The following is a 41,321-nucleotide window of genomic DNA, read 5'->3' on the forward strand; positions in this document are numbered from 1 at the left end:
TTTATGGGTCACAGTTCATTAGTCGAGGAGATTCTTTCATCTTTTTACTCTATTTGTATGTCTTTTGACAGATTACCATTTCAATGTGTAAAAGACCTTGCCTAGCAAACTCTTTTACCTCACTGTGGATCCTGCATTGATAATCGTTTGAACATGTGCTACTGTTGCTGGATCTTCGAGCCCTGTAATGTCACCCGAAACCTTTCCTGATAAGAACATTTCCTTTAATAAGCGGCGCATGATTTTCCCGCTAACGGTTTTTGGTAGTGTTTCGGTGAAAATAATGGCTTTGGGCAGAGCAATTTTTCCGATCTGCTGTACAATCCGTTCATTTATTTTCTCTTTTAAATGATCTGTCCCATAAGTAAGGTCATTTACCCGGGCAAAAACGAGCGCAACCTCTCCTTTGATTTCATCGGGGACACCAATAACAGCCGCTTCTGCAACGCCTTCACATTCAAGCACTGCACTTTCAATTTCCATTGTACTCAAGCGATGCCCGGCAACATTGAAAGCATCATCAGAACGACCAACGACCCAAACATAGCCATCATCATCAATCAAGGCCAAATCACTTGCGAAATAGCTGCCTTCAATTTGGCTAAAATAAGAGGAAATATAACGCTCCGGTTCCTTCCAAAGCGTGCGGCAAAGCATTGGAAATGGACTTCTAATAATTAAATTACCTAACGTACCAGGTTGAACTGGATTTCCCTCTTCATCCACTACAGCTATATCTGCACCTAAAAATTGCATTCCGGCTGATCCCGGCTTCATTGGGGTTAACCAAGCTGCTCCAGCGATTGGGCAACCCGCTGTTTCTGTTTGTCCCCATGTATTATTGACACATATTTTCTTTTTTCCTAACACCTCATATGTCCATTGCCATGATTCAGGGTCAAAAGGTTCACCAACAAGGGAAATGACATCAAGGCAGGATAAATCAAATTGCTCCAGTATCTCTTCACCCAAACTCTTTAACATCCGCAATGCCGTTGGAGCGGTAAACAATTTATTAACACGGTATTTCTCAATCACTTGATAAAATCTGTCCTTAGTTGGAAAATCAATCGCTCCTTCATATACAACCGTGGTGACTCCATTTGCTAGTGCACCAGCAATGCCCCAAATATGCATCGTCAGCCAGCCAATATCCGCCGTACACCAGAAAACATCATCATCATGATGGTCCATATGATATTTGCTATAAATATAATTCTGGATCACAAAAGCCATTCCTGAATGAACGACACCCTTGGGCTTTCCTGTTGTCCCGCTAGTATAGAACACAATTCCATATTCATTGGCCTCAAGCTTCTCAGGTTCACAATGAATACTTGCCTTTTTCGTTAGTTCCTCCCACCAGAAATCACGTCCTTCTGTCATATTGATTTCTGAATTAAGGCGATTGACGACAATCACGGCTTCAATAGATGGAATATCTGGAATTACCCTATCCACTTTTTCCTTCAAATAAACTTTGTTTCCCCTTCTTGTCGTTGCGTCGGTAGTTACGATAATCTTTGGCTCAAAGCTAACGAGACGGTCTTTCAAGGACTTTTCAGAATACCCTGAAAAAACCGTATTGTAAATAGCCCCAATCCGAAAGCAAGAGAGAACAGCAATGATTGCCTCAGCCAAATTAGGAAGGAAAATCGCCACACAATCCCCTTTTTTCACACCAAAGGAACGAAGAACATTGGCAAATCGATTCACCTCAGCCAGCAGCATATTATATGTATAAAACTTCGTATCTCCGTTTTCACCCTCCCAAATGAGAGCTGTGCGATTTCCTGCACCGTTTTCCACATGTCGGTCAAGTAAGTTTACACATGGGTTGCTAATGCCGCCTTCGAAAAAACGAAAATCCGGAAGACTTCCACTTATTATTTTTTCCCAAGGCTCATACCAAAATAGTTCTTTCGCCACATCGTTCCAAAAGTTTGCGGGATCTTGCTGGGATTTTTGAAGAAGTTCTTGAAAAGCTTTACTGCTTCCAATTGAGGTGTTAGATTGTCTTACTCCACTTGGATAAACAAGCTTACTTTCTGCAACAACCTTTAAAATTCCACTTACATCCATATGAATCCCCCTTAATCCCTGTATTCATTTTATTTTGCTTTAAATCAGGGTGATTAAAGCGCTTACATATTAATCTTTTCTTTTAGATGGGACTTGTTTCCAATCACCTTGACTATGAGATTAACACAATAATTCAGAATTTTCAATAATATAAATCATGAAAACTGTAAATGTAATTTACTATATGGTTTTTCATAGAAAAGCAGTAATATAAAGAAGTTTCATAGATTACCAATTTGATAGGACGGGGAAATTAGCTTGTTAAAAAGACTTGCTGTGATGGCTTTGGCGGGGATATTAATAATGTCTTGTGTAAAGCCTTCTTACGCATCTGCAAACACTATTTTGGGACCTGAAGTAACTAATTATATTTCTTCTAGAAGCAATACGGTTTCCGTTGGAGTTTACGATGCAAACACAGGAAAAACCTATACATACAACTCTTCTAAAAACTACTATACGGAAAGTGTCGTTAAAATGTCGATGCTGGCAGATATACTTTATCGAAAAATACCCATTACCTCCTATGAGAATTTCGTTGCTAACTAGAATGATAGAAAATAGCAATAAGAGTGCTGCAAGTACGATCTGGAGGCAGCTTGGCAGTGAACTAGGTGTCCAGCCCTTTTTTCGAAAAGTCGGAATGACCAATACAATTGCTGGTACCGGAGACTGGTGGGGACGTACTAAAACAACTGTTTCGGATCAACTCACCATGATGAAATACTTTGCCTATCCAAATTCCTTATTAACGGATGCCCAGAGAGCTTACGGTCTTAACCTCATGCGGAACGTACAGTCGGATCAACGCTGGGGCACAGGTACTGGAGCTCCATCCGGTGTTAGTATCGCATTAAAAAACGGCTGGGTCACTTCCTATCCGCCAAGTAAACTATTTGTCAATAGTGTAGGATACGTAAATGGACAAGGAAAAAGTTATGTGATTGCAGTTTTGACAACCAATAATAAGTCTCTCTCCTATGGAATAGAGACGATTAATAAAATATCAAGTTTAGTTTGGAATGAGATACCTAAACATTATCCATCTATCGGAGTTATGGATGCACCGACTATTAGTTCTACGATCAATGGACAAAGTATGGTTAAAGGGTGGTTCCTAGATGAAAATGGTGTTTCCAAGGTTGATATATTAATAGACGGAGCAGTTGCTGTCCAGGCCGTCTATGGGGATGCGAGAGCAGATGTCCAAAATGCCTACCCTCAGTACAACAATGGGAAAGCTGGCTTTCATTATACCCTGGACACAACGAAATTCCGAGATGGAAAACATACTATTGCGATTAGAGAAACTGGAAAGAACGGCCGTGTCACGACATTGCCTAGTAAAACCATAAACATTGCCAATGTCAAAGGGTACTTGGACAATCCGTTATCCGGAACAAACCTTATCGGGATTCAAAATGTGTCTGGCTGGTTTTTGGATGAGAGCGAAGCAGCAAAAATAGATGTAATGGTAGACGGTAAAACAGCTGGACAGGCAATTTATGGAGATACGAGGACGGATGTCCAAAAAGCTTATCCTCAATACAATAATGGGAAAGCTGGCTTCCATTACCCTCTCGACACCACCGAATACAGTAATGGAAAACATACTATAACGATTAGGGAAACTGGTAAAAACGGCCGTATTACAACATTGCCTGGAAGATCCGTAACATTTAAGCACTAATTTAGGAGCCGAATCCGCCTCAGAAAAAATAAAAAGAAGACCGCATTTGTCTGCGGTCTTTGTTGTTTTATTGTTCACATGCCCAGTTATCCTTATCTCGATCATGCCTTGCCTCATAAGCAGGATGTGTAGATGGTACTCCATTCGGATAGACCTTTCTCATTTCGGTACAATTTTGAAAGGACTCCGAGCTGGAATTGGTTGATGACCCACTTCCAGATGTAGAGCCATTCGATGTATTCCCGCTGGTCGAAGTTCCTGCCCCATTGTTACCTGAGCTTGAATCAAGATCACCTTTCGTTGTCCCTTGAGTGCCGAATGCCCAAAGACCTTTATTTGCCTCCCTTGCTTCTCGGGCAAACTTGACAAAATAGTCGCTGTACTTAACATCCGGAGGATAGGTTGATGGCTCTGCATATCCGCTCAACACTAAATCTGCATTAAACATCTTTGTTCTAATCTCATTTTCATCCATATCATTTGACGGCACATTAAACCAAACGATCCTTAGCAAGCGGCCGTATCGATCTGTTTCGGAAACATCCTTCTGCAGCCATACTTGTTTTCCATTCAACTTTGAATTTGTATAGTTACTTGCCTCTTTCCCATATTGCTCATGTCTGGTGGTGGATTCCGGTGTATTGACGCCGACTAAACGGACTTTACGTCCATCGGAGGTCACAATGGTATCTCCGTCAACCACTCTGCCAACAGTAATTAACTCTAAACCGAGACTCTTCGCTAATTCTTCCTGTGATTGTTTTGCCGCTTCTTGTTTTTCTTGCGCTGCTTTCTCAGCACTTGCCTTTTCTTCCGCTATTCTGGCTTCCTCAGCCTTTGCTTTTTCTTCCGCGTCAGCTTTTTCTTTTGCTTTTTCGGCTGCTACCTCTTGCTTCTCCCTATTTATCGCCTTTGTTTTAGAATCAGAAGTATCTTTTGAGCAGGATGATGATATAAGTAGAACGGCTATAATAAGAATGGTTTTAATGATTTTCACTTTATTCTCTCCTTATTAATACTCCATTCTTATTATACTTATAATTAACATTAATTTGTTAATAACTAACTGTTTCTTTTGCCAACCGTTTTGACAATAGTGGTCGTCCATTTTCCCAGTGCACCTTTACCGGGAGATTAAAATATTCGGTAAGCTTGACACTAGCAATCATATCTTTCGTATCTCCAGATGCAAATACTTGTCCCTTTTTCAAAAGCAATGTTTTAGTGAAAACAGGAAGGATTTCTTCCACATGGTGGGTGACATAGATAATGGTTGGGGCATCCCTGTTCTCGGTAATCTTTTCAACCGACTCCAGCAATTGTTCCCGTGCTATAAAATCTAATCCATTTGTCGGTTCATCAAGAATCAGCAAGGACGGATTGGCCATCAGTGCCCGAGCAATGAGAACGCGTTGTTTTTCACCTTGTGAAAGGGTAGTATAATGGCGGTTGGCATACTCGATACAGCCTAACTCCTCAAGAAGTGAAATTGCTTTTTGTCTTATTTCATCTGTGGGAGTTTCGTAAAGACCTATTGAAGCAAAGGCACCGCTTAAGACGACTTCAAATGCATTATCATCAGGGTGGAATTTCTCTTGAAGAGACGATGAAACAAATCCAATCTGCTTCCGAAGTTTTTCTCCTAAATAGGTTTTTCCAAACTCCAAATCTAGTACGGTAATTTTTCCTTTCGTCGGAAAATAATAGGCATTGAGTAAATTTAAAATGGCTGTTTTTCCTGATCCATTTAAACCAAATAACACCCAATGTTCTCCTTTTTCAATTTCCCAGTTAACATCGTGGAGGATTATTTTCCCATCCCTCTTTAATGAAACATTTTCTAGTTGAACAACCAAATTAATCACACCTTTCATTGATATAATAATATCAAAATTTTCAGAATCAAAGAAGCAGGAACCTCCAATGTCCATCAGGTTCCTGCTTCACTCTTTTATACAAGTACTTTTTTTAGTTTCTCGGTCAGTGCAGGAATGACCTGCTTGTAATCTGCAATTACACCAAGATCTGCTCTTTTAAAAATAGGCGCTTCTGCATCTGAATTAATCGCCACTACCGTTTTGGCATTAGTAATTCCGGCCAAGTGCTGGCTGGCACCTGAAATACCGACCGCTATATAAAGATCAGGTGCGACAACGGCACCCGTTTGACCAACCTGAAAATTGGACGGAATCCAGCCCGCATCACAAGCAGCTCGGGATGCTCCGACTGCTCCCCCAAGCAAATCTGCCAGAGCCTGAAGTTCAGCAAAACCATTAGGACCTTCTAGCCCCCGGCCGCCGGAAACAATAATAGTTGCATCCTCAAGACGGATATCGGACAAGGCAGATTGAATTTTGACTACAAGCTTTGTTAAAACTAAATCTTCCTTGGGTTTATAGTCAACAGAAATGATTTCTCCAGTACGTGAGTCATCAGGTAAAGGCAAGGTTTGACTCTTTGGGCGGATACCCGCCACCACTTGAGGTCGTGTGGCTGAATACTCTCCGAACGCCTTATCTCCATAGATCGGCCGAACCCAGGTGATTTTTTGACCCTCTGTTTTAAAATCAACGACTTCCGTAATCGCCGATGCTCCAATTCGCGTAGCTATGCGCCCAACGAGGTCCTTCCCGATTCGATCAAAGGAAAGGACAAAAGTATCTGCACCGGATTGTTTAAATACCGCATAAAGACAATCAACATAAACATCTGACTGATATTCAGCTAGCAACGGATTTGAAACAGTGTAAACCTTATTAGCACCAAAAGCGAATGATTCCTTTGAACCAGACACGGCATCAGGCCCCGTTAATACTGCTGCGACTTCCCCGCCTGTGCTGTCTGCTAAATGGCGGGCAAACGTTAACGCTTCCCGAGAACCGGAACTTAAGACATCTCCCTGTTGATTTGCAAAAACAAGAATTTTTGACATGTTTGACGCCCCCTATAGAATCTTGAGTGCCAAGAGCTTGTCAGCCAATTCACCCGCGAGTTCTATTCCATCTGTTCCAGGCAGCAATTCACAAGTGCTTTCTCTGTTTACCACATATGCCCGGTCAAGTTTAACCCCCGGCTGACAGCGCTCTGCATCCAGTTCTAAATCATCCAACTCATATACTTTGATAGGCTTCGTTCTGGCCTGCCTGATATCTTTTACCTTCGGAAGCCTCGGAACATTTGTCTCAGAACTAATAATCGTGAAAACAGCTGGTACAGGAACACTTACGACGGTGCACCCGTCCTCATCCTCACAAGTAGCCTTGACATTTTCAGCATCTATTTCTATTTCCGAGACTAATGTTAGACAGGTCATTTCCAGCTCTTCCGCTAGTACCGGCCCCACCAGACCTTCCTCTATATCACTAGCTAGACAACCAGTTAAAACTAACTGCGCGCCGCCAAGTTCCTTTATCGTTTGAGCAAGAATATATCCAACAGCCTGACCATCTAAATCCTTCCATTCATCATCCCAAACTCTTACGGCATGATCAGCGGTGAAGGCAAGCGCCCTGCGCAGCACATCTTCTGTTTCATCGTCACCTAAGCAGAGTGCAGTAACGACAGCACCTGGTGTTTTATCGCGAACCTGAATGGCCAGTTCAAGCGCATTTTCTGCGAAGGAGTCCAAGACCATATCTGCATCTCCATTATCTGGACGATTTGTTTTAGGATCTATCTTAAAATGTCGTGGTGTAATTTCTGGGTCATAAGCTTGTTTAAGACAAACGACAATATGCATTTCCTCATCACCTCGTTTTCTTAAAATCTATTTTTTTATAAAAAGTGCATTTTATTTAATAGAGTCAATTCCGCTTCCTCTAACAGCTAATCCCCGCTCCTGTTTTGGATCAGGGGATCCCTCAAGGTTGTAAAGTTCACGGAGTCTTTCGACTGCTTCTGCAGGTGGTTTGGCATTGAAATATCCACGGCGGGTCATGTAGACACCTGAGTTTTCACGTAAGTCTACTAAGGCCTCACACATCTTGATACCGGCAGCAAAGGAATCGATCACTGGGACATCGCCAATTCTCGAAACGCCATGGGTCGCGAGGAACACATTCATAGGTCCCTCTCCCGGAACAATGACATCAGCCCCTTCAGCAATCGCCATTTCTGCTGCCTTTTTAAAAGAAGCAATGACAGGCTCTGGATCACTAAAACCAGCTAGGACATGATCAAACCCAACATCTGTTTGAACAATTGGACCCAGTTTATTGCCTAAACCATAACGGGCGGCATTCTGCCGAAGTTCATCGGCAAGCGGTCCAAGGAAATTAACAACGCCAATGTGATCTCCAAGCATGGAAGCCATATGAAAGGAGGCCTGGCCATAGCCAACTACCGGAATATCGACGAGAGTACGTGCCTCTAAAAGACCCACATCGGGAATAGTTGCTATAAACATGGCATCATAACCAGCCTTTTCAGCTAGTAAGGCCGCTCGTACAAACTGTTCACGGTGTAGGTTTTGCAGGTAAGAATAGGTAATAAAATGACCAGGATAATGGGTGGGATAGGTTTCTTCCGACATCCCATGTAAAACAAGCTCCACATCGGGCCGGGCAATCTTACGAACATGATTGACAATCGCATCGCGATACTCGGGAACCCGATCAATTGTGGTTAAGCTTTGGTGCCAGATTTTCACTTTCATTACCTCCTTTTTTTCGTCTATTAATTTATTAGGAAAGTTTTAGCTTTCTTCATCTTTGAATTTGTTATATTTAACCGTTTTTTTATAAATATCAGCGGTTTTTACAAGTTTATCAGCGGTTCTTGTAAGTTAATCGGCGGTTTTTACAAATATATCGGCGGTTTTTGTAAGTTTATCGGCGAAACTTCATTTTTACTAGCATTTTCAAATTATAGGCCTTATTTAATAGCAGCCCCCGATAATGCCTCTGACGCAGCCACTCTGCCAAACACGGCTGCCTTCCCCAGGGAACTTCCTGTCATGTAACCAGCACCGTGAAACCCGCCGGTTACCTCCCCTGCAGCATACAATCCCGGGATGGGCTCCCCAAACGGATTAAGGACCTGGGCAGCGGAGTTGACTGCAACTCCTGCATAAGTTGCCAGCATGGCCACTGTCGATTCAAATGCATAAAATGGTGCCTTTTCAATCGGCGTTGGTTTCCCAAAGTTATGCGTTAACGTCTTCCTCCCAAAATCAGGCTCCTCGCCAGTTTGAATTCCCTGATTGTATCTAGATATGGTTTCTTCTAATACTTCCAAAGGTACATCAATACAATCTGCCAGTTCTTCTAATGTATCCGTAATATAAAGAAGGCGGCGGCGGCGAAGCAGCTCTAAATCATAAAGCGGGTCATCTGCCACACTTTTATCCATCACAGTTTGATCCCATACCTGATAGGTAATCTTATCAGGCTGCTCGAACGCGGCTTTTCCTAGCAGCTTATAGGAAATAGACTCATTAACAAAGCGTCTCCCTAATTGGTTAACCATGATTGCACCTTTATAAAAAGCAAGACCCTGCATTTTAACCGCTCCGGAAGCGCTTGGATGGAATCCGTATGTTCCATTCAAATAAGGCAAATCATTGACCCAGGCCCCGTGTTCCCAGGCCATTTTAATACCGTCTCCACAATTCCCTCTCCCGCCAATTCTTAGGGCGCCATTTAACTGAGGGGCAAACTGTCCGAGCAGTGCTTCATCCTTTGCAAAGCCACCGGTAGTAACCAGTACCCCTTTGATCGCTTCTACCGTCTGTTCGGCCCCTTCCGACTCATAAAGGACACGATCGATCCGTCCTTCTTCATTTTTTAACAGGCGCTTTGCAGGTGCACAAAAACGAATGATTACATTCGGAAGCTGCTTTACTTTTTTATATAGTGCTTGAATAGCTTGATGAGGATCAATAATATGTCCACGGGGAACACTGTGGCCGCTTACCGCCTCTAAGGAGCGAAATTCTATCCCCTGTCCCACAAGCCATGAATAGGTTTCCAGTTGATTCTCAGCATAAAATGTTATTAGCGAACTGTCATTTACGCCTCCGCCAACTTCTTGCAGGTCCTTTACAAGGGATTCAGTGGAATCCACAATGCCTGCTACTTCTTGCATATCAGTACCTGTAAATGCCATATATCCCGAACTTAAGACAGTGCTTCCGCCAAGTTCATCTAGTTTTTCAAGCAGGAGGACACTGGCCCCCTTCTCTCCTGCCTCTACTGCTGCACACATGCCGGCAAGGCCTCCGCCTAAAATAACCAAGTCATAGGACTCCATTGTTACACATCCTTTTACATTTGCTTTCTATTACTCTTCTAGCTACTAATGTTTTTACCTTCTTGGGTATTATCGATTGGCTCGGATGCGGCCGTATCCAAATTTTTATTTTTCGTTTCCGGGAAAACCCAAGCCCACAGACATAATGCGAAGAAAAATCCTGCTCCCATTAATATAATCGGTTTGTACCCATAAACTGGAAAGACTGCAGCAGTTATCAGAGGAGGGGCAAATGCAAGTCCTCTTCCAATTTGAAGAGCCCAAGAAATACCTGTACTTCTTACATCAGTTGGAAATATCTCACTAAATAATGAGCCGAAGATGGTTGCCCCATTAGATCCCAAGTAAAGGAAGAAAATGGGAACTAGTATCCAAAAAGAATGCAAGAGGGAATTCCATGTAAAGTAAAGAAGCAAGCCACCTGCACCTGCGATAAATGCTAAGTACGAAAGAGTGATCCTTCTCCCCCACTTGTCTGCTGTAATCCCGGCAATAAGTGAACCCACTAACCCGGCAAAGGCTGTAAAGAATAACCACCAGGCTGTTTTCCCCATTTCGAACCCTTCATATTTTACTAAGTAAGTGGGTAAAAAGTTGGTTATCCCATAATAAGCAAAATATTGAAAAACAGCGGCAATCAACGAGATGATAAATGGCTTCCAAAACCGCTTCATCGTAAACTTTTTCTTCACACTGACAGCATAGGAGTTTTTAATTGTTTTCTCCCATACTTTCGATTCCTCGACATCTCGTCTAAGAAATAATGCGATTAAAATTGGAAGTGCGGATATGGCGAAGGTCCATCTCCAGCCAATAACCGGTAATATAAATCCTCCTATCAGTGCACCCATAAAGATTCCTATATAGGCTCCACCATAAAGAAGACTGCTCCAAAATCCCCGTTGTTTCGTTGGTACCACTTCACTAACTAAGGCCTGACCCGCTCCATATTCACCGCCAAGCCCAAAACCTGCAACCGCTGTCCAAATCACTAACCAAGCATAATCAAAGGTAAATGCTCTCATTAATGTAGCAATACAAAAGATGACTAGAGTCCATATCAGGATTTTTTTCCGGCCAATCTTATCTCCCAAAATTCCAAAAATAATTCCACCCAACGCAAGGAAACCCAATTGGATTGAAAATAAAGAAGCAACTTGTTCGGTAGTTAAAGACAGGGATGCAGCCATTGGAATGACTAAAAAACTAAGGACAAAAACCTCATAGTAATCAAAGATCCAGCCAATATAAGCACCAAAAAATACTTTATACTTGGCGGAGTCCATTTTTTCCGGTGGATTAGGATAATTAGTTGTGCTCAGGATAAGACCCTCCCCGCTTTAAGCATTACTTGTTGCAATTAAACTCTAGGAAATACTTATAGAAGTCCGGCCAATGAACTCTATCAATAAAAGTCCTTGGGCGGGTTAAAATACAAATTTTATATAAGATTGTTACTGATTTATTTATTCGAAATTTTTGATCACTTCTAATGCGGCTTCACATACCTGCATATCATGTGCATAGTGTCCACCACTAACTCCGATACCACCGATCAACTCGCCATTAATTTTAATAGGAAAACCTCCTCCGAAAATAACCAATCTTTCGGTGTGGACAATTCCATGAAGCAATGGCGGGTCATTCTTAATTTTGTCGTACCATTCATGTGTAGGTCTGTTATAAGCAGCTGCGGAAAAGGCTTTATTCTGCGAAATCTCCAAACTTAACACTGGTGCACCGTCCATTGCCGCAAATGCTTTTATATTACCTGGTTTATCAACAATCGCAATGCTAAAGGGGATTCCGAGTTCCTCTCCCTTAGCTAAGGCTGCTTCTAACAATTTATTTGCTAATGCTAGACTAATATTTTTTGTTTCTACTACCGTTTTTAAATTTGTCATGTTTCTATCTCCTTCCAACTATTAAAATTAATTTTTTATACGTTAACAGGCCGACCGCTGCCAAATGCCTCCACGGCAGTGGCTGTTACAGCAACAGATTTAGGTAAACATAAATCGACAATGACATGGGCGATATCTATCGGTCGCAGCCAATTGTCTTTATTCACATCAGGTGCTAAATCTTCCATCATCTTTGTGTCGACAGGACCTGGGCAGACAGCATTTACTCTAACTTTGTGCGGCTTTAATTCTTCACCCAATGCTTTGGTGAAACCGATGACCGCATACTTTGAAGTAATATATGCACTACGATCGGGACCACCTTTCGTTCCCCAAATAGATGAAAGATTAATAATTACGCCATGCTTTTTTTCAATCATTTTCGGCACGACTGCCCGTGAACATAAAAAGCTTCCCTTTACATTGACATCTTGTAAAAAGTCCCATTCTTCCACGCTTGTTTCTAGAAATGGTTTTAAACTCATTACCCCAGCATTATTTACTAAAATGTCAACGGATCCGAGTTTTTCTTCTGTTTCTCGAACTGCTTGATAGACATTGAATTCGGAACGAACATCTCCGACGATGGAGATGGCTTCCCCTTTTAATTCATCCTTAATATAAGCAGCCGTATCCTTGCTTTCCGATTCGTTATCTGAAAAAACAGCTATTTTGGCACCTTGTTTGGCTAAAAGAATACAGGTTTCCCTGCCAATTCCCCTGCCGCCGCCAGTCACAAAAGCTACCTTGTCCTTTAATTCCAAGAAAATCATCCTTCCCTTTAAGACAAATTATAATTGGCTTTTTTCTTAGCTTGATTAAACCTCGAGTTTCTTTGATTGATTCAGATAGGAAACGGCATGTTCCCCGGCAAGGCGTCCAAATACAAGCCCTCTTAATACCGATGTTCCGCCTGGATACTTCCCGTAATAGAGTCCAGCTGTTTCACCCACTGCATATAAACCTGGAATGGCATCCTGATCTTGCGATAAGACGCGGCCATTGGTGTCGGTAGCTAAACCGCCATTGGTGAAAACATTCGAGCAGACAATTGGATAAGCGATATAGGGTGCCTGCTCGATTGGGATTGCCCAATTAGACTTTGGAGGTGTTATACCGACCGCTTGTTTGCCATCTTTTTTATCCCAGTGAAATTCACCCGGTTGAATGGCGGCGTTATAGGATTCCACGGTAGCTGCTAATTGTTCAGCCGGCACGCCAATCTTCTCGGCTAATTCTTCAAGCGTGTCAGCAACTATAGCAGGTTTATCCGTTTCTACTGCGCGCTCATAATTTGGAATATCATACATTTTTTTGTCACCAATCATATAGGCGATATGACCAGGAAGATCATGGAAAATTTTTCGGGCTACTTCTTCATATTGCTCGTCAACAGTTGTTTTTCCCTCATCGACAAACCGGTTTCCATTTTGATCAACCAAAATGAAGTAAGGATAGGTCATGACAGCCGCTTCTTCCCGCTTGCTTCTTGGGTCGACCGGTTCAGCATGGAACGAATCAAACTGGCCAGCTGTTTTTGCCCCGATAGACATCGCCATCCGAATGCCTTCCCCTTTGTTGAATAAGCCGCCCTCGGCTACTGTCCGAATCTTATGGGCATCTCTGCCAACATATTGGGCCATCATCTCTTGATTTCCCTGGAATCCACCAGAAGCTAATACAACTGCTCTGACTGTTAATTGGAGGGATGTTCCACCTTTTACACGGATCATTAACCCATTGACAGTACCTTCTTCATCTAAAAGTAATTTCCAAGCAGCCGCTTCATAAATAATCTCAACCCCCAGTCCACCTGCACGGCGCGCTAATGTGTCAATAATCGCCCGTCCGCCGCCCACTGGCAATAAACGCGGCTTCGATGCGGTTAAAAACATCGTTGGCAGGTAATCGAACTCAACCCCTTTTTCCTCTACCCACCGTAATGTGCTGCCGGCGTTCTCGGCGAGAGTTTCTATGTACTCTCGATCGGAATAGTTGTCTGAAAAAGCCAGCATATCTTCCACGAAGTTGTCGGCTACTTCATCGAGATTTTTCATTCGCATATACGAAGCTGTCCAACGGGAGTTCCCGCCCCTGTGGTCATAATCGGCCCGTTCCAGGATAGCAATTTTTAAGTTTTTATTTGACTTTTTCGCTGTTTCTGCAGCAGATAATGCTGCTGAGGTCCCCGCCACTCCACAACCAATTACTACAATGTCATAATCTACTTCTCTCACCACTTCAGCTTCCTCCTCTAAATAAGTTTTTACTTGTTAATTAATGACTGATTTTCAGAATAATTGTTTTCCCATTCTTTAATTTGGTTGAGTTTAAAGAGGGATTGACGCTCTTCCCATGTACAGATCAACTCGTGAACATTCTCTTGTGAACCTTCTGCTTTTAAGATTTTTAGTGACTCCGTGATACCTTTAATCGCTGAACGAAGAACGGTATTGGCGCAAAGCATGATTTTAAAGCCAATCTCTTCCGCTTCTTTTAAAGAAACGAGCGGGGTTTTACCGCCCTCTACTAGATTAATGACCTGGGGGATGCCTGTTAAAGAACTGGTTATCTGCCTAAGTTGTTCGATAGTCGTAGGTGCTTCTACAAAGATAATGTCAGCTCCAGCCTCCGCATAAGAATGTGCCCGATCCAAGGCATCCTCCATCCCATTTACAGCTAATGCATCAGTCCGGGCAATAATCGCCAGGTTTTCATCTTGCCTTGTATCCAAGGCTGCTTTGATTTTTCCAACCATTTCACCTTTTGAAATCACATCTTTTCCATTGAAATGGCCACATTTCTTCGGCGACACCTGGTCTTCCATTTGAATAGCCGCAACACCCGCTCGTTCAAACTCACGAACCGTCCGCATAACATTAATGGCATTGCCAAACCCTGTATCAGCATCCACAACAATCGGAACTGTTGTCACATCTGCCATGCGAGCTACGATATCAACCACTTCTTTTAAAGAAGTCAGCCCGACATCGGCCCAGCCTAATTGGGCATTAGAAATGCCAGCGCCAGTCGCATAAATGGCGTGAAACCCGATTTCTTCTATTAATCTAGCTGACATCGCGTCATAGGCACCCGGCACGATAAATGATTCCTTTTGTTTCAAAAGTTCCTGGAACTTTTTTGTTTTATTCATTTATTGGATCTCCTTTTTTATTTATGCATATTTAAATTTCAGAAAATTTCAAACTTTCATTCCAAAGGTAAAAACTATTCATTTTTTTAAATTTTCCAATAATTTAAGTGTCTATACTTTAAAAAATCAATTTTATTAGGTGTGGAGGTTCTATCTTTACAAGTCTGGAAAATTCTACTAACAGTGAATCCATTTATCTTATCATCCATTCCAAACAAAACTGTATTTCGAAGAGTGTAACCAATACCTTCCCTAATTGAATTCCTACTATCTTCCGTTAACCGCTGGTGCCAAGTAACCGAAACCGCTGTACCACTCTTTATGAATCGTTCCGAAACATTTAGAAGTGGGATCATTTCGTTTTCACTTGTCACAAATACCTCTATTTCTTGTGAATGACATCCGCTTGTTAACGTAGCAGTATATTTGCCCTGACCTGGCAGGGTATAGTAAGGTTTAACTTTTAATGCACTGCCGTCCCATTCACAGCCAACTTCATAGGAACGTCCTAAAAGGGCAGGCAAGTCTTCCACATTTCCCTTTAATAATTTTTCCCGAATGCTTGTTGAACTAATTTTCTCTCCCTGGCATTCGACTTTATTGACTTTTGTAACTTTGAGGATTCCGCCTGAATCTCGTTTCAAGCGTTCCATATTCCCTTCACCGCGAAGGCCATACGTATAATCAAAACCAGCAACTGCATGGACCACACCGAGATCGAGTAAATATTTAGCAGCAAACTTTTCTGGCGACAGCGATGCGAACTCCCAATCGAATTCAACAATATAAAATATATCGACACCAAGTTCAGAGAACAGTTTCTCTTTATCAGGTAACGGCATTAGATAGTCTACTTTTGTTTTTCCATTTGATAAAACGGTTTTGGGATGTGGAAAGAAACTCATTACCGTTAAGAGTAGATTTTCCTCTTTTGCCTTCCTAAAAGCTGTTTGAATGACTTCACGGTGGCCGATATGAATACCATCAAAAAATCCTAGCGCCATGATACTTGGTTTTGCTTTTTGCTGCCAGTGTGTCAGATTATCGGGATTCAAATAAATCGTCTCCATGCAGGTGCCTCCTTCTTATTTCACATTACACTTTACCCATTAATCGATACGTCAAAGCCAAATTGTGTCTTTCCAAACGCTTCAACCGAGTCTTCGTAGAGATTGGATCGATGTGTACATACTGCCAAAAGATCCCGTATGAACATTTCGATTGGATCTCCTTTAAACATCGAAAATCCGCCAAGTGTCAACAATACTTTCACGGCAATGTCCGCTACGTTTTTCGTGATTTTTGCCCTAATTGCAGCAAATTCACCGCGTTTATCTTCTTTTCCCATTTCATAGTTTTCTAATAAAGAAATATATTTGTCTAATAGACCTTCTGATTCGTAATATTTAATCGTTAATTCAGCTAATACTCCCTGATGCCGGGACTCTTTAGCGGTATTGCCACCTAATCGAACCCGCTTTTCCGTCCGTTTCTTAAATTCCTCCAGTAAACGCTCCGCTCCGCCTAGCGCGACCATAGGGAATCCGATACAAAAAGATGAGAAAAAAGGAACATCATAAAGAGGATAGTCTTTATCATAACCTTCAGGAGGTCTGCCTGTACGATCTGCAACAGTAAGTCGTATAAGATGGTGCTTTGGAACGTAGACATTATCGACAATTACCTGGTTGCTTCCTGTCCCCCTAAGGCCTAATGTATCCCAATTTTCTACTATTTGTACATCAGATACCGGTAATGTCAGCATGCATAGTTCGTTTTCTTCATTGCCGTCTATTTTTATTTTCACTGCAAGAGACACCCAGTCGCTATATAAGATTCCGCTTACAAAACTATACTTACCGGTGATCCGAAAACCATCCCCATCCTTTTCCACTTTCCCTATAGGAGCAAAAATATCTGCGATTAACCCACCCTGTTTAATAACTTCTTCTGCTCCCTTTTTCGTCATAAAAGCTACTAAACTATTATGAATGGAATAAAGAAAAGTTAACCAAGCAGCAGAGGTATTATATTTTCCAACCGTGCGGATAATCTGGGAATACTCGCTTAAATTTACTTGAGGCTCTCCATATTTTTTCGGCAGTAATAACTTGGATAATCGAGCTTCTTTCATCGCATCAATCACATTTTTTGAAACAGTTTTATTCTGGTCTGCTTCAAGCGCCTCGGATTCTGCAATTTTCCCAACCTTTTCTGCCCCTTTTAATAACAAGCTCAAATCAATTTTGTTTTCATCCAAAATATTGCTTACCATATTTCGCACCCCTTTTTAATGTTATCTCATAAAAAGATCTACCCCATTAAACCATCTTTTCTTTTCCTAGATGGACAAATCGTGCAGCATTTTCGCCGGCAATTTTCCCAAAAACAGAGCCTGCCATTAAGCCTGCACCACCAGGATAATTAAAGTAGAATAAGCCGCCCACTAGCTCACCGGCCGCATATAGCCCTGGAATCGATTGATATAAAACGTCCTGCACTTCTCCGTTCAAATTTATTTTCAACCCGCCAAAAGTAAAGGTGATGCCGCATGTAACAGCGTAGGCTTCAAATGGGCCTTCTTCCAAGGTATTTGCCCAATTAGATTTCCTAACCGCCAGCCCTTCTGTACATTTGCCATCCTTGATATTAGGATTAAACGGAATATCAACCCGGACCGCCTTATTGTACTCCTTCACAGTTTGTAAAAATCCGTTTGGATCGACACCGTCAAGCTTCTCAGCCAATTCTTCCAATGTGTCTGCTTTGACTTTTGTTACTTGTTTGCCACGATATTCTTCCCGTAATAGACCAGACACCTTTTGATCAAATATCTGCCAGGCAAATTGCCCCGGCTGTTCCAGTATCAGCTTGCCGTATTTTGCATACGTATAGTTGCGAAAGTCTGCGCCTTCATCAACAAAGCGTTTACCTTCCGCATTTATGATAATGCCAAATGGATAGCTTAGCCTTTGAAAGCCTTCTGTAAATTCCGGCAGGTATCGGTCTCCGCCCACCGAATGGCACCCTGACCAGTTTCCACTGGCAATTGCACCAATATTTAATGCCATTTGAATCCCTTCACCCGTGTTATAACGGCTGCCTCTTGCATGTGCTAAATCCCATTTCGGACCTAAATACCGTGTCCGCATTTCCGGGTTGGCGTGAAAGCCCCCAGAAGCTAAGATTACTGCTTTAGCACGGACTTCCGAGGTTCTCCCTTTATGTTTAAAAATTACCCCATGAACTCCCCCGTCATCATGAATCAGTTCTGACGCCATGGCATTAAATACTACTTGCACACCTAACCGGGAGGCTTCCTCGTGCAGTGACCCGACTAAACCTGGACCACCGCCGACCGATTCAGCAATCATACCGCCCCAAAATTTGAATTTACCATCCACTTTAAATGCTTGTCGGCCATAAATCGGCACAAATCGTACCTTATGGGATACCAGCCATTTCATCGTTTCAAAACTATTGCCAGTTAGGAGTGACGCGAGCTCTGGATCGGTACGGTATTCCGTCATTCGGCACATATCTTCGTAAAATTCCTCTTCCGGATAGGATCCGAAGTCTGTGATGGCAAAATCTTCTGCAGTCAGATCATGCATGATTTGTTGTAAGTCTTCATTGCTGTCATAAGCAAACCGAATGGAACCATGGGTGAATGTGCTGTTTCCGCCTTTTTCTGATTCAGGTGCCTTTTCCAGCACCATGACTGAAGCGCCGTTTTCTCGTGCGGATATGGCAGCACACATAGCAGCATTTCCTGCTCCAATTACCACTATATCTGTTTCAAATTTTCGTATTTCAGTCACAGACCTCTCCCTTTCTTTTAAAAAAGCTGACTCAAAATGGTGATGAGTCAGCACTTTATTTAAGCTTCAATGGTCGGCTTATTCATTTCCTTATCCATCACAGAATCCCCCCAGTAGGTATTACCAATCGAGTGCTCTTCTTCTGTCCACTCAACCGGCTCCCAATCGGGCTCAAATATTAAATAGGAACCGCTAAACAATTCCACTCGGCAGCCGCTGCCAGGATCTAATACATAGAGATAAAAAGCTTGAGATACACCATGCTTTCCAGGTCCGATAAAGTTAATCCCGTTTTCTTTTAAAATATCTGCAGCCCTTAAAATGTCTTGGGCGTTATCATGCCAATATGAAATATGATGCAGCTGATTTGGAGTTTGCGATTGTGGTCTTGAAATGACAGCAATATCATGAACTAAAGGAGTGACACTCATCCAGCCTGCCACTTTTTTGCCATTATTGTATTTCACATATTCACGGAGTTTAAATCCGAGCTGGCTTCCTAAGTAATCAAGAATTTCCCCTACATCCATCGAAGTAGCAATATTGACATGGTCAAATCTTCTTGGCGAGCAGCCGCGGGCCCAGGATTTATAGGTCTGATTTTTCAAGACGGACCGTCTTTTTTCATCTGCCTTTGGTTTTTCTACGTCATAATAAATTTCGAAAGAATGCTGACTCGGCAGTTTAAAGCGGATGGCCCGTCCCTGCCCTGTCTCTTCTCCTGCTTCAATCCATCTGACTTCTGTTCCAGCCTTTTCTAACAACTGCGCGAATCCTTCGACATCCTCAGGACGTTTGGTTCTCCAGGCAATGTGATCAATATAGCCTCGTGCGCCCCTAGTAAGGGAAAGCGTATGATGTTCAAAATCACCCCAAGCGCGCAAATAATAGATCCCATCTTTCTCTTCGGTTACTTCCAAGCCTATTACATCTCTGAAAAACCACAGTGATTTCTCAAGGTCGGGGGTAACAAGGGCCACATGTCCCAGTTTTGCAATTTCCGGTAAAGTCATTCTCAAAACCTCCATTAGAGTTTATTAGAAAAATAATCTTGGATTAATTGATTAAAACTATCTTTCTGTTCAATCTGTGTCCAATGTCCTGTTTGACCGTAGACATGAAGCTGGACATTTGGCAAATAAGATAGCAAGTAATAGCTTGATTCAATCGAGCAAACCATATCGTCTCGCCCGTGTACTAATAAAATGGGGTGTTGAATTCGTTTTAAAGCCGTAACCGGGACCGGAACAGCAGCAGTAGCAAAGATGGCATCATTGGAGCGTTGAATTTCAGGACGCATCGCGGTTTCATAACGGGATTCTGCCAGGGCATCAATTTCGGGTGCTAGTTTTTCAGCATCATAGACAAACCAGCTCATAATCTGGCGCATTTTCTTTTCCGACGGATTATCATAGAATCCCTTCGCACGGGCAAGCTCCGTACTAAGTTTGGTATTAGGTGTCCCGCCCGGTCCCATTAAGACAACACTTCTAAACCGTTCCGGATGCTCCAAGAGTAATTCTAGAGCGATCGAACAACCTAACGAATTGCCCACTACATGAACTTTTTGAATTCCTAATTCATCCAACAGTTCGATAAGTTGATTGACCCATAGATCGGTCCAGCCCTGACGATTCTTGGGCAGCGTTTCGGGATGGCTGCTATTGCCGAAACCAAGCAGGTCCGGAGCAAGGCAATCATAGTGCTCACTGCAGGCATTTAAGGCATAGCGCCAATTCGCCCATGCGTACACACCCGGACCAGATCCGTGTAAAAATAAAATTGCCTCTGAGTTTCCTTCCCCCGTACGATTAAGAAATGTTTCAAAGTTTTTGGTTTTAATTACTTTTTGTTTGATTTGATCCAAATTAAATACTCCTCTCTTTAAGTAAGGCGTTAAATAAAACCCTTTACATTTATTCGTAATCTAGTTCTTGATTAAATTTTAGAAAATTTAGTATTTTTATTCTAGAGAAAAAACCATTTGATTTATTTCTATTTTTAACTATTTTTTATTGGTTTTGGTTAGTTTTTTTATACGTAAAAAAATCCGGGTTTTTCGCCCGGACTTAAGTAGAGTCACCTAGTGACTCTATTAATTTGGTATTTCTATGATACTGTCTTCTACCTGATCTGACTTATTATTAGGGAGTAATTTAAGTGTAGTAAGAGTAATCAAGCTGATTAGAAGAAAGCCAGCAATGATAAACATGGCTTGAGTAAAATTGAAAATGCCCATAATCATCGGCCCCACGAATCCCCCTAATGAAGAAAGAGTGCTTACTAGCGCGATGCCAGCTGGTGCCGTTGATTCAGAGAAAAAGAAGGTAATATAAGCATAAAATGTTCCGGATATCCCATATAGTCCTGCAGAAGTAATCGAAAGCATTAAAACCATCATGGGAACACTTGTCACGAAGGCACAACCTAAAAAGCCTATCATCGCCACTATTACACATGCTGCTAAATGCCATTTATGTGAATTTGTTCGATCGGCATTCCAACCCGTAAACAGAATAGACGGAATAGCTATAATGGACGGAATCATGGCTAGCCAGCCGACCTGCAGATTGGTTGTAGAAGAGGCAGATAAAGATTTAATGATCGTTGGCATCCAGTACGACAGGGCATTGACTGCGATAAAACCAGCAATATTAAATAAAGCTAGCTTCCATACTTTTGAATCCTTCAACATACCAAGATGGGAGGTTTTATTTAACTTCGCTCTTATGGCTCGCTCTTTGTCCAATTCCCCTTCGAGCCAGGTCTTTTCCGCTTCGGTTAACCACTTTGCATTGGCCGGTTTATTAGTCAAATAAAATAAAACGACAATCCCCAAAAGTACAGCCGGAATTCCTTCCATAATAAACATCCATCTCCAGCCTGCTAGACCCCCCCACGAAATGGTGTCCATAATCCAGGTTGACAGTGGTGCTCCAATTAACGCACTTAATGGCAAGGCAACGAAAAATAACGCAGTTGCCCGCCCCCTCTCACGGCTTCGAAACCAATAAGTTAAATAAAGGACGATTCCAGGAACAAAGCCTGCCTCAGCTGCGCCCAGTAAAAAACGTAAAATGTATAAGTGAGTGGCGGATTGAATAAATGCTGTTAAGATCACCACAATCCCCCACGAAATCATAATCCGTGAAATCCACAATTTTGCTCCTACTTTGTGCATAATCAAATTACTTGGAACTTCAAAGATAAAATAGCTGATAAAAAATAAGCCAGACAGCAAGCCGAATGCCTCAGCGGTTAAGGCCAAATCAGCATTCATTTCTAAGGCAGCGTAGCCCATATTAACCCTGTCCAAGAAAGCCACAACATATAAAAGTAAAATAAACGGCAAAATTCTTTTCATCGTTTTCTTGACCGTACTTTTTTCAATCGATAGACCTTGATTCAATATCGTTTCCCCCTATCCATAAATGAAAACCCTTACATTTAACGATTTTAGAAAATTCAATCATTTTTATCTAGAATAAAAAGTAGTTAACTTCTTGTGATTTTTAAATAATTTATATTGGAAATGATTTTTCGGAAATTTTTATTGGTTTTTTTAACAAAAGGCTGTGTTAATCTTGTATGTTGATTTCCGCTCCAGGCGGCTTCGCTCCAATCAACATGCTAAAAATTAACAATATTCTTTAACACAGTCAAAAAAAAAGCACTCCTCTTAATGGAATGCTTTACAGAATTATATATCAAGTTCCCCTAATGCCAAAAGTGAATCTAAAATTAACTGCAACTGATAACTTTGTGTGGAATCACGTAAATCTTTTTGAAGCAGACTTTCAATTTTATTGATTCGATACATGAGCCCACTCATGGATAACGCCAAATCATCCATCGTTTGCTGCAGCTTTCCTCCATTCGCTAGAAACACATAGAGGGTTTTAACTAGCTCTTTCTGTTTCGCCTCGCCTAGTTTAAAGAGCGGTCCTAATTCTTGTTTGGCTATTTTCTTAATGCCGCTGACATTTTTAGAATTAATCAAGACACCGACAATTCCTAAATCTTTAAAATGAATAATCTTTTTTCCTGTTGCCATCCTTAAGGCAATCAATGATTCTTCTAAGCTTTCCAGAACGCTCTCAATCTCTTCAGATGAGTCACTAATTCCCATTTTACATTCATAGAGGGAATGCGTCGTTTCAACATGCTTTATCATTTTACCAAGATGACTTAACAGTTGAGCTGATTCGGGGATCAGCATTATAATTTGACCACCATACTGGCCGATTAACGCTTTATACCCCTGGATATCTAAATACTTGGCAATGGTCTCGAGAAATTGGTCGTATTGGTCTTTCCGAATGCTTGATGTATTTCCCTTTTCCTTTAAGTCTAATGCTGCCACATAAAACGGTTCTTCTAAATTAATCCCCATATACCTGCCTCGATGGATCACCTCTTCTCGAGCAGAATATTGGTGTTTTAGGATTTGCTCCAAAAAGTAACCCTTCATTTTTTCCAGAGCTTCAAAGCTGGTTTTTTCATTCAAAAGATACAGGGATGCGGCATTTGCTACCCGTTCAATAAACATAATGTTATTGTCTTCTGTCCTAGTCTCTGAACGGTTGGGATAGAGGAAGCTGCAATAACCAATTACCTTTTTTTGGACAATAATCGGTGTGATCAGGCGTTCTTGGTGGCCTGTTTTCAATCTAGTTGTTTCAGTAAACAATGGCAGACTCGGATTGTTTTTTCGACTTTTTCGGACCAAACTATCTTTTAATTCGAGACTCAAGTTTTCGTAATCTTCTTTATTGATTCCCGCATAAGCAATTTTTTGGAAGCCTAAATCCTCAATGGAAATGGGCATGCCGAGCAGTTTAAAAGTAATGTCAGCTATGTCTTGAAGATTACTTCCATTAGAGACACTTTCCGTTAATTTTTTATGGAATTTAAAAACCATTTCCATAAGTTTGCGCTTCTCTAACAATTGCTCGTAGGTATACTCCAGTTCCTCGATGATATTAATTTCGTTATAAAGTTTTAATTCCTCTCGAATCTCAGAACCCCAATCTTCCTGCAGCCTCGCTTCGAAACAGCATTCGAGGTCCCCCTCGGCAATACAGCTAATTTCTTTTACAATGACACTCTTTTTACAAACAGTAGACATATATCCGCTAGCATAGCCGGTTAACGTATGACAGGCTGGAATATTTGATTGACCATGATGCTTTAGGTGTTCGTTCGCTTCAAAGGAATCAATCCATTTTCCTTTGCCAAGGATCGATTTGATCGTGTCAGAATCGCTCATTTCGATAATTCGTTCCGATTGAATATCTTTAATATGGCCTGTGCTTAAATGAAGGATCGAAGCTTGCTGAAGGAGTTCATCAATATTGGAAGTTTTTTTCATTGCTTCCTCGGCATCGGTAACACCAAGACTCCAGCCGTAACGAAGCAGAAATCCCTTTGCCCTTGTCATTCCTAAATTCTCAATAATCCCTTTACGTAACAGTCCAAATGCGGAGGAAGTGGTGATCATTTTTTTATTCTTTTCTTCACTTGTAGTTAGCTCCAGTATACTAGCCAGGTTCCCCTTCATGGCCACACCCCTTATCGACTAATTAGAATAGAAGCATCCTTTAGACAAGAAAGACTCCTTATCATTTCATACAAGGAGTCTTTCACATCGTTATTTAAGCGTTACAGCCTCTTCTTCGGTTAATGAACGGTAACGGCCGCTGTAAAAAATGAGCGGTTCGGCATCTTCAAGCTGTATATCTGTTACCCTGCCAATAAAGAGGGTATGGTCACCCTCCACATGTTCGGCTGATACCTCACAAACGATTTGGGCAACCGCACCAGCTAATACCGGCTTCCCATCAAGGCGGTCAAAAATTACCTCTCGATGCTCTTTTAGCTGTCCTGCAAAAATCATCGACAGTTCTTGTTGATCTGCCGCTAATATATTCACAGAGAATGTCTTACTCTGTTTTATTTTTTCAAGAATACGAGCCTTTTCCCCAATCGAAATGACAACCAGCTTCGGGTCGAGTGAAACAGACATGAAGGCGTTCGCTGTCATTCCATGTACATCTCCATCCACATCAGTGGCAATCACGGTTACACCTGTTGCAAATTTCCCCATTGCTGTTCGAAATTGACGATCATCCATCCCGTTGTTCCCCTTTCTATCTTTAAAATTGGTCATATTGAAACGCTATGCTTCAATTGTCGGATTGTTTTCTGGCTTATTGTCCATTTGATCTCCCCAGAATGTAAAGCCGATATCCATCTCATCCAATGTCCATTCGATAGGCTCCCAGTCAGGTTCAAAAATTAAGTAACCGTTTGTAAACAATTCCACTCGTAATCCGCTGCCAGGATCAATGGCGTAGATATACATAGCTTGTGAAATTCCATGCTTACCAGGTCCTTTAAAAAAGATCCCATTCTCTTTTAAAATATCGGCGGCTCTTAACAGGTCCTGAGAATTATCGAGCCAATAGGAAATATGGTGGATTTGGTGTGTTGTTGGCGAGAATGGATCATGGCTGACGGCGATATCATGAACCAATGGCGTTACACTTAACCAAGCGCCAACTAAGGAATCATCCGGTGCTTTTACGTATTCCCTCATTTTAAAGCCTAATTTCTCCTTTAAGTAGTCCGAAATAACATTCGCTTTGAGAGACGTTAACAGGTTTACGTGGTCAATTCGTCGTGGCGACACCCCGCGTACCCAGGATTTATAGGTCTGATTCTTCAAGACGGAGCGTTTTGATGGCTCAGCTAACGTTTTTTCCATGTCATAGTAAATTTCAAAGCGGTGTTCACTCGGTAATTGGAAACGGATGGCTCGGCCTTGCCCGGCCTCCACTCCCGCCTCAATCCAAGTAACTTCTGTTCCCGCTTCTTTTAATAGACTAGCAAAACCTTCTACATCCTCAGGGCGTTTCGTTCTCCAGGCAATATGGTCGAGATGATTTTTGTCTCCTGCTGTGACTGAAAGGGTATGGTGTTCAAAATCTCCCCATGCACGTAAATAATGGGTCCCGTCTACCACTTCAGTTTCTTCAAGGCCAATGACTTCCTTATAAAACCAAAGTGACTTCTCTAAATCTTCCGTCACTAATGCGACATGTCCTAACTTTGCAATCTCTGGTAAACTCATTTTGAATCCTCCTAGACTATTATTTATTAGGAAAGCCCTTACATTTTAAAAAATTTGCGCCTTTGCAGCTGCCATTACTCTAGAAGTCTTGTTTATACAAAATAAGTGTTAGGTTCCTGTCCACACAGTACTCTGCCGTAGGTTTCTATTAAACTGGATGGCGTAATAAAGCCGTGTAAATGCATAGTCAAGAAATCCCGATAAACCCTTTGTAATGCGTTCGTCTCATAGGTGAACATCGAACCTACTCCAGCAACAAGGAGATCAATCGCTTCCTTACATAATTGATTTACATAACCAAAGTCCGCTTTCACTTTGACAATTTCAGCTGTATCCATTACGATTCCCCGGTCTGCATAGTCATCAATTTTATCCACAGCCCGGTAAAGATGAAATTCTGCAGAATCAATTTTAAGCTGTGCCTGCGCCACTTGCAGATGAGTGATTGGTGCCTCGTTTTGCTTAGTGTAGAAGGTGTTCCCAATCCCGGCCTTTGGAAGTCTCTCCATATATAAATCCATGGCGGCCTGAGCAAGTCCTAATGCCGGGGCAACGATCGATAAGGTTAGAGAAGGCACAAAGGACGAACGATATAACCCAACATCCTTAAGCGGATCAATTAAATAATGACCTTTACTTGCCAGCCGATCCAACGACACGCGATGTTCAGGAACAAAGACGTTTTGGATTTTGCAGCTATTACTGCCTGATCCCTTAAGACCCATTACATACCAGTCATCTAGTACTTCTAACTCGTCCCGAGGAATAACCATAATCGCCATCTCGATCCCGCCGTTGTCATCGACAAGCGGGAAGCCAAAATAGCACCAGTCAGCGTGGGGACTCCCTGAAACAAATGGCCATTGTGCTTCTTCGATAAAATAGCCGCCATCAACCTTTTTTATATTGCATTTGATTGGCTTAAAGTTACCGGCCAGCACTACATCTTTTCCAGGAGGGTAAATTTCGCTTAGTGCCTTTTGACCAAACGTATAAGAGATCATATAATCCCGTATATTACTTAACGCCACAAACCAGCCCGCCGATCCATTTCCTCGTGAAATTTCCGTTACTACCTCGGTATAGGTCCGCATATTGGTTTGATAACCGCCAAAGAGATGGGGACGTAATACTTTAAGGGTGCCCTTATTTTTCATTTCCTCAACAATTGCCTGGGGTAACGTATTTGTTTTTTCAATTTCCTCACTATGTTCCCGTAATGTTGGGATCAGGGACCGAGCATTCTCCACCAATTCTTTTTTTAATTCAACCACACTTTGCTCCATTAATAGGACCTCCTGGAATAGTAGTTTTTGGACTAGCTTAGGATACGCCGCTTTAGTTCAATGCCCTGATATTTATCACCAACAAGCTTGGCTACTCGGCGCATATGTTTTTCCATCAGATTTTTAGCCAGTTTGCTATCATTTTCCTTCAAGTAATAGAAAATCATCCAATGCTCGGTTTGTGATTGTTGTCGGCGTTCTGTGGTAAATAAGTCCTCCGGGTTTCCGACAAAATTTAGATAATCCCAAAGTTGCTTTGCCAAGTTGAAAGTATAGGTTAACTTAGAAGCTTCATAGATTGTGCGGTGAAAGTCAATGTTGAGGCTGCCATATTCATCAGCAGATAAATCTGGTTGATCCATTCGTTCTAAAATGGATTGCATATAGGCAAATTCTTTTTGAGTTAAAAGTAATGCCGCTTGCTCCGTCATTAATGCATCGAGATTTGCGCAAACTAGCAGACGTTCTAATACTTCTTCAGGGTCAGGTCGTTTCACATAGACCCCTACTTGCGGAACGATCGATAGAAAGCCTTCTTGTTCGAGCTTGGATAGCGCTTTGTGTACAGGTGTCCTGCTCATCTTTAAGGTCTCGGCAATTTCATTCACATTAATGGCGGTATCGGGCTCTAAGATCCCTTCGATAATTAATCTTTTTATATAACGATAAGCCTTTTCAATTTTCATCACATACACCTACTAGTTTCCAAGGATTTAGTTACCCCTATATTATGGTAATTTTTTCATGAAGTCTATTATTATCTAAACGATTAATAATAGGGGAGCAACGGTGTATGGGAAGGTTGATTTTAAAGTTCACCGTTGAAAAAATCGGATGTTAATTTGATAAATCTTTCTTTTTGCTCTACCTGTGCCCAATGGCCGCAGCGTTTAAAAATGTGGAGTTGAGCATTTGGCAGATAGTCCATCACATAAAGACTGCTTTCCATTGGTACAAATCGATCTCCATGTCCGTGGATAAGTAAGATCGAATGGTCCATTTGTTTTAAGGCAGAAGGTGGGATTAGCATATCTGAAAGATGCGATTTGGTGAAATTTTCCTCGTAAGATCTTCGTACTTCCGGTTTTAAAAACATCTCTAAACGCTCGGCCACGATGGCGTCGAGTTCATTTTCAAGCATGCTTTTATCATATAAGAACCAGCTTAATAAGTTTTTAAAGGCTACCGGATTAGGATCCTTATGGAAGTTTGCCAGTTTGGCAAGCTCTGGAGTTGGTTCCGTTAAACCACCGCCAGCCCCCATTAAGACCACACGATCAAATCTATTCGGAGCATACATGAGGAGATGCAGGGCGATCACACCTCCGAGGGAGTTGCCAACTAAGTGGGCTTTTTCAATCTCTAACGTATCCATTATGGCTAACACTTGCTGCACCCGCTCACTCATCCATTCAGCGCCATTTTTTGGATATTCTTCCGGGTGGTCAGTTTGACCAAATCCAAAAATATCAGGTGCGATTACATAAAACTTCTCCTTAAAATGCGGTAAGATATGCTTCCAGTTTGTGTTTGCACTTGCTCCTGGTCCGCTTCCATGAAGAAAAATAATCGTTTCAGCAGTTTTTTCTCCACCCTCATGGATATAAGTCTGATAGTTTCCAGTCTGAATTTTCCTCGTATTAACAAATGTCATATTCCTACCTCCATTCTGCACAGTCACTGTCTTTTACTCACAACTAAAATTTTAGTTGTGTGTTTTTCTCCAATTTAAGAGTTAATTAGTCAAATTAAAGCGCTTTCTTTAACTAGCTATAATTCTACCTTCACTCACTTTCCCTTGTCAATATATTCTAACTATTTTTTATTTTCAGTTCCGACCATCCTGTTTTAAACCAAAAAACAGTAAAGCTAAAATAATGAAAGTTAATCATTTCATCATTTTAGCTTTACATTTAGTAGATTATAAGGATTATTGTCCGATAGGCACTTCTAAATCTCTTTTTGGGGCTCTCACCGTTAAAGCCCAAATTATGGCTAATACAATTAAGCCTACAGCGCTTACCGCTAATGGGAATCTGCCAATTCCTTGATGAAACAGATTTTGAACGACTTGGAACCCAAATGGCCCAAGAATTCCGCCAAGCCCTTGACCGACAACCACTAAACCAGCTCCGGATGCCGCTCCAGCAGGTGTAAGCTCGGTAACCTTTGTAAATACTCCTGGCAGTCCAACCCCCATCGCAAAACCGCCGACTAAGCTTCCGGCAAATATGACTGGTAAGGAAGGTGCAAAATAACAGATCGCCATCCCAATACCTGTTATGATGACTGCAATCGGCAAGTAATAATTCGGCAGCTTATGCTTGATTTTCCCGAATAAAAATCCGGCAAGCAGTGTTCCAAAGGTAAAAACAGAGATAGCCAAGCCCGCCTCAGTTGCACTTCCTAATTTATCTGCTTGAATCACAACGGAAATATTCGTAACATATCCAAAAATGAGTCCTGAGTATAAAACCTGTCCAAGGCATACCCAATAGATTGCTTTTGGTAATTTCACCTTTACCCGAGTTTCATTTCCTGCTGATTCTATCGGCTGTTTCTTTTCAGGCTCCGGCAAATAAAGAATCGTTACAGCTAAGATCCAAATTGGGAAGAGGTACGTTAAAAACCCATATTGCCAGCCATAGGCATCAGCTAAAATTCCACCCACCAGCTGGAAAAAGATGGCCCCAATACAGGCGATCGTGGAGGTCCCAAAGCCAATTAAGAAATCTCTTTCTCTACCTTCAAAGAAATCAGTAATTACATCTACTGATAAAGGCATGGTAATCCCAACACCTAACCCTAAAACTCCCCTCATCGCAATAATCAATGGCAGACTGTCCATAAAAGTTGGCAGCGTACCACCGATGATGAAAAGACCTAGACCAACAAAAAGAAGTGTTCTTTTCTTAAACGTTTTGGAAAGTTTGCCGTAAAAGAGGGCTGGTATTATCTGAATTAATCCAGGAAAGGTAGCTACTAACATGACAATTGTCGGGTCATAGTCTGGAAATGCTTTAATAATATCTGCCATAATAGATCCTGCTACCCCTGCAGCTACATCTTGAAATGCAAGAATTACAACCAAAAACTTAAGAAAATTTCTACTGATTGTCTTCATAGCCATTGTGGAACCTCCTATAATCCATAATAGTTGCAAAGATGTTACCCAGAGGTGGAGAAACTGATCTCAGAAAAGAAATAGCTTTCTGTCATTTTTGTTGGCCGCCAAGAACAACAGACTAAAACCTTTGTACAACCATACTAAAATTTTAATTTTACAGATTTTGTATAATTTCTGTGTAAATTCCGTAAAAAAAGCGCTTTCTTTTACTAACTGTAATTCTACATAGGCCAAATATACTTGTCAATATATTCTAAATATTTTTTATTTTTAAAATAAATAACGTTATATCAAAAAAACACAAAAAAATACGCTGAATTTTTCAGCGCATTTTCTCCTTAAATTATCTAATAAAATACTACTAGTTAACTTTGAATTTTCCTCAATTCCTTGAGCTCGCATTACATAATTAGTAAGAAATTATTGAATCGAATTATTCTTCTGCCAGCTTACGGTATTTTCCACTAAAATAAATGAGCGGCTCTACCTCTTCTATGTGAATGTCCGTTACCCTGCCGATAAACAAGGTATGGTCTCCTTCGATATGCGAAGCAGAAACTTCACAAGCAATTTGTGCAACAGCACCGGCTAATACGGGAACCTCTCCTAGCCTTTCAAACTTTACCTCTTGTTCATTTTTCTGCTGTCCGGCAAAAATGATCGAGAGGTCCTGCTGCGAACTGCTGAGAATATTAACTGAAAATTTCCCACTCTTGTTTAATTTTTCAAGCATCTGAGCTCTTTCAGATATAGAGACTACCACTAATTTTGGGCTCAAAGATACTGACATAAAGGCATTGGCTGTCATACCATGTATGTTTCCTTCTACTTCTGTGGCCACAACGGTTACGCCTGTAGCAAATTTGCCCATCGCATTGCGAAATTGACGATCATCCATCCTACTGTTCCCCCTCATCCACCTAGATTAGTAATCATGATTCCAAAACAGGCTGAAAATAATAGTATATTTAACGCCAAGCCAATTAATGCCCCCTGCCCCATACGAGTCTTCCCCTTTGTAAAGCACACAATTGGAATAACAATCAAAGCAATCGCAGCTAGTAATAGATAAGGAAAAAATAACCCTGAGAACACTAATAAGATCAATAATCCAAGCAAATATATTCCAACTGTCATCCCAATCCCCACCCAAAGTTCCTTTAAGGCGCCCTTTGGTTTATTTCCTTGATTTGGATTCAATTAAAATACCTCCTACTTTTTAGTTTCAACAAAGGTTTTTCCTTCGAGCTCCGCTTGTATCTTCTTTAATTCCAATTCCTTATCATCCCGATAAAATAAATTATAGGTATCAAACGGAATAATTCTGCCATCAGGGTGGGCAATATGAACACAGGACTTTTTTACTGAACGAACATCAAAGTTGTAGGCATCTAAAAATTGCATAATAATCACCCGAAAAACATTATCATAACCTATTTGCCCAGGCATCGACACCTTTGGCAGACAGCATAAAAGATCTTGAAGTGATAATGCCGAAGAATCCGGTGAATGATTCAAAGAAAACAGTTTAAAAATCATATCCTTTATGTGATCATCTTGTTCAAATACAATCGTATTCCGTTCGCCCTCTAGAAGGATATTTGGATCAATCAATCCCGTTAATGGGGTGACAGCATCATTTTGTTTTAACGCATATCCCATCGCTAAACAATCGGGGTGGCATGGAACTGGTATGATGTCTTTTGATCCAAATACATTCGATTGGTCGATGATCATTTGCCGAACTTCACTTAATGTTAGGCGGTTTATTGATGGGTCGTATTCTTCCAATCTGCCTGCCGCCTGAATAGGCTGGAACGTAACCCCTCTTACACATTTCTGTTTCAAACCGTATTGAATGATTTTTCCAACCTCGTGGTCGTTCAAACCCTTCTTCAGGGTAACCACCAGCGTAGTCGAAATATTGTATTCATTTAAGTTTTCGATTGCCTGCTGTCTTATGTTTCTGAGGTCCACTCCCCTTAATTCTTCGAGGGCTTCTTTTTCAAAACTATCAAATTGAAGATAGATTTCAAAGCCTGGAGAATAGTCGGCAAGCCGTTTCACAAACTCCTTATCAGCCGCAATTCGAAGACCATTCGTATTAACCATTATATGCCGGATAGGCCTTGATTTTGCCAGATCTAGGATATCAAAAAATTGAGGATGAATGGTGGGCTCCCCTCCGCTGATTTGGACAATATCGGCATGCCGTTCATTTTTAATGATATTATCAAGCATAAATTCAATCTGTTCTAAGCTCCGAAAACTTCCTTTTTGCGGTGAGGATTCTGCATAACAGATGGGACATTTCAAATTACAGCGTTCTGTTACCTCTAAAAGTGTTAAACAGCTATGCTGCTCATGATCGGGACATAGGCCGCAATCATAGGGACATCCATACTTAATAGGGGTATTCCAGCGATAGGGCATTTCAGATGGTTTGATAAACTCTCGGCACCATTTATAATAGGCAACATCAGTAGATATTAATACTTTCTCTCGCCCATGCTCCATACAATGTTTTACTAAATATACTTTCTCATTTTCAATAATGACTTTTGCTTCTACTTTTCGTAAACAGGTAGAACAAATACTGTTCGTCAGTTCATAAAATAAATAGGGACGGTTAGGCATGGATTTCTCTCCTTTTTTTCACTTGTTTTTTTGAGATAAGCCATATGTAATAGATGATACCTAGTAAACTAGCGAGTTGGATATTATTCAGTATCCAATACGGGTGTGGAGTTGGTTTGATAAAATCAATCATAAAACGGAAAAACAAATAGGACAGCATAAATAATTGGAACAACATACCTTCCCAACCTACCTGCTTTCTTTTTGAATAGAATAGAATTACTACAAGTAAAAGTAAGAAGCAGATTTCATAAAGTTGAGTTGGATGCCGCTTCACACCATCTCCAAAATCTACTCCTATGATCCAGGAGGTGGGAACTCCATAAGTATGATCATCTAAACCTGTTAAAAAGCAGCCAAACCTGCCAATCATCATTCCTACTGCTAACGGCAGAACGAAATCATCTCCGGTTGAACGTGTCCATCCAATAATCTTTTTGGTGGTTTCAACGCCGATTAGTCCACCTAATAATCCACCTACTATGGTCTTTCCTTCTGCCAGGTAAATAAGATTATTCCAATTCTCAACCGTCTTTACAGGATTTTCAAACCAATAAAGGACCTTAGAACCTATAGCTGCCCCTAATGCAGCACCCACAACTACCCATATCGCTTTTTCTAAAGGAATTCTTTCCTTATTCCTTGTGTATAGGTAGACTCGGAACCCAATAAAGTAAGCTAATGATTCAAATAGCAGATGAGGGTGGATCCCAAAAATATAGAAAGGGAAATGCACCCATATCCCTCCTTCCAATAAAGATGGTTCTATTTAATATTATCAGAAAATTCAGCCCGACAGTTTTATTTTTCCAATTTTCTTTTTACTTTCCGGAACATTCGATATCCTTTTCGAATACCATCCACAAATGTAAAAGGAATCGGGGGATGATATTTAAATAGAAACGGACGATAAATTTTGTGATAAGCTTTTTTCAGATCGTCCCACTTCTGGCAATAACCTTGTTTATAAAAATCAGATACATCTACGATATAGCCTCTTCCTTCAAACATAACCACGTTCTTCCCGTGTACATCAAAGGGATTTAAGCCTACTGAACGAGCGTATTCCAACCCGTGGTCGATATCCTCAATGACCACTTTGGGAATCTGGACTCCTTTTATCAGTGCGTTAAATAGGGTGATACCTTCCAGTTTTTTTAGAATTAAATAATTTTCTCCAAAGGCATAAAGCCTAGAAAATGATTTATGGCTGCCTATCTTTTTATATACTCCGATCTCCTTTTCAAGCTCCTCATGATTACGCCCATACACCTTTACGACTAAATCCGGGTAGGATGAATGAAAAAAAACCCCGGCATAATTCCCACAGCCAATGGTCCTCCAGGAATGAGAACGGTTCTCCACAATAATTGGATCAAACGGACGAAAGACGGATAGGTCGATATTTGGCAGTAATTCAGTTTCAATTAGGTTTACATACTCATTTATATTCATTAATTACACCTTCTAAATAATATAGTACTCTTTTAATAAAAAAGACTCTCAGTCTGAATTTTACCAAAGATCCTTCTTAGTTCTAGATATTTCTTTACAACCAATATACAATAAAAGAAATATGTGCTCTGATACCATTTTAAGTTGAAACGGTGAAAATAGAGAGGTGTATTGATGTCTTTTCCGATTTTAGAAACCAAAAGATTAAAATTAATTGAACTGACCCATCAGCATATGAATGCAGTTTACGAGATACTATCATTAGATGAAGTGACCCGTTTTTATGGAACCAGCAGCTTTACATTACAAGCTGAAGCGACTCGATTAATTGACATTTATTACAAAAACTATATCGATAAGCGGGGAATTCGTTGGGGGATCAAGTTAAAGGAAAATCAACGGATTATCGGTACCATAGGTTTAAACATGTTAAATCTTAAAAATAAACGGGCTGAAATCGGTTATGAACTTCATCCTTATTTTTGGAGAAAGGGAATTGCTACAGAAGCCTTAAGTGAAGTACTTAAGTTTAGTTTTAAACAGCTGGGTTTATATCGAATGGGTGCGGTTGTTTATCCAGAAAATGAGGCTTCCTTGGCATTACTTGAAAAATTAGGTTTTTCAAACGAGGGGTTACTGCGTGGCTATATGTACCAGGATGAGCAATTCCATGATACGTTTATGTTGTCTTTATTAAGGCCGGAATGGGAAAAAAGCCAGAAATAACTACTGGCTTTTTATTCCTCAAAGTAATTCTTAACAGCTTTTGGGTTTTTCACTTCCCCATCTTGGTAATAAGGATTATTCTCAGCCACATTTTTCGGATCAAGATTTGTTTTGATCACCATCGTCGGTGTTGGCGTGCTTTCAAGAATGATCCGATCATTTAATTGATTAAAATCAGGCATTTTCTTATTTCCAGGTTGTCGCGGCTCCATTTTTGCACCTCCTAGAATCTAGGATGCCCTGAGTTTTTTAAGATTCATTCATTAAAGCAACATTTATTGGCAGTCATTCTAAATCTAAAAAACCTTCATACAATCATAAGAAAGAAAAAAACTAGGAAGTATTACCTTCCTAGTATCTTTATTCTTCTTCCCCGCCGACTAAGAAATCTGGGTTTAGTTCCTCAAACTCTTCATCATCCACATCTAATCCCCAGTCATCATCGTTGTCTTTGCAGGCTTCATGGCTTACTCGAACGCAAACTTTTGTTTCGCCGATTACTTCCACAAGGAATTCCCTTTCAACATGGACGATGATGCGGTTACCATTAGGGGAGATGACAGCTTCACAGCAGTTAGGCTGTTGCAGCACTCGAGCACAAATTTCACTGTCATCGAGGCAATCATGGTCACGATACTTTAACTTAATGACGTCTGTGTACTGAACTCGTTCAGTTACCACTTCTGTTTTGGTATTATCATTATATGAGTACCAAACATTGATATCATACGAGCCGTGTATCTCTACGGTTTTGCCAACTTTTTTCGCATTGTATTTATGGTTGATGATCCAACAGCCAAGAATGCTTGTTGGATTATGCGCCGGGCTAATCGTATGATTGGACTGGGTGAATTTACGTCCTTTCGCTACTACGGCCTTTGTAATTATCTCTCTATATTCTCCCATTTCGCGCGAACCCTCCTCATTCATTTTCATTTCATCGTATGCTGTTATATAGACTAGTGTGATATATATTTTTGTGAATACTGGTTAAAAGTTTAGTCATGCTTCATTTTATGCGGGATTTGTAGGTGTGTGCCTTTCACTGCCTGTACTTTAAACAGAAGGAGATGGGGTTTATTTAAAGAGAAGAATAATTAAAGGGCAAAAAAGAAACCAGACTTCGTTAAGAAGCCTGGTTTTATTTTAATGCTCGTGATCGCAGTCATTATGATTATCACAGGCCCCGCCGCCATTTTTCAAGCTAGCACCTGTTTCTCCCATTAATACGTCTCCACCTGTGGAAAGGATGATTTCATCCGTAACCGTATTTGAAATAGTGGAAGCAATCAACTGAAGTAGTTCATTTACATCCACTTGGGACTGTTTGAAATCCTGGACTACTGGAATCTCATCTAATTCCTTTTCGATGGAAGCTATCTTAATTTCGACTTTTTTTAATGCTTCCGATTTACCATAGTGCTGTAAGTTCACAGCCTGCTTTTGCAGCCCTTTAATATCGGAAATTAACGTTTTGACCTTTTGATTTTCATGAATATGAGCTTCCGCTCGTTTAAAAAAATCAACTTCTTCTGTGTCTGCTATCATTCGAGCAAGTTCCGCTGCGCGAGCGACGATATCGTCTTTTGTATACTTCGCCACTTTATTTCACCTCAACTGGTTCTAATTCTTCCACCATTTCTCCATTTAATGACCATGTTTTTGCATCTGTAATCTTCACTTTAATAATTTTTCCAATAGCTGATTTTGGTGCGATGACGTTTACAAGCTTGTTTCTAGTTGTATAACCTGCAAGGACGTCCGGATTGTTCTTACTCTCCCCTTCGATCAGTACATCAAGGGTTTGACCCACATGTTTTTTCATTGCTTCTAACGAAAGTTCATTCACCAAATTATTTAAGCGCTGAAGACGTTCTTTCTTCACTTCGATTGGAACATTATCCTCCATTTTTGCAGCTGGTGTCCCTTCACGAGGTGAATAAATAAAGGTATAGGCTAATTCGTACCCTACTTCACGATAAAGTGATAAAGTTTCTTCAAACTGCTCGTCTGTCTCATTCGGATAACCAACAATGATATCGGTTGTAAGAGCAACATTTGGAATGGCAGCTTTAATTTTTCTTACTAGCTCTAAATACTGTTCTCTTGTATATTTACGAGCCATAATTTTCAAAACATCTGTAGAACCAGACTGAACTGGTAAATGGATATGATCCATTAAATTACCGCCTTTGGCCAATACTTCAATTAGACGGTCATCAAAATCACGTGGGTGGCTTGTTGTAAAACGAATTCTCGGAATATCAATTTTACGTAATTCATCCATTAACTCCCCAAGACCAAAGTTCATACCCTCTAAATCTTTTCCATAGGCATTAACGTTTTGACCTAGCAGGGTAACTTCCTGATAGCCCTGCGCTGCTAAATGGCGGACTTCCTGGATAATTTCCTCAGGGAGGCGGCTGCGCTCTTTACCACGTGTGTAAGGAACAATACAATAGGTACAGAATTTATCACAACCATACATAATGTTAACCCATGCTTTTATTTTTCCACGACGGACCTTAGGAAGGTTTTCGATGACGTCCCCTTCTTTAGACCATACTTCGACAACCATTTCTTTCGACATATAGGCTTCATGCAAGATATTTGGCAGGCGGTGAATATTGTGCGTTCCAAAAATCATATCTACATGGTGATAGGTTTTTAGAATTTTATTAACAACGGATTCTTCCTGTGACATACATCCACAAACACCTAGAAGTAAATCCGGCTTTTCCATTTTAAGTGCTTTTAAATGTCCAAGCTCACCGAAAACCTTGTTCTCTGCATTTTCACGGATTGCACATGTATTCAGAAGAATGACATTCGCATCCTCCGTGTTGTCAGTTGGTTCATAACCTAATGCAAGGAAGATTCCTGCCATGACTTCTGTATCATGCTCATTCATTTGGCATCCATAAGTACGGATGTAAAACTTTCGGCCTTCGCCCATTCCTCGGAATTCTTCAGGAATTGTAAAGTCGGTATGATACTTTACTTCTTCCTTACCACGTTTTTTTGCATCTTTCAATGAAGGCGCCGTTATAACTTGTTCAAAATATTTGCTATAATCCTTGGCGGATTTTTTGTCCGAAGAATTAGCTGCTGCTACTTGCTGGCCTTCTAATCGTTGTTTTTCATTCATTTGTTCGTAAACCCCTTTCTCTAAAAATAACCTCGAAATGTCTATTAAATTGCGAATTGTTATTTATTACCTGTGCATAATATGAAAGTCCGCACATTATTATAGTATAAAGCTTTCCTTGAATGAAAACAATAGAAATCCCTGTCAACACGCTTGTTAACCTGCTAAAGAATTCATTAAAAATATTATTGAATAGATTTTAGAAAAGTAGTGTCTCAAGTTAGAAACAGCAAAAACCCGTGGATCAAATATCCACGGGTTTTCGTTCAAATATTACATAAATTCGGCAACTAGTTTATCAAAGTGTGCCTGATCAAGATTTAGTTCTGCCTTAGTTAATGGTTCTTCAGAGTAACTAGGAATTAACTCTTGATAAGAAGGACGCTCAGTGTTTTGATAAATCAGACCTGTTACTAAGCCGTTGTGCTTCATTAATGTCTGCATCGCCTGTTCACGGTTAGAAGGATCATAACCTTCAATTGTACTTAATTTTGTTAGATTTTCCTTAAACCAATCATACGTGTTGACTTTATTATAAGTTACACATGGGCTGAATACGTTGATTAAGGAGAATCCTTTATGTTTGATACCAGCTTCAATTAGCGCTGTAAGATCTTTTAAATCTGTAGAGAAACTTTGCGCAACAAATGTAGCACCTACAGTTAATGCCATTTCCATTGGAGAAATTGCTTGTTCAATGGATCCCATTGGTGTAGATTTTGTTTTAAAACCTACTGCCGAACGTGGGGATGTCTGACCTTTTGTTAAACCATAGATTTGATTATCCATTACGATGTAAGTAATATCAACGTTACGACGAATAGCATGAATCGTATGCCCCATACCAATCGCATAACCGTCACCGTCACCACCAGAAGCAATAACCGTTAAATCACGGTTAGCCATTTTAACACCCTGAGCAATTGGAAGTGAACGGCCGTGAATTCCATGGAAACCATAAGCATTAATATAACCAGAGATACGTCCAGAACAGCCGATTCCTGAAATAACTGCTAAATTTTCTGGTTCTAAACCGACATTTGCTGCCGCACGCTGCATTGCTGCTTGTACGGAGAAGTCGCCACAGCCAGGGCACCAGTTCGGTTTAACATCATTTCTAAAGTCTTTAAAAGTGGCCATTTTAGAACAACTCCTTACATTTTGAATGTACTTCGTGTGGTAGGAATGGGTTTCCATCATATTTAACATATTTTGTAATCTTTTCAGCATGACCAACATTCATTTTCATAATGTTTGCTAATTGTCCTGTCGCATTGTTTTCAATGACGATTACTTTTTTCGCAGCTTGTACTAATGGAAGAACTTCCTCCGTTGGGAATGGATGAATTAGACGAATTTGGGCATGATTTACTTTCAAGCCGTCTTTCGCTAATCGAACCATCGCTTCTTCAATGGCACCGCGAGTCGAGTTAAACCCAACAATTAATAAATCTGGATTTTCATGTGGTGCATTCTTATAAACAGGTGTGTTAAAGTGAATATTTTCAACTTTACGGAAACGTTTATCCATTTGCGCAATCCGGTTTGAAGCAGATTCTGATGGTTTACCAGTTTCCGCATGCTCAACCCCAGTAACGTGGTGAATTCCGTTTTTCATACCAGGAATGGTACGAGGTGAAATTCCATCTTCTGTTACTTCATAGCGCTTGAAATAGCCTTTATTTTCAATTTCTGGAAGCTCTTCAGTTACAAGCTTACCACGTCTAATTTCTACTTTAGAAACATCAAGAGGTTCAACGGTTTGTTTACCTAATGATAATTGAAGGTCAGATAAAACAATGACCGGGCACTGATACTCCTCAGCAAGGTTAAACGCTTCTGCAGTATCATAGAATGCTTCCTGAACAGTACTTGGCGCTAAAACGATTTTTGGAATTTCACCATGTGTTCCATAAATCATTGCCATTAAGTCAGACTGTTCTTGCTTTGTTGGCAGACCTGTTGAAGGGCCTCCACGCTGTGTATCAACAATAACTAGCGGAGTTTCTGTAATACCCGCTAATCCGATAGCTTCCATTTTTAATGATAAACCAGGGCCTGATGAAGCCGTAAGCGCACGGATACCACCATAGCTTGCGCCAATTGTCATCGTACATGCTGCGATTTCATCTTCTGTTTGAATAACAGTTCCGCCCACAGCAGGTAATTTCTTAATTAAATATTCCATGATATCTGAAGCAGGTGTAATAGGATAAGCAGCCATGAATCGGCAACCGCCTGCTAATGCACCTAACGCAATCGCATCATTTCCGATCATGTACATACGATGTTTTCCATCTGCTTTTTCTAACACCATTGTCGGTACATTCGCATCCATTTTTTCTTTCATATAATCGTAGCCGGCTTTAATTGCATCCATATTCTTAGCTACAACCTTGTCACCTTTTTTACCAAAAATCTCTCGAACTACTACTTCAAAAACTTGAATATCCAAATCTAGAACAGCAGAGGTAGCCCCAATGGCAACCATGTTCTTCATTAAGGATGTCCCTAGCTCTGTAGCAATTTCAGTGAATGGAACCGCATACAAGGAAGCTTCTGTGTCTTCTGGTTTCTTTGGATCAAATTTTGCATCAGCTAAGATTACGCCTTTGCTGTGCAGTTCTTGATAGTTAACATCAATAGTTTCTTGGTCGAATGCTACAAGGATATCCAGGTCATCAGAAATAGAACGAACCTCTGTTGTGCTAACTCTGATTTTATTATTTGTATGACCGCCTTTAATACGAGATGAAAAGTGACGATAACCATACAAGTAATATCCTAGGCGATTCAGTGCGATAGCAAAGATTTCCCCAGTACTTTCAATACCTTCCCCTTGTTGTCCGCCAACTTTCCACGAAAGTTGATTGATCATTCCCTTACACCCCTTTGATTCTTTATTTCTTG

General features: G+C 40.8%; 39 protein-coding genes. 3 read left to right on the forward strand and 36 right to left on the reverse strand.

All coding sequences use genetic code 11. The annotated features are described in order from the left end of the window. Positions 1-114: 114 nt before the first annotated feature. The gene (locus V7266_RS02530) at positions 115-2,082 is read right to left on the reverse strand and encodes an acetate--CoA ligase (protein ID WP_335465648.1); all 1,968 of its coding nucleotides are present in this window, start codon (positions 2,080-2,082) and stop codon (positions 115-117) included. 303 nt (positions 2,083-2,385) lie between these two features. On the opposite strand from V7266_RS02530, the gene V7266_RS02535 reads away from it, so the two are divergent. Together V7266_RS02535 and V7266_RS02540 are read left to right on the forward strand one after the other, a co-directional pair. Continuing rightward, a complete protein-coding gene (locus tag V7266_RS02535) occupies positions 2,386-2,631 on the forward strand; it encodes a hypothetical protein (RefSeq protein ID WP_335465649.1) in 246 nt (81 codons plus the stop codon). Continuing rightward, positions 2,621-3,772 carry an Ig-like domain-containing protein gene (locus V7266_RS02540; RefSeq protein WP_335465650.1) on the forward strand — a complete coding sequence of 384 codons (1,152 nt, stop codon included), beginning with the start codon at positions 2,621-2,623 and terminating at the stop codon, positions 3,770-3,772. The genes V7266_RS02535 and V7266_RS02540 overlap by 11 nt, the downstream gene beginning before the upstream one ends. Positions 3,773-3,839: 67 nt before the next feature. Here the strand turns inward: V7266_RS02540 and V7266_RS02545 are convergent, their stop codons facing one another. The 29 genes from V7266_RS02545 to V7266_RS02685 form a co-directional block, all read right to left on the reverse strand. Further along, entirely contained in the window at positions 3,840-4,769 is a 930-nt protein-coding gene (locus V7266_RS02545) for a thermonuclease family protein (protein ID WP_335465651.1), read from the reverse strand. Between the two features lie 58 nt (positions 4,770-4,827). Further along, a complete protein-coding gene (locus V7266_RS02550) occupies positions 4,828-5,628 on the reverse strand; it encodes an ABC transporter ATP-binding protein (protein ID WP_335465685.1) in 801 nt (266 codons plus the stop codon). Between the two features lie 95 nt (positions 5,629-5,723). Further along, positions 5,724-6,704 (reverse strand): electron transfer flavoprotein subunit alpha/FixB family protein, encoded by a 981-nt coding sequence (locus V7266_RS02555; protein ID WP_335465652.1) that lies wholly within the window; start codon positions 6,702-6,704, stop codon positions 5,724-5,726. A 12-nt stretch (positions 6,705-6,716) separates the two neighbouring features. Beyond that, positions 6,717-7,511 (reverse strand): electron transfer flavoprotein subunit beta/FixA family protein, encoded by a 795-nt coding sequence (locus tag V7266_RS02560; protein WP_335465653.1) that lies wholly within the window; start codon positions 7,509-7,511, stop codon positions 6,717-6,719. Positions 7,512-7,562: 51 nt separating this feature from the next. Next, complete coding sequence (locus tag V7266_RS02565) at positions 7,563-8,420, reverse strand: aspartate/glutamate racemase family protein (RefSeq protein WP_335465654.1); 858 nt, start codon at positions 8,418-8,420, stop codon at positions 7,563-7,565. Positions 8,421-8,644: 224 nt separating this feature from the next. Then, the gene (locus tag V7266_RS02570; RefSeq protein WP_335465655.1) at positions 8,645-10,021 is read right to left on the reverse strand and encodes an FAD-dependent oxidoreductase; all 1,377 of its coding nucleotides are present in this window, start codon (positions 10,019-10,021) and stop codon (positions 8,645-8,647) included. Between the two features lie 38 nt (positions 10,022-10,059). Next, a complete protein-coding gene (locus V7266_RS02575) occupies positions 10,060-11,307 on the reverse strand; it encodes an MFS transporter (protein WP_335465656.1) in 1,248 nt (415 codons plus the stop codon). A gap of 180 nt (positions 11,308-11,487) precedes the next feature. After that, positions 11,488-11,925 (reverse strand): GlcG/HbpS family heme-binding protein, encoded by a 438-nt coding sequence (locus V7266_RS02580; RefSeq protein WP_335465657.1) that lies wholly within the window; start codon positions 11,923-11,925, stop codon positions 11,488-11,490. Between the two features lie 35 nt (positions 11,926-11,960). After that, the gene (locus tag V7266_RS02585; protein WP_335465658.1) at positions 11,961-12,698 is read right to left on the reverse strand and encodes an SDR family NAD(P)-dependent oxidoreductase; all 738 of its coding nucleotides are present in this window, start codon (positions 12,696-12,698) and stop codon (positions 11,961-11,963) included. 45 nt (positions 12,699-12,743) lie between these two features. After that, positions 12,744-14,165: an FAD-binding protein gene (locus tag V7266_RS02590; protein WP_335465659.1), complete on the reverse strand. Its 1,422-nt coding sequence runs from the start codon at positions 14,163-14,165 to the stop codon at positions 12,744-12,746. A gap of 26 nt (positions 14,166-14,191) precedes the next feature. Further along, positions 14,192-15,079 (reverse strand): isocitrate lyase/PEP mutase family protein, encoded by an 888-nt coding sequence (locus V7266_RS02595; protein ID WP_335465660.1) that lies wholly within the window; start codon positions 15,077-15,079, stop codon positions 14,192-14,194. Between the two features lie 86 nt (positions 15,080-15,165). Beyond that, entirely contained in the window at positions 15,166-16,149 is a 984-nt protein-coding gene (locus tag V7266_RS02600; RefSeq protein ID WP_335465661.1) for an FAD synthetase family protein, read from the reverse strand. A 32-nt stretch (positions 16,150-16,181) separates the two neighbouring features. Next, positions 16,182-17,354 carry an acyl-CoA dehydrogenase family protein gene (locus V7266_RS02605; RefSeq protein ID WP_335465662.1) on the reverse strand — a complete coding sequence of 391 codons (1,173 nt, stop codon included), beginning with the start codon at positions 17,352-17,354 and terminating at the stop codon, positions 16,182-16,184. 46 nt (positions 17,355-17,400) lie between these two features. Then, on the reverse strand, positions 17,401-18,900 hold the full coding sequence (gene tcuA / locus V7266_RS02610; protein ID WP_335465663.1) for an FAD-dependent tricarballylate dehydrogenase TcuA: 1,500 nt from the start codon (positions 18,898-18,900) through the stop codon (positions 17,401-17,403). A gap of 59 nt (positions 18,901-18,959) precedes the next feature. Further along, complete coding sequence (locus tag V7266_RS02615) at positions 18,960-19,913, reverse strand: VOC family protein (RefSeq protein WP_335465664.1); 954 nt, start codon at positions 19,911-19,913, stop codon at positions 18,960-18,962. 14 nt (positions 19,914-19,927) lie between these two features. Beyond that, positions 19,928-20,767 (reverse strand): alpha/beta hydrolase, encoded by an 840-nt coding sequence (locus V7266_RS02620; protein WP_335465665.1) that lies wholly within the window; start codon positions 20,765-20,767, stop codon positions 19,928-19,930. A 228-nt stretch (positions 20,768-20,995) separates the two neighbouring features. Beyond that, positions 20,996-22,309 carry an MFS transporter gene (locus V7266_RS02625; RefSeq protein ID WP_335465666.1) on the reverse strand — a complete coding sequence of 438 codons (1,314 nt, stop codon included), beginning with the start codon at positions 22,307-22,309 and terminating at the stop codon, positions 20,996-20,998. Between the two features lie 291 nt (positions 22,310-22,600). Next, a complete protein-coding gene (locus V7266_RS02630; RefSeq protein WP_335465667.1) occupies positions 22,601-24,460 on the reverse strand; it encodes a XylR N-terminal domain-containing protein in 1,860 nt (619 codons plus the stop codon). Positions 24,461-24,550: 90 nt separating this feature from the next. Continuing rightward, complete coding sequence (locus tag V7266_RS02635; protein WP_335465668.1) at positions 24,551-25,033, reverse strand: flavin reductase family protein; 483 nt, start codon at positions 25,031-25,033, stop codon at positions 24,551-24,553. A gap of 45 nt (positions 25,034-25,078) precedes the next feature. Then, complete coding sequence (locus tag V7266_RS02640) at positions 25,079-26,032, reverse strand: VOC family protein (RefSeq protein ID WP_335465669.1); 954 nt, start codon at positions 26,030-26,032, stop codon at positions 25,079-25,081. A 92-nt stretch (positions 26,033-26,124) separates the two neighbouring features. Next, entirely contained in the window at positions 26,125-27,318 is a 1,194-nt protein-coding gene (locus V7266_RS02645; RefSeq protein ID WP_335465670.1) for an acyl-CoA dehydrogenase family protein, read from the reverse strand. 32 nt (positions 27,319-27,350) lie between these two features. Beyond that, on the reverse strand, positions 27,351-28,004 hold the full coding sequence (locus V7266_RS02650) for a GntR family transcriptional regulator (RefSeq protein ID WP_335465671.1): 654 nt from the start codon (positions 28,002-28,004) through the stop codon (positions 27,351-27,353). A gap of 122 nt (positions 28,005-28,126) precedes the next feature. Continuing rightward, positions 28,127-28,972 (reverse strand): alpha/beta fold hydrolase, encoded by an 846-nt coding sequence (locus V7266_RS02655; protein WP_335465672.1) that lies wholly within the window; start codon positions 28,970-28,972, stop codon positions 28,127-28,129. 276 nt (positions 28,973-29,248) lie between these two features. Next, a complete protein-coding gene (locus V7266_RS02660) occupies positions 29,249-30,448 on the reverse strand; it encodes an MFS transporter (protein WP_335465673.1) in 1,200 nt (399 codons plus the stop codon). Between the two features lie 430 nt (positions 30,449-30,878). After that, positions 30,879-31,343, reverse strand: coding sequence for a flavin reductase family protein (locus tag V7266_RS02665; RefSeq protein WP_335465674.1), 465 nt, complete (start codon positions 31,341-31,343; stop codon positions 30,879-30,881). A gap of 14 nt (positions 31,344-31,357) precedes the next feature. Next, the gene (locus V7266_RS02670) at positions 31,358-31,645 is read right to left on the reverse strand and encodes a hypothetical protein (RefSeq protein ID WP_335465675.1); all 288 of its coding nucleotides are present in this window, start codon (positions 31,643-31,645) and stop codon (positions 31,358-31,360) included. Positions 31,646-31,657: 12 nt separating this feature from the next. Then, positions 31,658-33,082 (reverse strand): radical SAM protein, encoded by a 1,425-nt coding sequence (locus V7266_RS02675; protein ID WP_335465676.1) that lies wholly within the window; start codon positions 33,080-33,082, stop codon positions 31,658-31,660. Next, positions 33,075-33,818 carry a prolipoprotein diacylglyceryl transferase gene (locus V7266_RS02680; RefSeq protein ID WP_335465677.1) on the reverse strand — a complete coding sequence of 248 codons (744 nt, stop codon included), beginning with the start codon at positions 33,816-33,818 and terminating at the stop codon, positions 33,075-33,077. The genes V7266_RS02675 and V7266_RS02680 overlap by 8 nt, the downstream gene beginning before the upstream one ends. Before the next feature lie 65 nt (positions 33,819-33,883). After that, on the reverse strand, positions 33,884-34,537 hold the full coding sequence (locus V7266_RS02685; protein ID WP_335465678.1) for a serine/threonine protein kinase: 654 nt from the start codon (positions 34,535-34,537) through the stop codon (positions 33,884-33,886). 174 nt (positions 34,538-34,711) lie between these two features. On the opposite strand from V7266_RS02685, the gene V7266_RS02690 reads away from it, so the two are divergent. Further along, the gene (locus V7266_RS02690) at positions 34,712-35,263 is read left to right on the forward strand and encodes a GNAT family N-acetyltransferase (RefSeq protein WP_335465679.1); all 552 of its coding nucleotides are present in this window, start codon (positions 34,712-34,714) and stop codon (positions 35,261-35,263) included. 11 nt (positions 35,264-35,274) lie between these two features. On the opposite strand, the gene V7266_RS02695 is transcribed toward V7266_RS02690, so the two are convergent. From V7266_RS02695 to V7266_RS02720, 6 genes are all read right to left on the reverse strand, one after another. Then, positions 35,275-35,475: a hypothetical protein gene (locus V7266_RS02695; protein ID WP_335465680.1), complete on the reverse strand. Its 201-nt coding sequence runs from the start codon at positions 35,473-35,475 to the stop codon at positions 35,275-35,277. 148 nt (positions 35,476-35,623) lie between these two features. After that, positions 35,624-36,169, reverse strand: coding sequence for an outer spore coat protein CotE (locus tag V7266_RS02700; RefSeq protein ID WP_335465681.1), 546 nt, complete (start codon positions 36,167-36,169; stop codon positions 35,624-35,626). A gap of 240 nt (positions 36,170-36,409) precedes the next feature. Continuing rightward, the gene (locus V7266_RS02705) at positions 36,410-36,865 is read right to left on the reverse strand and encodes a RicAFT regulatory complex protein RicA family protein (protein WP_335465682.1); all 456 of its coding nucleotides are present in this window, start codon (positions 36,863-36,865) and stop codon (positions 36,410-36,412) included. Position 36,866: 1 nt separating this feature from the next. After that, the gene (gene miaB / locus V7266_RS02710; protein WP_335465683.1) at positions 36,867-38,411 is read right to left on the reverse strand and encodes a tRNA (N6-isopentenyl adenosine(37)-C2)-methylthiotransferase MiaB; all 1,545 of its coding nucleotides are present in this window, start codon (positions 38,409-38,411) and stop codon (positions 36,867-36,869) included. A gap of 273 nt (positions 38,412-38,684) precedes the next feature. Then, entirely contained in the window at positions 38,685-39,551 is an 867-nt protein-coding gene (locus V7266_RS02715; RefSeq protein ID WP_335465684.1) for a 2-oxoacid:ferredoxin oxidoreductase subunit beta, read from the reverse strand. Between the two features lies 1 nt (position 39,552). After that, a complete protein-coding gene (locus V7266_RS02720) occupies positions 39,553-41,289 on the reverse strand; it encodes a 2-oxoacid:acceptor oxidoreductase subunit alpha (protein WP_335465686.1) in 1,737 nt (578 codons plus the stop codon). Positions 41,290-41,321: the final 32 nt, after the last annotated feature.

The sequence above is a fragment of the Neobacillus drentensis genome (genome assembly GCF_036965645.1).
Lineage (GTDB): Bacteria > Bacillota > Bacilli > Bacillales > Cytobacillaceae > Neobacillus > Neobacillus drentensis_D.

What these genes read in the sequence shown, in the direction of transcription:
- V7266_RS02530 (WP_335465648.1), bottom strand. Translation starts at nt 2,082, where the DNA reads ATGGATGTAAGTGGAATTTTAAAGGTTGTTGCAGAAAGTAAGCTTGTT.
- V7266_RS02535 (WP_335465649.1), top strand. Translation starts at nt 2,386, where the DNA reads ATGTCTTGTGTAAAGCCTTCTTACGCATCTGCAAACACTATTTTGGGA.
- V7266_RS02555 (WP_335465652.1), bottom strand. Translation starts at nt 6,704, where the DNA reads ATGTCAAAAATTCTTGTTTTTGCAAATCAACAGGGAGATGTCTTAAGT.
- V7266_RS02560 (WP_335465653.1), bottom strand. Translation starts at nt 7,511, where the DNA reads ATGCATATTGTCGTTTGTCTTAAACAAGCTTATGACCCAGAAATTACA.
- V7266_RS02570 (WP_335465655.1), bottom strand. Translation starts at nt 10,021, where the DNA reads ATGGAGTCCTATGACTTGGTTATTTTAGGCGGAGGCCTTGCCGGCATG.
- V7266_RS02575 (WP_335465656.1), bottom strand. Translation starts at nt 11,307, where the DNA reads ATGGACTCCGCCAAGTATAAAGTATTTTTTGGTGCTTATATTGGCTGG.
- V7266_RS02580 (WP_335465657.1), bottom strand. Translation starts at nt 11,925, where the DNA reads ATGACAAATTTAAAAACGGTAGTAGAAACAAAAAATATTAGTCTAGCA.
- V7266_RS02585 (WP_335465658.1), bottom strand. Translation starts at nt 12,698, where the DNA reads ATGATTTTCTTGGAATTAAAGGACAAGGTAGCTTTTGTGACTGGCGGC.
- V7266_RS02595 (WP_335465660.1), bottom strand. Translation starts at nt 15,079, where the DNA reads ATGAATAAAACAAAAAAGTTCCAGGAACTTTTGAAACAAAAGGAATCA.
- V7266_RS02600 (WP_335465661.1), bottom strand. Translation starts at nt 16,149, where the DNA reads ATGGAGACGATTTATTTGAATCCCGATAATCTGACACACTGGCAGCAA.
- V7266_RS02605 (WP_335465662.1), bottom strand. Translation starts at nt 17,354, where the DNA reads ATGGTAAGCAATATTTTGGATGAAAACAAAATTGATTTGAGCTTGTTA.
- V7266_RS02615 (WP_335465664.1), bottom strand. Translation starts at nt 19,913, where the DNA reads ATGACTTTACCGGAAATTGCAAAACTGGGACATGTGGCCCTTGTTACC.
- V7266_RS02630 (WP_335465667.1), bottom strand. Translation starts at nt 24,460, where the DNA reads ATGAAGGGGAACCTGGCTAGTATACTGGAGCTAACTACAAGTGAAGAA.
- V7266_RS02635 (WP_335465668.1), bottom strand. Translation starts at nt 25,033, where the DNA reads ATGGATGATCGTCAATTTCGAACAGCAATGGGGAAATTTGCAACAGGT.
- V7266_RS02640 (WP_335465669.1), bottom strand. Translation starts at nt 26,032, where the DNA reads ATGAGTTTACCAGAGATTGCAAAGTTAGGACATGTCGCATTAGTGACG.
- V7266_RS02645 (WP_335465670.1), bottom strand. Translation starts at nt 27,318, where the DNA reads ATGGAGCAAAGTGTGGTTGAATTAAAAAAAGAATTGGTGGAGAATGCT.
- V7266_RS02650 (WP_335465671.1), bottom strand. Translation starts at nt 28,004, where the DNA reads ATGAAAATTGAAAAGGCTTATCGTTATATAAAAAGATTAATTATCGAA.
- V7266_RS02655 (WP_335465672.1), bottom strand. Translation starts at nt 28,972, where the DNA reads ATGACATTTGTTAATACGAGGAAAATTCAGACTGGAAACTATCAGACT.
- V7266_RS02660 (WP_335465673.1), bottom strand. Translation starts at nt 30,448, where the DNA reads ATGGCTATGAAGACAATCAGTAGAAATTTTCTTAAGTTTTTGGTTGTA.
- V7266_RS02665 (WP_335465674.1), bottom strand. Translation starts at nt 31,343, where the DNA reads ATGGATGATCGTCAATTTCGCAATGCGATGGGCAAATTTGCTACAGGC.
- V7266_RS02675 (WP_335465676.1), bottom strand. Translation starts at nt 33,082, where the DNA reads ATGCCTAACCGTCCCTATTTATTTTATGAACTGACGAACAGTATTTGT.
- V7266_RS02685 (WP_335465678.1), bottom strand. Translation starts at nt 34,537, where the DNA reads ATGAATATAAATGAGTATGTAAACCTAATTGAAACTGAATTACTGCCA.
- V7266_RS02690 (WP_335465679.1), top strand. Translation starts at nt 34,712, where the DNA reads ATGTCTTTTCCGATTTTAGAAACCAAAAGATTAAAATTAATTGAACTG.
- V7266_RS02695 (WP_335465680.1), bottom strand. Translation starts at nt 35,475, where the DNA reads ATGGAGCCGCGACAACCTGGAAATAAGAAAATGCCTGATTTTAATCAA.
- V7266_RS02700 (WP_335465681.1), bottom strand. Translation starts at nt 36,169, where the DNA reads ATGGGAGAATATAGAGAGATAATTACAAAGGCCGTAGTAGCGAAAGGA.
- miaB (WP_335465683.1), bottom strand. Translation starts at nt 38,411, where the DNA reads ATGAATGAAAAACAACGATTAGAAGGCCAGCAAGTAGCAGCAGCTAAT.
- V7266_RS02715 (WP_335465684.1), bottom strand. Translation starts at nt 39,551, where the DNA reads ATGGCCACTTTTAAAGACTTTAGAAATGATGTTAAACCGAACTGGTGC.
- V7266_RS02720 (WP_335465686.1), bottom strand. Translation starts at nt 41,289, where the DNA reads ATGATCAATCAACTTTCGTGGAAAGTTGGCGGACAACAAGGGGAAGGT.